Source organism: Aeromonas sp. QDB14, assembly GCF_027707845.1.
Lineage (GTDB): Bacteria > Pseudomonadota > Gammaproteobacteria > Enterobacterales > Aeromonadaceae > Aeromonas > Aeromonas caviae.
The window spans coordinates 57,522-113,218 of the sequence record NZ_JAPCJD010000004.1 but is presented as its reverse complement, the minus strand read 5'-3'; the positions used below and the strand labels follow the sequence as shown (position 1 = coordinate 113,218).

General features: G+C 62.7%; 56 protein-coding genes and 1 riboswitch (2 of these 57 cut by a window edge). Of the genes, 39 read left to right on the top strand and 17 right to left on the bottom strand.

Features of this window, described 5'->3' with window-relative positions; all coding sequences use genetic code 11:
* The 3 genes from PG887_RS02590 to yciA all read left to right on the top strand — a co-directional run.
* Positions 1-646, top strand: partial view of a LacI family DNA-binding transcriptional regulator gene (locus tag PG887_RS02590; protein WP_039038828.1) — the 3' portion only. Its footprint begins 353 nt before the window's first position; 646 of the gene's 999 nt are visible here — the last part of the coding sequence; the start codon falls outside the window, past its left edge; it ends in the stop codon at positions 644-646.
* Positions 647-893: 247 nt separating this feature from the next.
* Positions 894-1,706 carry an NAD-dependent epimerase/dehydratase family protein gene (locus tag PG887_RS02585; protein WP_270821105.1) on the top strand — a complete coding sequence of 271 codons (813 nt, stop codon included), beginning with the start codon at positions 894-896 and terminating at the stop codon, positions 1,704-1,706.
* 139 nt (positions 1,707-1,845) lie between these two features.
* Complete coding sequence (yciA, locus tag PG887_RS02580) at positions 1,846-2,244, top strand: acyl-CoA thioester hydrolase YciA (RefSeq protein ID WP_029314261.1); 399 nt, start codon at positions 1,846-1,848, stop codon at positions 2,242-2,244.
* Positions 2,245-2,250: 6 nt separating this feature from the next.
* Here yciA and PG887_RS02575 read toward each other — a convergent pair whose 3' ends face one another.
* Entirely contained in the window at positions 2,251-2,475 is a 225-nt protein-coding gene (locus tag PG887_RS02575; RefSeq protein WP_010674132.1) for a hypothetical protein, read from the bottom strand.
* Positions 2,476-2,586: 111 nt separating this feature from the next.
* Here PG887_RS02575 and PG887_RS02570 point away from each other — a divergent pair, with 111 nt between their 5' ends.
* Positions 2,587-3,432, top strand: coding sequence for an endonuclease/exonuclease/phosphatase family protein (locus tag PG887_RS02570; protein ID WP_201935866.1), 846 nt, complete (start codon positions 2,587-2,589; stop codon positions 3,430-3,432).
* 95 nt (positions 3,433-3,527) lie between these two features.
* On the opposite strand, the gene PG887_RS02565 is transcribed toward PG887_RS02570, so the two are convergent.
* Entirely contained in the window at positions 3,528-4,778 is a 1,251-nt protein-coding gene (locus PG887_RS02565) for a LysM peptidoglycan-binding domain-containing protein (RefSeq protein WP_010674134.1), read from the bottom strand.
* Here PG887_RS02565 and PG887_RS02560 point away from each other — a divergent pair, their 5' ends adjacent.
* The gene (locus PG887_RS02560; RefSeq protein WP_010674135.1) at positions 4,779-5,051 is read left to right on the top strand and encodes a hypothetical protein; all 273 of its coding nucleotides are present in this window, start codon (positions 4,779-4,781) and stop codon (positions 5,049-5,051) included. It begins immediately after the preceding gene.
* A gap of 87 nt (positions 5,052-5,138) precedes the next feature.
* Here PG887_RS02560 and gloB read toward each other — a convergent pair whose 3' ends face one another.
* Entirely contained in the window at positions 5,139-5,903 is a 765-nt protein-coding gene (gene gloB, locus PG887_RS02555) for a hydroxyacylglutathione hydrolase (RefSeq protein WP_053288602.1), read from the bottom strand.
* A gap of 79 nt (positions 5,904-5,982) precedes the next feature.
* On the opposite strand from gloB, the gene PG887_RS02550 reads away from it, so the two are divergent.
* Positions 5,983-6,705, top strand: coding sequence for a class I SAM-dependent methyltransferase (locus PG887_RS02550; protein ID WP_104455654.1), 723 nt, complete (start codon positions 5,983-5,985; stop codon positions 6,703-6,705).
* A gap of 6 nt (positions 6,706-6,711) precedes the next feature.
* Here the strand turns inward: PG887_RS02550 and rnhA are convergent, their stop codons facing one another.
* Positions 6,712-7,176: a ribonuclease HI gene (gene rnhA, locus PG887_RS02545; protein ID WP_010674138.1), complete on the bottom strand. Its 465-nt coding sequence runs from the start codon at positions 7,174-7,176 to the stop codon at positions 6,712-6,714.
* Between the two features lie 75 nt (positions 7,177-7,251).
* Between rnhA and dnaQ the strand changes: the two genes are divergently transcribed.
* Both dnaQ and PG887_RS02535 read left to right on the top strand, forming a co-directional pair.
* The gene (gene dnaQ, locus PG887_RS02540) at positions 7,252-7,986 is read left to right on the top strand and encodes a DNA polymerase III subunit epsilon (RefSeq protein ID WP_041212726.1); all 735 of its coding nucleotides are present in this window, start codon (positions 7,252-7,254) and stop codon (positions 7,984-7,986) included.
* Positions 7,983-9,233 carry a TIGR03503 family protein gene (locus tag PG887_RS02535; RefSeq protein WP_042865207.1) on the top strand — a complete coding sequence of 417 codons (1,251 nt, stop codon included), beginning with the start codon at positions 7,983-7,985 and terminating at the stop codon, positions 9,231-9,233. Before dnaQ ends, PG887_RS02535 begins: the two co-directional genes overlap by 4 nt.
* A 78-nt stretch (positions 9,234-9,311) precedes the next feature.
* Here PG887_RS02535 and PG887_RS02530 read toward each other — a convergent pair whose 3' ends face one another.
* Both PG887_RS02530 and fadE read right to left on the bottom strand, forming a co-directional pair.
* Entirely contained in the window at positions 9,312-10,829 is a 1,518-nt protein-coding gene (locus PG887_RS02530) for an HD domain-containing phosphohydrolase (RefSeq protein ID WP_104455655.1), read from the bottom strand.
* A gap of 174 nt (positions 10,830-11,003) precedes the next feature.
* Positions 11,004-13,460, bottom strand: a complete 2,457-nt coding sequence (gene fadE, locus PG887_RS02525; protein WP_270821104.1) for an acyl-CoA dehydrogenase FadE — start codon at positions 13,458-13,460, stop codon at positions 11,004-11,006.
* Positions 13,461-13,712: 252 nt separating this feature from the next.
* On the opposite strand from fadE, the gene lpcA reads away from it, so the two are divergent.
* From lpcA to PG887_RS02510, 3 genes are all read left to right on the top strand, one after another.
* Positions 13,713-14,291 carry a D-sedoheptulose 7-phosphate isomerase gene (lpcA, locus tag PG887_RS02520; protein ID WP_039038837.1) on the top strand — a complete coding sequence of 193 codons (579 nt, stop codon included), beginning with the start codon at positions 13,713-13,715 and terminating at the stop codon, positions 14,289-14,291.
* 113 nt (positions 14,292-14,404) lie between these two features.
* Entirely contained in the window at positions 14,405-15,202 is a 798-nt protein-coding gene (locus tag PG887_RS02515; RefSeq protein WP_043154215.1) for a class II glutamine amidotransferase, read from the top strand.
* Positions 15,203-15,502: 300 nt separating this feature from the next.
* Positions 15,503-15,838, top strand: a complete 336-nt coding sequence (locus tag PG887_RS02510; RefSeq protein WP_039038838.1) for an Hpt domain-containing protein — start codon at positions 15,503-15,505, stop codon at positions 15,836-15,838.
* A gap of 12 nt (positions 15,839-15,850) precedes the next feature.
* Here PG887_RS02510 and PG887_RS02505 read toward each other — a convergent pair whose 3' ends face one another.
* Positions 15,851-16,774, bottom strand: a complete 924-nt coding sequence (locus PG887_RS02505; protein ID WP_104456085.1) for a gluconeogenesis factor YvcK family protein — start codon at positions 16,772-16,774, stop codon at positions 15,851-15,853.
* A 113-nt stretch (positions 16,775-16,887) separates the two neighbouring features.
* On the opposite strand from PG887_RS02505, the gene PG887_RS02500 reads away from it, so the two are divergent.
* A complete protein-coding gene (locus PG887_RS02500; RefSeq protein ID WP_104455656.1) occupies positions 16,888-18,069 on the top strand; it encodes an FIST signal transduction protein in 1,182 nt (393 codons plus the stop codon).
* 18 nt (positions 18,070-18,087) lie between these two features.
* A complete protein-coding gene (locus tag PG887_RS02495; RefSeq protein ID WP_270821103.1) occupies positions 18,088-20,163 on the top strand; it encodes an ATP-binding protein in 2,076 nt (691 codons plus the stop codon).
* 272 nt (positions 20,164-20,435) lie between these two features.
* Here the strand turns inward: PG887_RS02495 and PG887_RS02490 are convergent, their stop codons facing one another.
* The 4 genes from PG887_RS02490 to narQ all read right to left on the bottom strand — a co-directional run bounded on the left by PG887_RS02490 (position 20,436) and on the right by narQ (position 24,233).
* On the bottom strand, positions 20,436-21,011 hold the full coding sequence (locus PG887_RS02490; RefSeq protein WP_010674148.1) for an LON peptidase substrate-binding domain-containing protein: 576 nt from the start codon (positions 21,009-21,011) through the stop codon (positions 20,436-20,438).
* Positions 21,012-21,371: 360 nt separating this feature from the next.
* The gene (locus PG887_RS02485) at positions 21,372-21,737 is read right to left on the bottom strand and encodes a globin domain-containing protein (RefSeq protein ID WP_113978478.1); all 366 of its coding nucleotides are present in this window, start codon (positions 21,735-21,737) and stop codon (positions 21,372-21,374) included.
* 145 nt (positions 21,738-21,882) lie between these two features.
* Entirely contained in the window at positions 21,883-22,521 is a 639-nt protein-coding gene (gene narL, locus PG887_RS02480; RefSeq protein ID WP_039038841.1) for a two-component system response regulator NarL, read from the bottom strand.
* Entirely contained in the window at positions 22,521-24,233 is a 1,713-nt protein-coding gene (gene narQ / locus PG887_RS02475) for a nitrate/nitrite two-component system sensor histidine kinase NarQ (RefSeq protein WP_270821102.1), read from the bottom strand. The genes narL and narQ overlap by 1 nt, the downstream gene beginning before the upstream one ends.
* 78 nt (positions 24,234-24,311) lie before the next feature.
* A riboswitch (molybdenum cofactor riboswitch) is annotated at positions 24,312-24,451 on the top strand.
* Here narQ and moaA point away from each other — a divergent pair.
* From moaA to PG887_RS02385, 18 genes are all read left to right on the top strand, one after another.
* A complete protein-coding gene (gene moaA, locus PG887_RS02470; RefSeq protein ID WP_270821101.1) occupies positions 24,439-25,434 on the top strand; it encodes a GTP 3',8-cyclase MoaA in 996 nt (331 codons plus the stop codon). (Overlaps the previous riboswitch by 13 nt.)
* A gap of 251 nt (positions 25,435-25,685) precedes the next feature.
* The gene (gene napF, locus PG887_RS02465) at positions 25,686-26,195 is read left to right on the top strand and encodes a ferredoxin-type protein NapF (RefSeq protein WP_010674153.1); all 510 of its coding nucleotides are present in this window, start codon (positions 25,686-25,688) and stop codon (positions 26,193-26,195) included.
* Positions 26,192-26,494 (top strand): chaperone NapD, encoded by a 303-nt coding sequence (locus tag PG887_RS02460; protein WP_053288594.1) that lies wholly within the window; start codon positions 26,192-26,194, stop codon positions 26,492-26,494. The genes napF and PG887_RS02460 overlap by 4 nt, the downstream gene beginning before the upstream one ends.
* Positions 26,495-26,683: 189 nt before the next feature.
* Positions 26,684-29,173, top strand: coding sequence for a nitrate reductase catalytic subunit NapA (napA, locus tag PG887_RS02455; protein ID WP_257711670.1), 2,490 nt, complete (start codon positions 26,684-26,686; stop codon positions 29,171-29,173).
* Positions 29,174-29,189: 16 nt separating this feature from the next.
* Complete coding sequence (napG, locus tag PG887_RS02450; RefSeq protein ID WP_270821100.1) at positions 29,190-29,924, top strand: ferredoxin-type protein NapG; 735 nt, start codon at positions 29,190-29,192, stop codon at positions 29,922-29,924.
* A complete protein-coding gene (gene napH, locus PG887_RS02445) occupies positions 29,921-30,796 on the top strand; it encodes a quinol dehydrogenase ferredoxin subunit NapH (RefSeq protein WP_270821098.1) in 876 nt (291 codons plus the stop codon). The genes napG and napH overlap by 4 nt, the downstream gene beginning before the upstream one ends.
* Positions 30,796-31,251, top strand: coding sequence for a nitrate reductase cytochrome c-type subunit (locus PG887_RS02440; protein ID WP_005299342.1), 456 nt, complete (start codon positions 30,796-30,798; stop codon positions 31,249-31,251). Before napH ends, PG887_RS02440 begins: the two co-directional genes overlap by 1 nt.
* 11 nt (positions 31,252-31,262) lie before the next feature.
* The gene (locus PG887_RS02435) at positions 31,263-31,853 is read left to right on the top strand and encodes a cytochrome c3 family protein (RefSeq protein WP_270821097.1); all 591 of its coding nucleotides are present in this window, start codon (positions 31,263-31,265) and stop codon (positions 31,851-31,853) included.
* Between the two features lie 193 nt (positions 31,854-32,046).
* Positions 32,047-32,553 (top strand): molybdenum cofactor biosynthesis protein B, encoded by a 507-nt coding sequence (moaB, locus tag PG887_RS02430; protein ID WP_039038846.1) that lies wholly within the window; start codon positions 32,047-32,049, stop codon positions 32,551-32,553.
* 50 nt (positions 32,554-32,603) lie between these two features.
* Positions 32,604-33,098, top strand: a complete 495-nt coding sequence (gene moaC / locus PG887_RS02425) for a cyclic pyranopterin monophosphate synthase MoaC (RefSeq protein WP_039038847.1) — start codon at positions 32,604-32,606, stop codon at positions 33,096-33,098.
* Positions 33,095-33,340, top strand: coding sequence for a molybdopterin synthase sulfur carrier subunit (gene moaD, locus PG887_RS02420; protein ID WP_048207331.1), 246 nt, complete (start codon positions 33,095-33,097; stop codon positions 33,338-33,340). Before moaC ends, moaD begins: the two co-directional genes overlap by 4 nt.
* Before the next feature lie 2 nt (positions 33,341-33,342).
* A complete protein-coding gene (gene moaE, locus PG887_RS02415) occupies positions 33,343-33,822 on the top strand; it encodes a molybdopterin synthase catalytic subunit MoaE (protein ID WP_202040844.1) in 480 nt (159 codons plus the stop codon).
* A 54-nt stretch (positions 33,823-33,876) separates the two neighbouring features.
* Positions 33,877-34,599: a molybdate ABC transporter substrate-binding protein gene (modA, locus tag PG887_RS02410; RefSeq protein WP_182954327.1), complete on the top strand. Its 723-nt coding sequence runs from the start codon at positions 33,877-33,879 to the stop codon at positions 34,597-34,599.
* 116 nt (positions 34,600-34,715) lie between these two features.
* Positions 34,716-35,396, top strand: coding sequence for a molybdate ABC transporter permease subunit (modB, locus tag PG887_RS02405; RefSeq protein WP_104455661.1), 681 nt, complete (start codon positions 34,716-34,718; stop codon positions 35,394-35,396).
* Positions 35,393-36,448 (top strand): molybdenum ABC transporter ATP-binding protein, encoded by a 1,056-nt coding sequence (gene modC / locus PG887_RS02400; protein ID WP_270821095.1) that lies wholly within the window; start codon positions 35,393-35,395, stop codon positions 36,446-36,448. Before modB ends, modC begins: the two co-directional genes overlap by 4 nt.
* A gap of 67 nt (positions 36,449-36,515) precedes the next feature.
* On the top strand, positions 36,516-37,292 hold the full coding sequence (locus PG887_RS02395; RefSeq protein WP_042017457.1) for an alpha/beta fold hydrolase: 777 nt from the start codon (positions 36,516-36,518) through the stop codon (positions 37,290-37,292).
* Positions 37,293-37,405: 113 nt separating this feature from the next.
* Complete coding sequence (gene parM / locus PG887_RS02390) at positions 37,406-38,449, top strand: plasmid segregation protein ParM domain-containing protein (protein ID WP_223302530.1); 1,044 nt, start codon at positions 37,406-37,408, stop codon at positions 38,447-38,449.
* On the top strand, positions 38,442-39,254 hold the full coding sequence (locus tag PG887_RS02385) for a hypothetical protein (RefSeq protein ID WP_233759668.1): 813 nt from the start codon (positions 38,442-38,444) through the stop codon (positions 39,252-39,254). Before parM ends, PG887_RS02385 begins: the two co-directional genes overlap by 8 nt.
* A 71-nt stretch (positions 39,255-39,325) precedes the next feature.
* Here the strand turns inward: PG887_RS02385 and moeB are convergent, their stop codons facing one another.
* The gene (moeB, locus tag PG887_RS02380) at positions 39,326-40,081 is read right to left on the bottom strand and encodes a molybdopterin-synthase adenylyltransferase MoeB (protein WP_167824939.1); all 756 of its coding nucleotides are present in this window, start codon (positions 40,079-40,081) and stop codon (positions 39,326-39,328) included.
* Positions 40,078-41,304: a molybdopterin molybdotransferase MoeA gene (moeA, locus tag PG887_RS02375; protein ID WP_270821107.1), complete on the bottom strand. Its 1,227-nt coding sequence runs from the start codon at positions 41,302-41,304 to the stop codon at positions 40,078-40,080. The genes moeB and moeA overlap by 4 nt, the downstream gene beginning before the upstream one ends.
* A 370-nt stretch (positions 41,305-41,674) precedes the next feature.
* On the opposite strand from moeA, the gene folE reads away from it, so the two are divergent.
* The 3 genes from folE to PG887_RS02360 all read left to right on the top strand — a co-directional run bounded on the left by folE (position 41,675) and on the right by PG887_RS02360 (position 46,567).
* Complete coding sequence (gene folE / locus PG887_RS02370; RefSeq protein WP_010674171.1) at positions 41,675-42,331, top strand: GTP cyclohydrolase I FolE; 657 nt, start codon at positions 41,675-41,677, stop codon at positions 42,329-42,331.
* Between the two features lie 251 nt (positions 42,332-42,582).
* Positions 42,583-44,232 (top strand): methyl-accepting chemotaxis protein, encoded by a 1,650-nt coding sequence (locus PG887_RS02365; protein WP_104455664.1) that lies wholly within the window; start codon positions 42,583-42,585, stop codon positions 44,230-44,232.
* 247 nt (positions 44,233-44,479) lie between these two features.
* Complete coding sequence (locus tag PG887_RS02360) at positions 44,480-46,567, top strand: methyl-accepting chemotaxis protein (protein ID WP_270821090.1); 2,088 nt, start codon at positions 44,480-44,482, stop codon at positions 46,565-46,567.
* 283 nt (positions 46,568-46,850) lie between these two features.
* Here the strand turns inward: PG887_RS02360 and PG887_RS02355 are convergent, their stop codons facing one another.
* Positions 46,851-48,584: a formate--tetrahydrofolate ligase gene (locus PG887_RS02355; RefSeq protein WP_161470239.1), complete on the bottom strand. Its 1,734-nt coding sequence runs from the start codon at positions 48,582-48,584 to the stop codon at positions 46,851-46,853.
* A gap of 66 nt (positions 48,585-48,650) precedes the next feature.
* Between PG887_RS02355 and PG887_RS02350 the strand changes: the two genes are divergently transcribed.
* Positions 48,651-49,052, top strand: coding sequence for a hypothetical protein (locus PG887_RS02350; protein ID WP_010674174.1), 402 nt, complete (start codon positions 48,651-48,653; stop codon positions 49,050-49,052).
* Between the two features lie 8 nt (positions 49,053-49,060).
* On the opposite strand, the gene PG887_RS02345 is transcribed toward PG887_RS02350, so the two are convergent.
* A complete protein-coding gene (locus PG887_RS02345; protein ID WP_039038856.1) occupies positions 49,061-49,963 on the bottom strand; it encodes a LysR family transcriptional regulator in 903 nt (300 codons plus the stop codon).
* Positions 49,964-50,072: 109 nt separating this feature from the next.
* Between PG887_RS02345 and PG887_RS02340 the strand changes: the two genes are divergently transcribed.
* The 4 genes from PG887_RS02340 (at position 50,073) to PG887_RS02325 (ending at position 52,982) form a co-directional block, all read left to right on the top strand.
* Positions 50,073-50,633 (top strand): YceI family protein, encoded by a 561-nt coding sequence (locus PG887_RS02340; protein ID WP_053288582.1) that lies wholly within the window; start codon positions 50,073-50,075, stop codon positions 50,631-50,633.
* Positions 50,633-51,367 carry a hypothetical protein gene (locus PG887_RS02335; protein ID WP_104455668.1) on the top strand — a complete coding sequence of 245 codons (735 nt, stop codon included), beginning with the start codon at positions 50,633-50,635 and terminating at the stop codon, positions 51,365-51,367. The genes PG887_RS02340 and PG887_RS02335 overlap by 1 nt, the downstream gene beginning before the upstream one ends.
* Before the next feature lie 185 nt (positions 51,368-51,552).
* Positions 51,553-52,674, top strand: a complete 1,122-nt coding sequence (locus tag PG887_RS02330; RefSeq protein ID WP_104455669.1) for an adenosylhomocysteinase — start codon at positions 51,553-51,555, stop codon at positions 52,672-52,674.
* Positions 52,671-52,982 (top strand): SelT/SelW/SelH family protein, encoded by a 312-nt coding sequence (locus tag PG887_RS02325; RefSeq protein ID WP_010674179.1) that lies wholly within the window; start codon positions 52,671-52,673, stop codon positions 52,980-52,982. Before PG887_RS02330 ends, PG887_RS02325 begins: the two co-directional genes overlap by 4 nt.
* Before the next feature lie 63 nt (positions 52,983-53,045).
* Here the strand turns inward: PG887_RS02325 and PG887_RS02320 are convergent, their stop codons facing one another.
* Together PG887_RS02320 and pepT are read right to left on the bottom strand one after the other, a co-directional pair.
* Complete coding sequence (locus PG887_RS02320) at positions 53,046-54,770, bottom strand: lysophospholipid acyltransferase family protein (RefSeq protein WP_270821089.1); 1,725 nt, start codon at positions 54,768-54,770, stop codon at positions 53,046-53,048.
* 105 nt (positions 54,771-54,875) lie between these two features.
* Positions 54,876-55,697: the 3' portion of a peptidase T gene (pepT, locus tag PG887_RS02315; RefSeq protein WP_270821088.1), read on the bottom strand. 414 nt of this gene lie beyond the right edge of the window; 822 of the gene's 1,236 nt are visible here — the last part of the coding sequence; the start codon falls outside the window, past its right edge — the gene reads right to left on this strand; its stop codon occupies positions 54,876-54,878.

Below are 55,697 nucleotides of genomic sequence, written 5' to 3'. Positions count from 1 at the left end.
TGCCCTTATCCTTCACAGCAAGGCGCTGCCTGACGAAGAGCTCAGCGAGCTGGCGTCGGGCACGACCCCCATCGTCTTCATCAACCGTCAGGTGCCAGGCTGCGAGGATCGCTGCGTCTGGCTGGACAACCAGGCCGGCATCACCACGGCTTGCCAGCATCTGCTGGACGCGGGACATCGCAAGATTGCCTTCGTCACCTCCGATGACGAGGAGTTTGTGGATGGTCAGCAGCGGATGGCCGGCTATCGCTTCGCCCTGCAACGGGCAGGTATCGAGCTGGATCCTGCCCTCATCGGCCGTGCCTATGCCGACGAAAAAGGTGGCTATGTGGCCATGAGCGAGCTGCTGGCGCGCGGCGTCGAGTTCAGCGCTGTGCTTGGTTTCAACGATGCCATGGTGGCGGGGGCCATCTCCTGTCTGCTGGAGCGGGGTTACAAAATACCCCAGCAGGTCTCTGTGGTCGGTTTTGATGACATCCCCTATGCCCGATACATCTATCCCAAGCTCACCACGGTACGTTACCCCATCGAGGAGATGGGAGAGCGGGCCGCTGAGCTGGCCCTGAGGCTGCTGGATCACAAGCCGGTAGAGGGGCTGGCGCTCAAATTCGAAGCCGAACTGGTACGGCGGGAATCTGTGGCCTGAGTCATGAAGTTGGCCCCGTGCGGGTCGACTTTTTTGCAAAACAGTGAAAGCGCTTTCAGAAATCCTTTTCAACTGTGATCCGCTTCAAAGCTTTTTGACCGCGCTGCCACTAGGATAGGCCCACGAATTAGGAGCGTGCGCTCCCGATTTTCCCGCTGTGGGAGGTAACCGGTTAATCCGGCTATTTCCTTCGTTACTTTCGACGGTCATCATTGGATGGCCGTTTTTTTTTTGTCAGGATCCGGGTATGACGAACGAATTTGAGTATCAGACGGGTATCGTGGGCGCCGGCTGGCTGGGGTTGCCCCTGGCCAGGGCATTGCAAGAGCAGGGGCAATCTATCGCGGTGACGGTCAGTACGGCCGAAAAGGCTGAACGGCTGCGGGGGGAGAGTATTGCCGCCTGGCCACTGTTGCTCACCCCTGACATGGGGTCACTGCCTTTTCGCTGTCATGACCTGGTGATCTGTGTGCCCCCCAGCAAGACCGGTGATTACCCGGCGTCCGTGGCCAGCCTGTGCCGACAGGCGAGGGAGGCGGGTGTTCAGAGGGTTCTTTTTATCAGCGCGACTTCGGTCTGGGGGGCCGGACAGGGGGAGGAGGATACGCCCGCTCCAGCCCATGACAGAGGCTCGCGGATGCGGGCGGCCGAGCTTGCCGTGCTGGAAGGGCATGTTGACTGCGCCATGATCTTGCGCCCGGCCGGACTCTATGGTCCTGACCGTCACCCCGGCCGTTTTCTGGCGGGCAAGACGCTGGCCGGGGGAGGCCAGGCTGTGAACCTGGTGCATCTGGACGACGTGGTAGCCGCCTGTGAGCTGATGCTGGCCCAGGGGCAGGATGGGGATGCCTACAATCTGAGTGCCCCCGTTCACCCGCGCCGGGAGCAGCTCTACCCCTTCGCGAGCCGCTTGCTCGGGCTGGTGCCGCCGCAGTTCGTTGAGCCGGCGGGGGAGTTTGCTCCCATCGAAGGTCAGCGCATCTGCCAGCAGCTTGGTTTCGTCTATCGCTGGCCGGATCCGGCCCACTGGTTTGCGGACGGGGCGGCCTTGAAGGGTTGAACGGGTCGTCGCCATCCGGGCCCCGGAGTCGGTCATCTGGCGTGCAAACCAGATACGGCGCACGCTCCGGGACAATTGAGGTTTGCCAAGGGGGGGATCGCCCCCTATCATGCCGCCATCCATGATAAAGAGAGCGGTAATGATGGAAGAGACCAAGCGCCACCCCGATGGGGAGCTGTTGCTGAGAACCCTGGCAATGCCAGCCGATACCAACCCCAATGGCGATATCTTCGGCGGGTGGATCATGTCCCAGATGGATATAGGTGGGGGCATCATGGCCAAGGAGCTGGCAAAAGGGCGCATCTGTACCGTCTCGGTGGAGGGGATGACCTTCCACAGCCCGGTCAAGGTGGGTGACGTGGTGTGCTGTTACGGTCGCTGCCTCAAGATTGGTCGCAGCTCCATGCGACTCAAGCTGGAGGTCTGGGTCAAGCCGGTATTGCGGGAGAACGAAGCCCAGCGGTACTGCGTGACCGAGGGCGTCTTCACCTATGTGGCCATCGACGATCAGGGCAAATCCCGCCCCGTCCCGGTCTGAGTCTGCTCAGATGAGCCGGGCATTGATGATGGATATTTCCTGCTCAAGCCCGGTTTTTTGCCGTATCATGCGCTCCAGCATCTCTTCCGACCCCACGCACTGCCGGGTGTCGAACAGACAGAGATCACATTGGGGATCCCGCCTGATTTGATAGACGGTGGAAAGCTCCACTTGATGACAGGTTCCCTGTTGATCGTAAAATGTCACGCGGTACTGGTGCTGTCTCGCCATCGTTGAATTCCTTCTGGATGAGTCGGGCCGGACACGAATAATGAGACTAGTCGGCGACCGTGGCCTGTGTGAGGGCCATGTCGTCTTGCAGAGGCAGGTGATTGTTAGCCAATGAAAAATAGTTATCGGATTCTGGGAACGTCCCTGCTGACGTTGGGGCTGGTCGGTTGCTTCGAGGTACCGGATCAAGATCATCTGGTGACTGCGGCAGGTATCATACCTGGCGCAAGCTGTGACAGACCACCTCTGGTGGCGCTCGCCTCCACGGCCTTGCCGAGGGAATTTGGCATCACCGTCTGGAACCTCTACAAGGGACAACGCAAGAACTGGCGGGAAGGGCTGGATGAGTATGCCAAGTCCCAGGATCTGGTGCTGCTGCAAGAGTCGGCGACCCGGCCCGAGATGCTGGACTGGCTGAAGAGAGGCGATTTCCAGTGGCAGCAGTTGCAGGCCTTCACCCAGGGAGGTGTCTCCTTTGGCGTGATGACGGTGGCGAAAACGCCGCAGGCGTTTGTCTGTGGCGTCCGTTCCCCCGAACCCCTGCTGCGCATCCCCAAGTCAGGTCTGGTCAGTCTCTATCCCTTGCAAGGGGATCCTGACGGCGTGCTGGTGGTGAATCTCCATGCGGTCAATTTCGAGCTGGGCATGGCGACCTTTCGCGAGCAGCTCAACGATCTGACTGCGTTGATCCATCGCCACCAGGGGCCGGTCATCCTGGGTGGCGATTTCAACACCTGGAGCGACAAGCGCGCGTTCTGGTTGAACAAGCTGGTGGGCGAGCTTGGCCTGCAGGAGGCCATACCTGTACCTGATCTGCGTCGCACCGCTTTTGGCCGCCCGCTGGATCACCTCTACTATCGCAATCTGGATCTGGTGGAGGTGGGTTCACCGGCTACCGATGCCTCTGATCACAACCCCATTCTGGCGCGCTTTGCGGCCCAGGCCATCACACCCTGAGTCATCCCTCAGGGGAGAGCGGCGTCGCCGCTGGTTCATGCAGACAAAAAAATACCCCGCATCAAGCGGGGTATTTTTTGGATTGCGACGAGCGATCAGCTGTTGTTCTTCACGAACAGAGTCAACTCCTGACCTGGCTTGAGATAGTCACTCTTGCCGAGCTGGTTCCAGCGCATCACATCGTTGACGGCGACCTGGAAGCGGGCTGCGATGGAGGAGAGGGAATCACCGCGGCGCACCTGATAGACCATGGACTTGTTGCTGCTCTTGCCCTGCTTGGGCCAGACCACCAGCTTCATGCCAGGCTTGAGGGCCGACTTGGCGTTCAGGCCGTTCCACTTGGCCAGGTCGGCGTGGGTGACCCCGTGTGCCTGGCTGATGCTCCACAGGTTGTCACCGGAGCGCACCTGATAGTTCACCTTGCCACCACTGCGGCTGGCGAGCTGCTGCGGCTTGCTCTGGGCAACCTGGGTTGCGCGCCCGCCATTGGGGATGATCAGGCTCTGGCCACGGCGCAGGTTGTTGCCACGCATGTTATTGGCCAGCTTAAGCTGTTGCACGGTCACCCCGTGATTCTGGGCGATCCGTGACAGCGTATCACCACTGGTGACCTGATAGGAGCGCACGCCACGGGTACGTTCACGCTGGGGCAGATCGGCCAGGGCCAGCTCCAGGGTGTCGGCGTACTCGACGGGGACCAGCAGGTTGTAAGGGCCCTGCGGCGAGGTCATGCCACGCTTGAGCGCAGGATTGAGAGCCTTGAGCTGGGAGGCGGAAACGCCAGCCAGCTGGGCGGCCACGTTCAAATCAATCTGGCCACCGGTATTGATGGTTCTCAATTGCGGCTTGTTGGCCAGCACCGGCAGGGTGACATTGTATTTGTCCGCATTGCGGATCATGTCGGCCATGGCCAGGATCTTGGGTACATACATCCGGGTTTCGCGGGGCAGGTCCAGCGACCAGTAGTCGGTCGGACGACCAGCCCGCTCGTTGCGGGTGATGGCGTTGCGCACCCGACCTTCACCGGCATTGTAAGCGGCCAGGGTCTGCAGCCAGTCACCGTCGAAGAACCGGTTCAGGTACTCCAGGTAATCCAGTGCGGCATTGGTGGATGCCAGGACATCGCGTCGACCGTCGTACCAGTTGTCGTGGCGCAGGCCGAAATTCTTGCCGGTTGCAGGAACGAATTGCCAAAGACCGACCGCATTGCTGCGGGAGCGGGCATTGGGATCGAACATGCTCTCGATCATGGGGATGGTAATAAGCTCCATTGGCAGCTCACGCCGTTCGATTTCCTCTACCATCAGATACAGGTAGGGCTCAGCCCGGCTGGCAATGGTCGCCATATGCTTATCATTGCGCAACAACCAATCACGCTGTTGGCGAACCCGGGCATTATCGTGCGAGTCCAGCTGCATATCATCGCTGATACGCACCCACAGGTTATCAGTGTCATCCAGCTCTTCTATCTGTTCGTCGCCGAACAGCATCCGCGAAGAGTGTTTTTTGTACGTTTTCTTGCTGACTTGGGGGGATTTGATCGGCTCGATTGCCGTTACCGCCCGGTCATCCTGATGGCTCAGGTTTTGACAGCCGCTGAGAAACAGCGCTGCCAATAAGGCCGTTCGTAGCTTCATCTCGCTCAGGTCATCTGTGGAAAAACAGCTCGCATCTTAAGGGGCAATGCCCCCCTGATCAAGGTTTGTTCAAAAAACGTCCTTCCAGGCCCGCAGAACAGCGAAGGTATCCTCTGGATTTTCCAAGCATTTAAGGGCGTATTTCTCAGCAGAAAATTTTACCGAGTCCTGCTCGCAGCGCAGAAAAACATTGAAATTCCGCTCATCTCCCAGCCGGGAGGGGAGACTCGGGAGGCCCTGCTGACGCAGTTTGCTGATCACGCCGATCTGCCGCTGGATCGCCAGGTTGTCGGGCTCGACCGCATGGGCGAAACGCAGGTTGGAGAGCGTGTATTCATGGGCACAATAAAGGAGGGTCTCATCGGGCAATGCCGCGAGCCGTTGCAGGGAAGTGTGCATCTGTGCCGGGGTCCCTTCGAACAGACGGCCGCAACCGGCGCTGAAGAGGGTATCGCCACAAAACAGCATGCCCTGGCCGTAATAGGCGATGTGCCCCAGGGTATGACCGGGCACATGGAGGACATCCAGACTCAGGCCATGCCAGTTGATTTGATCCCCATCGTCGAGCCACTGGCCGTGATGGTCCGGCATGGGGTCATGCTTGGGGCCATAGAGGCGAGCGTGGGGGAAGTGTTGCAGCAGCTCGGGTACGCCCCCGACGTGATCGCGGTGGTGATGGGTCAGGAGGATGGCATCCAGCACCAGATCCAGCGCAGCCAGCCGTTCCAGCACGGGAGCGGCCTCGCCCGGATCGACGACCAGGCAGTGATTTTCATGACGGATCAACCAGATGTAGTTGTCGCTGAAGGCGGGAACTGTGATGACGGTATACATGGGTCGAGGTCTCTTGTGTTCTCTTTAAGGAAGGGATCTTATATAACTGGATGGCATTCGCCCCCGAGTTGGTCCCATTATGCAGCTGGCACGTACCGAACAACAGATCGCGCTTCCGACCAGTTGGTCCGCACTGCCCATGGGGGACTGGGTGGCCGCCGAGCTTCAGGAGCGCCTCGACAACTGGTGCCCGCACCTCTTTGGTTATCACTTGCTCAAGATAGGAGCCCTGAGCGCCGAACTCTCCTGCGGTTGTTCCACCATTCGCCATCAAATCGGTGTCGCCCCCGGCGGACGGGTGCTGGACATCCAGGGGGATCCGCTCGCCTTGCCGGTGCGATCGGGGAGCGTGGATGCCTGCCTGCTGGCTCACTGCCTCGATTTCTCGCCGGATCCTCATCAGGTGCTGCGGGAGGCAGAACGGGTGCTGACCGACGATGGCTGGCTCATTGTCAGCGGTTACAACCCGCTCAGCCTGGTGGGGCTGGGTCACTATCTGCCCTTCATGCGGCGGCATCTGCCCTGGTCTGCCCGCATGTTCACGCCCGCACGGGTGACCGACTGGCTACAACTGCTCGGCTGCGAGGTGATGTTCGACGAGCGGTTCGGTTTCTCCTTCATGGGTAGGCAGAGCAAGATCGGCTGGTGGCGGGAGAGTCTGGGGCGGGACTATTGCCGCTCTCTGGCGTCTGTTTACGTGATTGCCGCCCGCAAGCGGCGTTTTCCCGTCACACCGGTGCGTCGCCGCTGGCGGCTGCCGGAGTCGATGGCCGCGCCAGGAATGGCGCGCCAGGGCGGCTAGCGGGCATCAGGGCTGGTAGCCGCTGTCTTCAGCAAGCTGCTTGCCACTGGCGGCCTCACGGGCAAGCTCGTCACAGCGTTCGTTTTCCGGGTGGCCCGAGTGTCCTTTCACCCAGAGCCATTCGATCTGGTGACGGGCCACTTCCGCATCCAGGGCCTGCCAGAGATCGACGTTCTTGACCGGCTGACGGTTGGCGGTCATCCAGCCCTTCTTCTTCCAGCCGATGATCCATTGGGTGATCCCCTGGCGCACATACTGGCTGTCGGTGGTGAGCCGCACCTGGCAGGGTTCGTTCAGGGTCCGCAGCCCCATGATGGCAGCCATCAGCTCCATCCGGTTATTGGTGGTCAATCGAAAACCGGCGGAGATCTCCTTGCGATGCTTGCCATAGACCATGACGGCACCATAGCCGCCGGGGCCCGGGTTGCCTAAGCAGGAGCCATCCGTGAATAAATCAATCTGTTTCAACATGAGCAATCAATCTGTTTTAGCGAGAGGCTTGGGGTAAACTAGCGAGTAAAACCGAAGTTTGACATGGATTTGATCATGAGCACACCCCAACTGAATCGCCAGATCATTCTGGATACCGAAACCACCGGCATGAACACCGCGGGCGGCCCTGTCTATCTTGGGCACCGCATCATCGAGATCGGCTGTGTGGAGGTGATCAACCGCAAACTCACCGGCAACCATTTCCACGTCTACATCAAGCCGGATCGGCTGGTGGATCCCGAGGCTATCGCCGTGCACGGCATCACGGATGCCTTCCTGGCGGACAAGCCCTCTTTTAGCCAGATAGCGGACGATTTCATCGAGTTCATTCGCGGCGCCGAGCTCATCGCCCACAACGCCCCCTTTGACGTGAGCTTCATGGACTATGAGTTCAGCAAGCTCGGTCTGAACTTCAAGACGGCGGATATCTGCGGCATCACGGATACCCTGGCGATGGCGCGGGATCTCTTCCCGGGCAAGCGCAACAACCTGGACGTGTTGTGCGATCGCTACGGCATCGACAACTCTCACCGTACCCTGCACGGCGCCTTGCTCGATGCGGAGATCCTGGCGGACGTCTACCTCCTGATGACGGGTGGCCAGACCAAACTCAATCTGGCGAGCGAAACCAGCGAGAGCGAGACCAGCCAGGATACCGGCATTCGTCGTCTGGAGAGCAATCGCCCGCCGCTCAGGGTGGTGCGCGCGAGCGACGAGGTGGCGGCTGTCCATGAAGCGAGGCTGGATCTGGTACAGAAAAAAGGAGGTGCCTGCCTGTGGCGGCAATGAGATCGCTTTGGGGGCTGCTGCTGCTGGCCTCCCTCCCGGCCGCGGCCAACGAGGTGTTTGCGCCTTCCGACATTCCTCTGCTCGACAACCGCTTTCGCATCGATTACGGCGTGAAGGAGATCACCTTCATCATCAAGCGCAAGCCGGGGACGCCCTCGGTGATCCTGGTGCGACCCGATGGCAGCAAGCTCTATGTGGGCAAGGTCAAGCCGCCCGACGTGGGCTGGTTGCCCCTCAAGGATCAGGATCTCATCACCATCCGCGACCCCATGCCCGGCCCCTGGCAGGCGATCGGGGAGGTGGACCCCGACAATCGGGTGCGCCTGCTCACCGACATCCAGGTCGAGAGCGAGCCGCTGCCGGCCCGCCTCTATCAGGGTGAGCGGGTCAAACTGCAATCCCGTCTGCTGATCGATGGCGCGGCGCCTGGGGCGGGTTACTACCTCACCGATCTGGGCATGACCGTCAAGCTGCAGCAGTTCAACGATGCCAGCCAGAGCGGCGATCCCGTGTTCGAGGAGACCCTGGGACGCTACATGGATGATGGCAAGGGGGTGGACGAAGTGCCGGGGGACGGTATCTTGACCGCCGAGGCGGTACTGGACGTCCCTGCGGGAAAATATCGAGCCCTCTTCAGCACCGGCAATGAGGTCTTCTCACGAGCCCAGTCACAGCAGGTGCTGCTCTACCCCTGGCCGGTCAGCTATTCCCTGAATCCCCCCTCCGGGGAGGGGGGAGCCAAGCTCTCCCTGGTCATCGATGTGGATGAACTGGATCCCGCCTCCGTGGTCATCCAGGGCAAGGCCATTGACGGCGGGGGCAGTAGCATGACGTTCAACGAGGTGGCGACAGCGCCGCGTTTTGGCGTGGATCTCTCCGCCCTCAAGGCGGCAGGGCAGTACAAGGTGGAGGCCACCCTCTTTGGAACAACCCGGCTCGGTCGCGAGGTGCAACTGCAATTGCCGGCCAAGTCGTTCACCATAGCACCGCCTCCCCCCCCTCCCGCACCCTCTGCGGCCATGCCCGCATCCGCCGCCACCCCCGACCGGTTCGAGGAGCGGGAGAGTCCGGTCTGGCTGCCCTGGGCGCTGGGGGGAGGTGGCGTGTTGCTGCTCTTGCTGGGGGCCGGTGGTTTCATTCTGCTGCAAAAGCGCCGCACCCTGCACAAGGCGATGGCGGCGCAGAAGGCGCAACTTGAAGAGACGCCAGCAACCCCCAAACTGGATCTCAATCTGCCGGAGCAATAATTCCGCGCACATTGCAAAGAAGCCGCCCAATGGGCGGCTTCTTCTTCATGGTGGCAAGTGGATGGGGTGAATCCGATATCAGTGAGCGCCGATATAGATGTCTTTGTACTGCTCGCGAATATCGAGGAATTTCTCCAGATTGGCCAGCATCAGGTCCACCAGGAGGGGGTCGAAGTGCTCTCCTTTCTCCTCCTTGATCAGCGCCAGCACCTGATCCAGCGGCCAGGCCTGCTTGTAGCAACGATCCGAGCCCAGGGCATCGAACACATCCGCCAGGGCGACGATGCGTCCTTCCAGCGGAATGTCCTCTCCCTTCAATCCGCGGGGATAGCCGCTGCCATTCCACTTCTCGTGATGGTTGCCCGCGATGGTGGCGCCTATCTGGAACAGGGCCAGGTCACTGCCGGAGAGCATGTCCTGCCCAAGCTGGGCGTGGGTTTTCATGATCTCCCACTCCTCGGGAGTGAGTTTGCCCGGTTTGTGCAAGATGGCGTCCGGGATCCCCACCTTGCCGATGTCGTGCAGGGGAGAGGCACGCTTGATGAGCTCGCACCTGTCCTCATTCATGCCGAGCAGCTTGCAGAACAGTTCGGTGTAGAGGGCCACCCGCTTGACGTGCAAGCCGGACTCTTTCGAGCGGCTCTCCACCAGTTCGCCGATGCGATAGATGATCTCTCGCTGGTTGTCACCGATCACCTCGTTGAGCCGGATATTCTCCAGCGCCACTATGATGTTTTCGGTGAACAGGCTCAGCAGCCCGGTGTCCATCTGGCTGAGCGGGCGAGTGGTCTCGATGTGGAACAGCAGGTGATGACGGGCATTCTGGCAATAGAGCACCATCTGGTTGCCATCGTAGACATTGGCTCCCTTGGTCATGGCACAGCGCAGGATTTCCGGCGCATCGACGAGGCGCAGCATGGGACCATCGCTGAGCAGAGGCTCGAGCACCTGATCCCGCACCTCATACGCCAGGTGCTTCACATCGTAAATCTGGGACTCTTCCAGATTGAGCAGGGCACTGAGCTGGGTCTGGGCTCCTTCGACGAACTGGCGCAGGGCACGCTGCTCGAAGATCCCCTTGGACGCCTCGATGACCTTCTCCAGCCCCTGTCGATTGCTCTCAAGGGTTCGGATGTCCCGGTAAGAACGCAGGCTGGCGCGCAACAGGGTGCGCAGTTTCTGGGAGGTAAGTTCGGTCTTGTCCTTGTAGTCGTTGATGTCGTAGTTGGTCACCACGTCATCTTCCGGGGCCTGACCGGGCTGACCGGTTCGCAGTACGATGCGCACCATCTTGTTTTGCAGCTCGTCGCGCACGAACTTGACCACCTCGAGACCGGCATGATCGACCTCCATGACGACGTCGAGCAGCAGCAGGGCGACATCCGGGGTGAGGGCGAGCAAGGCTTTGGCTTCAGCCGCAGAGTAGGCGTGCAGAAAATCGATCGGCTTGCCGTCGAATTCAAACTTGTTCAGGGTGATTTTGGTGATGCGATGCACTTCGGGTTCATCGTCCACTATCATCACCTTCCAGCCGGCGGGACGCGGTGCTGATTGGGGAAGATCTTCATCATCAATAATCAGGATTTGATCATCCATTATGCAATCCTGTGTGTGATCCTGTGCTTACCTTAACCGCTTCATTCAATATAGGAAACGGATTGATATCCAAAATATGATCCAGTCGGTTTCTCTTTCTTCGTATCGAATGCCATCCACCAGCTCTTTCATGAAAAACGCCTCCACAAGGGAGGCGTTCTGGCATCAGAGGCATCAAGCTGCCCTGTGATAAGCGGAGGCTTCAAACAGTGCCTTGTTGGCCACCAAGTCGACGGGATCGAAGTCATCGACGTTGATGGTGCGAAGGCGACTCTCCTCGGCGCGCCGCAGCAGGTCCGCTTCGGCCTGGTTGATGACACCGAGGCTCAGGCCCGCCTCTGCCACCTTGTCGAGCTGGGTGAAGGGGCGTTTGCTCCCTTCGGCTTTGCACACCTTGTCAAACAGCGGCTCTGCGGTCAGCACATCGTCCAGCGCCTGTTCCAGCAGCCCGAAGGGGTTGCCCTCCTCGCGCGTCAGATATTGGCCCTCGGCCAGACGGCTGCGCGTGGCACTTGGCACCTGGAGCAGGCGGGCCACCTGGCTGTCGAGCTTGTCGGAGGGACGCTTCAGGTCGCGACCAAGGGGTAGCACGATGGCGCGCAGGGCCAGACCAATCCAGCGATTCGGGAAGTTGCGCAGCAACTCGTCGATCGCTTCCTGAGCCTTGAACAGGGCGTCTTGCAGTGCCCAGTGCAGCAGCGTCAGGTCGGCCTGCTGGCGTCCTTCATCCTGATAGCGCTTGAGGGCGCTGGAGGCCAGATAGAGCTGGCTCAGCACATCGCCAAGGCGGGCAGACACCCGCTCCTTGCGCTTGAGCTCGCCACCCAGGGTGCCCATCGCCATGTCTGACAGGAAGGCAAGGTTGGCGGAGAGGCGAGAGAGCTGCTGATAGTAGCCCTTGGTCTGATCCTTGTAGGGCGCGGCGGCGAAGCGGGCACCGGTCAGCCCCAGCCAGAAGCTGCGCACCAGGTTGCTGATGGCAAAGCCCACGTGGCTGAACATCGCCTTGTCGAAATCTTTCAGCGCCTGCTCTTTGTCGGGGTGGCTGGCGGCCAGCATCTCCGGCAACACGTAGGGGTGGCAACGGATGGCTCCCTGACCGTAAATGATCATGCTGCGGGTCAGGATATTGGCTCCTTCGACGGTCACGGCGATGGGCGCACCCTGATAACCACGGGCCAGATAGTTGTTCGGCCCCATGCAGATGGCCTTGCCGCCATGGATGTCCATGGCATCGATGATGCACTTCTGGGCGCGGTCGGTGAGGTGGTACTTGACGATGGCGGAGATGACCGAGGGTTTTTCACCGAGATCGATGCCGGTGACCGTCAGTTTGGCGGCGGCGCCCATGATGTAGGCGTTGCCACCCAGGCGTGCCAGCGGCTCTTCAATCCCTTCCATCTTGCCAATCGGCAGCTTGAACTGGCGACGGATGCGGCTGTAGGCACCGGTGGCCAGGGCCAGCATCTTGACGCCGCCCGTGCTGTTGGAAGGCAGGGTGATGCCGCGACCGACGGAGAGACACTCCACCAGCATACGCCAGCCCTGACCGGCCATGGCCGGACCGCCGATGATGAAGTCGAGCGGGACGAACACGTCCTTGCCGCGGGTCGGGCCGTTCTGGAACGGCACGTTGAGCGGGAAGTGGCGACGGCCGATGTCGACCCCCTTGATGTGGGTCGGAATGAGGGCGCAGGTGATGCCGAGCTCTTCTTCCTCACCCAGCAGGTGGTCAGGGTCACGCAGCTTGAAGGCGAGGCCGAGTACGGTGGCGATGGGAGCCAGGGTAATGTAGCGCTTGTTCCAGGTCAGGCGCATGCCGAGCACTTCTTCCCCTTCCCACTCGCCTTTGCAGACGATGCCGAAGTCGGGAATCGAGCCCGCATCAGAACCCGCTTCCGGGCTGGTCAGGGCGAAACAGGGGATCTCCTTGCCGACAGCCAGACGGGGCAGGTAGTAATCCTTCTGCTCGTCAGTACCGTAGTGTTGCAGCAATTCACCCGGCCCTAAGGAGTTGGGAACGCCGACGGTGGAGGCGAGCACGGCGCTGGCGCCGCACAGCTTTTGCAGCACGCAGGACTGGGCGTAGGCGGAGAACTCCAGCCCGCCATATTTCTTCTTGATGATCATGGCGAAGAACTTGTTGTCCTTCAGGTATTGCCACACCTCGGGAGAGAGATCGGCACGCTCGTGGGTCACTTCCCAGTCGTTGACCATGCGGCACACTTCTTCAACCGGACCGTCCATGAAGGCCTGCTCTTCGGCAGACAGCGTGCTGACCGGAATGGCGTGCAGCTTCTTCCAGTCCGGGTTGCCGGCAAACAGATCCGCTTCCCACCAGGTCGTCCCCGCTTCGATGGCTTCCTTCTCGGTTCGGGACATCTCCGGCATGATGGACTTGTAGATCTTGAACAGCGGCTTGGTCAGCTGGTTGCGGCGAAACTCCACCAGATTGAGGGGCAGGGCTATCACCGCGAACAGCGCCCACACCAGCAGGGGCACATGGCCATAGAAGGTGCCGGCGACCAGGGCGGCGGCCGTGGCAAGCGTGGCGGTGAACAGGGACGCACGGCGATAGGCCATGGCGCCGATCACCAGGATCACCCCGAGCAGAGTGAGGGTCGTCGTCATTGTTTGCTCCTTGCATGAATTGCCGAGGTTGGGAAATTGGCGTTAACTGATCCAGAGGTCTGACCTGTTGGATATGGCCCCTGTTGTAATTCATACGCACAAACTTATCAAGCTGTTTACAAGCCCGTTACCTTGGCTCTGTGATCGGCATAACGCGCTGCCCGCCCCATCTTGGCGGGCGGGGGGCGACGATTGGACTGGCTTGTGCGACAATGCCGCCACCCTATGTTGGACGACGAGATTTCAAGAACCATGTACCAAGAACTGATCCGCAACGAGTTGACCGAAGCTGCCAGCGTGCTTCAGGCGTTCCTGGCAGATGAGCAAAATCTGAAAAACATCGAGGCGGCGGCCAAGCTGCTCGCCGACTCCTTCAAGCAGGAAGGCAAGGTACTCTCCTGCGGCAACGGCGGCTCCCACTGCGATGCCATGCACTTTGCCGAGGAGCTGACCGGTCGTTATCGCGAGAACCGCCCAGGCTATGCCGGCATCGCCATCTCCGATCCCAGCCACCTCTCCTGCGTCTCCAACGACTTTGGCTATGACTATGTCTTCTCTCGCTATGTGGAGGCCGTCGGCCGCCGTGGTGACGTGCTGCTCGGCATCTCCACCAGCGGCAACTCCGGCAACATCCTCAAAGCCATCGAGGCGGCCCGTGCCAAAGGGATGAAGGTGATTGCCCTGACCGGCAAGGACGGCGGCAAGATGGCTGGCCTGGCCGATGTGGAGATCCGTGTGCCGCACTTCGGTTATGCCGACCGCATCCAGGAAGTGCACATCAAGGTGATCCACATCCTGATCCAGCTGGTTGAAAAAGAGATGGCCAAGTAATCAACGATCCGGGATTGAGAGGGGGGGGATGGGTGACCATACCGGCCCTCTCGTCCAGCCGTGACGGTTGATTGACGAAACCAGAGTCAAGACATTCAGGGAGTGGATGGTATATGTGCGAACTGCTCGGCATGAGTGCCAATGTGCCGACCGACATCTGCTTCAGCTTTACCGGGCTGATGCTGCGGGGCGGCAAGACCGGTCCCCACAAGGATGGCTGGGGGATCACCTTCTATGAGGGGCGGGGTTTTCGCACCTTCAAGGATCCCGAACCCAGCGCCCAGTCTCCCATCGCCAAGCTGGTCCAGGCACTGCCCATCAAGAGCCGTGCCGTGGTCAGCCATATCCGGCAGGCGAACCGGGGGTGTGTCTCCCTGGAAAACACCCACCCCTTTACCCGCGAACTGTGGGGCCGTTACTGGACCTTTGCCCACAATGGCCAATTGACCGGTTACAAGAAGCTGCCCACGGGGCGGCACCGTCCGGTCGGCGACACCGACAGCGAGCACGCCTTCTGCTGGTTGCTCGACAGGCTGGAGCACAAGTACCCCAAACGGCCGGCAAATTTCCCCGCCATGTTCCGCTACCTCGCGACCCTGTGCGACGAGCTGCGCGGGCTCGGGGTGTTCAACATGCTGCTGTCGGACGGGGAGTTCGTGATGACCTATTGCAGCAACAACCTTTACTGGTTGACGCGCAGGGCTCCCTTTGGCGAAGCCCGTCTGCTGGATGAGGATGTGGCCATCGACTTTCAGAGTGAAACCACGCCGAACGATGTGGTGACCCTGATCGCTACCCGGCCGCTCACCGGCAACGAGAATTGGGTGAAGATGGTGCCCGGGGAGTTCTGCCTGTTCAGGCTGGGCGAGCTGGAATATGGCAATGCGGCCAACTTGTTGAACCAGAAATAAAAAATACCAGGGTAGATATCTACCCTGGTTCTTCGCAGCAGCCATACAGGCAAAAAGGGATGAGAGAGGTGTTGCTGAGCCGCATCATTCTCATGGGTTGCATTGTTACTTTAATGTTAATTTTGTGACAACCTTTATCTCTCTCCATTCTGACTGACATACCGATAACTTGAAGCTGCTCACATTCTGGTGACGCAAGAGCATCCGGAGCGATACGGGCATGCCCGAAGGGCGGGTGACAGCGGGGCTGTGGGTCCGCTATATTGTGGTCTGTTTGAATACCATCATAGGGAAGAGAAGATGGAGTGGCTGGATCAGAAAGTGCTGCGACAACTGGCAGATGACATCGGTCACGAGATGATGCCGGTCGTCATCTCGGTGTTTGTCGAAGAGGTAGGCGAGCAGTTGGCCCAATTAAGACCGCTTTTTGAGCAGCGGGACTGGTCAGCCCTGGCGCGTGTTGCCCACAGCATGAAATCGTCCTGTGGCAGCTATGGCGCCAAACCCAGCTATCAGCAGGTGATGGATCTGGAGTCCGCCTGTCGCCGGGAAGATGAGCAAGAGGCCGGCAGACTGCTGGCTGAGCTGGAGCACTCCCTGCCCCAGGTCTTCACCCATCTGGCCCAGTTTCACTGATCCAGAAGGGTATCAGCCCGCCATGTCGCGCTCGCCAAGCCTGCTCAGGATCACGGTGTCGAGTGCCAGCCGCAGCTTGAGGCGGTCGTGGCGGTGGGGGAGGGCCGCTTCACCCAGCTCGGCCCGAACGAGGCAGTGCTGCAGCTCGGGTACCTGGGGGCCCTCGGGAGCCAGAATGGCATCGATCCGGCCGCTGCCTATCCGCTCTTCCAGCCAACGATGCTGACTGGGCAGTGACAACTGGCCTGCCGGACCCTCTTCGTCCACCAGATTGCTGATGAAGACGACGATGGCGCGGCTGCTGCGGATCGCCTCCGCAATCTCGCGCAGCAGCAGAGGAGGCATGATGGAGGTGAGGAAGCTGCCCGGCCCCAGGATGATCATGTCGGCCTGGCTCAGCGCCTCGACCGCTTCGCGCGTGGCGGGCACTACCGGTTTCAGGCTCAGGGCCCGTGGCGGTGTGGTGAGCTGATCGATGGAGACCTCTCCCAGGATCTGATCGCCACAGACGGTGTGGGCGCACAGATCGGTGGGATGCTCGGACATGGGCAGCAGATTGGGTTCAATTTCCAGCATGTCGCTGATGAGCCGGATGGCATCCAGGGGGCGCACGCAGAGGTTGTCGAGGGCCAGCAGCATCAGGTTGCCGAGGTTGTAGCCCGCGAGCTCGCCGCGGCCGGTAAAGCGGTGCTCGAACAGCTGGCTACCGATGCTGGGGGTGGTCACCAGCTGGTTGAGGCAGTTGCGCAGATCCCCCCAGGCGATGCACTCCTGGCTTTTGCGCAGGCGTCCGGTGGAGCCGCCATCATCCGTGGTGGTGACGATGCCCGTCAGCCGGGATCCCAAGAACGACAGGGAAGAGAGCACCCGGCCCATACCGTGCCCGCCGCCGATGGCGACAACCCGGTCGAAGTCATTGATATTTTTCTGCCACATGCAGTGATCCCGTGGGAGGCCAGTGAGCACCATTCTAGTCTCCATGGCCAGGTAATTGTTTGATAAGGGTATGATTTTTGCTTGATGCCAGCATCCCGTACCCCTAGGAGACGATGTTGAACTTCCTGACGGCTCACTCGCTTGCCGAGACGACCCCACTGGCCGCCCAACAAGTTACAGAGCGGTTGCATGCCCAGTCATCCCATGTTCCATCGCTGTTGCTGGTCTATTTTACCCAAGCACACGAGGCGGCGGAACTGCGCCGTGCGCTCAAGGCACGTTTTCCCGATACCCGGCTGATCGGTTGCAGCTCCTGTGGCGGTATCCTGACCCAGGATGGGCATCATGGTCGGCATGGCTGGAGCCTGTCGGTCGCCGCCCTTTATGATGACAAGGGGGCATATGGCGTGGCTGGCCAGATGGGGGATCAACCGGATGTGCGGGCATTGCTGCGCCGCGCCATCGCCGATGGTGGCCGACCGGGAGAGCTGCCGCAGCTCGTGTTGCTGCACACCAGCCCGGGGCTGGAGGAGGCTGTGCTCGCGGGGATCGACGCTGAGTTTGGCGCGACCGTTCCCGTCGTCGGCGGGTCGGCGGCAGACGACGGCGTGGCCGGGCAGTGGCAGCTGTGCTGGGACGAAGGGGAGGGATCACAAGGGTGCGTGTTGGCGGTGCTTTACCCCGACTGCCAACTGGCGTTCCAGTTTCACTCAGGCTATGTACCCACCGAGTGTCGCGGCATCATTACCGGGATAGACGGGCGGGAGGTGCTGACCATCGATCACGAGCCGGCGGCCCGGGTCTATGGTCGCTGGACCGAGCGTGCGACGCCCTGGCCGGTGGGCACCATCCTCAGGGAGACGACGCTCTCGCCACTGGCCCGTCAGGTCGGCATGCTCGATGACCTGCCCTACTACAAGCTCTCCCATCCCGAGGCGGTGACGGCGCGGGAGGGGCTGCGCCTCTTTACCGAAACCCGACTGGGAGAGCGGCTGCTGCTCATGTACAGCAGCCAGGAAGGGTTGTTGCAGCGCAGCCTGAATGCGGTGAATATCGAGCCTGAATATGGCATGGCGAGCAATATGCGCCCCTTTGGCGCCCTGGTGGTGTTTTGTGCCGGTTGTCGGCTGGCACTGGGGGACAGGCTGGGGGACATCGTCAGTCAATTCAGTCAGAGGCTGGGTGAGATCCCCTTCATCACGCCCTTTACCTTCGGTGAACAGGGACGATTACCCCATGGTGAGCTGGCACACGGCAACCTCATGGTGTCGAGCGTAATCTTCCTAGAGAGCTGACACTGTGCTGGATTCAAGATGATAGGCAATAGCGAACTCGAAACCCTGGGCGACAAACTGCAAACCACGCTGGTGGAGCTGATGCGTTGCCGGGAGCGGGAGGCCAGATATCGGGAGGAGTCCCAAGCCCTGCTGTGCGGGGTGGCGACCCTGGCACAGGCCCAGAGTCTGGAGCAGGTACTGGAGAGTCTCATTCTTGCTCTCAAGCCCTTTATCGGATTTGAGCAGGCGGACGTGGTCGCCTGGGAGGCCGTGAGGGGCAGCACCCATCTGAGCACCCAGCCGGACGAGGTGGGCCGGACCTGGTCGCTGACACCGCTCTTCTCCAGGGCCATCGAGGGAGAGACCCTTGTCATCTATGATCCCGCCCAACTGCCTGAGCTGGCGCCGCTGGCGGGGGCGCCGGGCTGGGCCAGCGTCATGATGACAGGCTTGCAGGGACCGGGGTTTTCCGGTGTGCTCATCTGCCGGCACAGCGTGGCGGGCACCTTCGATCTCAAGAGCAAGGCGGCGATGCAGCGTTGTCGCCCGCTCATCTCCCAGGCCCTGGTCAACATCGCCTATCGGGCTCGCCTGCAAGAACAGGTTGACCTCAAGACCCTGGCCCTGCAGGCCAGCGAACAGCGTTTTCGCAGTTTTGCCTCCATGGCCTCCGACTGGTTCTGGGAGACCGATCCCCAGCACAGGCTCAGCTATGTCTCTGCCCCTGGCTATCAGGGGGAGGTGTTGGCCCGCCAGACGGGGAGAAGCCTCTATGATTTTGCCCACGACAAGCAGGACACGGCCTGGAGCCACTACCGGCACCTGATCGCCCACCATCTGCCGGTGCGGGGAATGCGGGCCCAGGTGATGCTGGCGGGCGGGCCTTGCTGGATGGAGATCAATGCGGAGCCTTGCCATGATGCCGGTGGCCGCTTCCTCGGCTATCGGGGCACGGCGCGGGAGATAGGTAGCCAGATCCGCCGCGAGCAGGAGCTGGCGCGGGCGCGGGACGATGCCGAGACGGCCAACCGTGCCAAATCCCAGTTCCTCGCCATGATGACCCACGAGATCCGCTCTCCCATGAACGCCGTGCTGGGAATGCTGGATCTGCTGCAGCACGGCCGGCTCGACACTCCGCAACAGACCCTCATCGGCCATGCCACCCACTCTGCGCATCTGTTGCAGACCATCATCGACGATGTGCTCGATTTCTCGAAAATAGAGTCACATACCCTGACGCTGCACTGTGAACCCTTTCAGCCAGCCGAGCTGTGCCGTGCCCTGGTGGAGCCCTTACAGGCACAGGCCAGTGCCAAGGGCATCACACTGCACTGGCACCTGGATGAGACGCTCCCCGAACGCCTTCAAGGGGATGCCGTCCGCCTCTCCCAGGTGATAGGCAACCTGCTTGGCAATGCCGTGAAGTTCACCTCCGCCGGCAGCGTGCGTCTGGCGTTGACCTGGGAGGAGGAAAAGTTGGGGGTCATGGTCAGCGACACGGGGATCGGCATCTCCACCGAGGATCAGGCGTTGCTGTTCGAACCCTTCTATCAGGTCGACAGTTCGGCAACCCGCCGCTTCTCCGGCTCGGGGCTCGGACTGGCCATCTGCAGGCGGCTGGTGCAGCTGATGGGGGGAGATATTTGCGTGCAGAGCACGCCTGGACTGGGAAGCTGCTTCTGGTTCGAGCTGCCCGGGATGGCCTCTCCCTGTGCTCCGGCCACCGCCCCCGGCAGTGAAGAGTGCGCCAGACTGGAGCTGGATGTGCTGGTGGTGGAAGACAGTCCGGTCAATCAGCTGGTGGTATCCCTGATGCTGCAGAAGCTGGTGTGCAGGGTGAGGCTGGCAGGCAATGGTCTGGAGGCCTTGGCACAGGTGGCGAAGCAGCAGCCGGACCTTGTCCTGATGGATATGCGGATGCCGCAGATGGATGGGCTGGAGGCGACCCGGCGCCTGCGGGACATGGGGTGCGAGGTGCCCATCGTCGCGTTGACGGCCAATGCCATGATGGAGGACAGGGCCCGCTGCCTTGCCCAGGGCATGAACGATTTTCTGGCCAAACCCATCAGTCTTGCCAGGCTGCGAAGCTGCCTGCTCCGCCATTGCAGGTGATGTCGGCCGATTTTGGGTAAAAAAAATGGTCAACCTGGTGGTTGACCAATTCTTCAGCAAATACTGAAGAGAGCACGGGATAAATCGGGTTGTACGGTTTTATATGAAAAAGTCGTGCCAACTTTTCAAAACCTGTTATTTGCGGCCTGTAGCTGAATTGTGTGTTATTTATCGCTACCGTGATTGCAAAATGCAATTCTCACTTTTTCATTATAAGAATGCAGTGCCGAGAATTCGCGTTTTGCAAACCAACCGTTGACTCACTCTTTGACTCACTGTGCGATCAGTCGGCGCAAGAACTGGCGCGCCGCTTCACTGTTCTGTTTGGCAATCAACATCTGTTTTTCATAGATCGGCATGGGCAGGATCTCGAGCCAGCGTTGGCAGAGCCAGGCTGCATCGTCGAACTGCTTGTCCGGGTAGAGCTCATCCAGTTCCGGGTATTGTGCAAAGACCTCTCTCAATCGGCTGACCAGCTGGTTGTCGCTGACATCAGAATCCGCACTCGGCCAGTTGGGCAACGGCTCGACCTGGGCGTGCCTGAGGCCTGCGCTATCCGTTTCCATCTCGTGGATGCAGAAGCGTTCAAGGCCGAGCACGGTGACCCCGAGCAAACCGTCGTTGAGGGTATAAAAATCAGTCACCTTGACGCGGGTGCCGACCGGGAGAATCCGTCCGCAGGTGCCCGTGCTGGTGGTCTCTTCCATCACGATGCCAAAGCCACGATCCTCGAGGAAGGACTCCTTGAGCATCTGCAGGTGGCGCGGCTCGAACAGGCGAAGGGGGAGCTTGCCACCGGGCAGAATGTGGGACGGCAAGGGGAACAGTGCCAGTTGTTGAAGTTTCATGTTCCATCCTCCTAATCAGTCATTGCTGAATGTGACAATGCAGTGACCGTGCCAGAGAGAGGTGGCGTGGCGAAGGGGTGAGTCATTTCCCGTGGTTATTTTTAATATCCATTTAAAATCAATCTATTGTGATTTGATGTCGCGAATGCAGGCAAGGCAGTGCGAAAGGGATTCAGGTGAGGTGTAAGGGCGCCGAACATACCCTGTGTGCAGAATGAGTCTATTTTCGCATATTGCAAATTTGATTCATGCAAAATGCCTGTTACAGACCCATTCAGCGATTGGGGGCAAAGGCCAGGGGATCAGGTGGTGAATTCGGTGTGCTGTGTCATGCCGTCCAGCATCAGGGCGGCTATCTCGTCATACATCTGACCAGGCCTGTGCCAGTGCCGGGGTAAAACCACTGCCGAGACGCCGTGCCAGCACCTGGGTCAGCGCCTGTTTGAGCAGTGCAAACTGGTGGGGTTGAACGTTGAATCGCTGGTGACGCCTGCCGAGATCGCGAATGATGAAACCCAGTGCATCCAGTTGGGAGAGGCTGGTGATGACGGTGTTCAGGGTGTCCGACACCTTGGCAACGGGCAGCTCCTGATGTGGGGGAAAGAGGGCCCTGAGTTCGGGGGACAATCTGAACAGCTCTTCATAAACCTCCTGGACATAGCTGTTGTTCAGGGCGCTCACCCTGCCCCAGGCTTTCTGGACCAGCTCTATCTGCTCAAAGGTCATGTCGATGTTTCCTTCCCGTGCGATGTCATGAAAATAATAATCCATCTACTCAATAGAGCACCGGGTTCCGCGCCATTTGGGGAAAAGAAGAGGGGGCCAGCAAGGAGGCACGGATGGTGGCCCCTTGCTGGCGGAGGCCGGGACCTCAGTTGCGCTGTTCCAGGTACATGACGGCTGCTTCGACGCGGCTTTGGGCCTCGAGCTTTTTCAGCAGGCTCTTGACGTGGACCTTGACGGTTCCCTCGGAGATATGGAGCACGGAGGCGACCTGCTTGTTGGACAACCCCTTGGCGATTTCACGCATGATCTGCATCTCGCGTCGGGTCAGGCTCTCCAGCTTCTGCTGCAGGTGGTCTAGCTCGTAGATGTTCTCGAGATAGGGACGTAGCGGCTCGCTCAGGATCTGCTTGCCGGTCATCACGTCAGCCAGCTGGGCCAGCAGCATGTCAGGCTCGGTGTCCTTGAGCAGATAGCCGTCCGCGCCTGCCTTGAGCAGGGCAACCACATCCTGGCGGGCGTCAGAGACGGTCAGGATCACCACGCGGGAAGTCACCTCTTCGGCCCGCAGCGCCTTGAGGGTATCGAGACCTGACAACCCCTTCATGTTGAGGTCGAGCAGGATAAGGTCCGGTTCGGACTCCTTGGCCATGGCCACGGCGTCGGTGCCGTTGGAGGCCTCGCCAACCACGTCGATGTTATCTTCCAACTCCAGCAGTTGCACAATTCCCTTGCGCATCAGGGGGTGGTCATCCACGACCAGAACACTGTATTTCATCTCGTCCATCAGGCGTCTCTTGTTAGGCTGGTGGGAAAGGTCAGGTGTATGCGGGTGCCCCCGGAGGGCGGTTCACTGATGGTCAACTGGCCGCGCAATTTGCTGGCGCGTTCATTCATGATGCTGAGACCGTAGTGATTCACCGCCGAGCTTGCGCCCCTTATTCCAACACCATCGTCTGCAATCTGAACCTGGATGTTACCATCAGCCAGGGTCTCACAGCTAACGTCAATGTGCCGCGCACTGGCATGCTTGATGGCATTGAGCACTGCCTCACGGATCAGCTGCAGGATGTGGATGTGCTGCCCCGCTTCAAGGTCGGTGTCCGTCAGTCCGTACTGGAGCCTGATGTCGGCGTGCGTCTGGGGTTTGAGCTGCTCGAGCATGACCGCGATGGCTTCACCCAGGTTGGCATCGCCGATGCTGAGGCGGAAGGTGCCGAGCAGTTCGCGCAACTGGGTATAGGCATTGCTGAGTCCCTCGTCGATCTGCTCCATGGCTGCCTCGGTCTTGGCCCTGTCCCCCTTGGCGAAGGAGCGCTTGAGCAGCGTGGCCTGGATCTTCAGGTAAGAGAGGGCCTGGGCGAGGGAGTCGTGCAGTTCACGGGCGATGACGGCGCGCTCTTCCATCAGCAGCAGGCGCTGGTGCTGCAGCAGGGTCTGATCCTTGTGCAGCACCTGGGCCAGCAACATGGAGAAGTTCTTCATCAGCCGCTCGTCGATGGGGTGGTCGCTTATCAAGTCGAGCCGGCCGTACTCCTCGTCATCCATCTGCAGGTAAAAGCTCACCACGGCGGCCAGATCCCCCGGCCACCCCTTGCGCCCAGTGATGTAGACCGGCATCGCATTGTGCTCGAAGCGGGTGAGGCGGATGAACTCGATGTGCTGGTGGGCGGCGGCCCGCTCCAGCAGCTTTTGCAGGGTGCGGCGGCTGAGGGGCGCCGCGTGCAGTTTCTGGGCGGTGGAATAGAGGAAGGAGAGGGTGTCGTTGGCCTGTTGCAGCTTGGCCGTTTTCTCCTCCACCTTGCTCTCCAGCTCCCGATAGAGCTTGCCGAGCTCGTCGGCCATGGTCGCGAACGCCCCCGACAGCTCTCCCAGCTCGTTTTCACAGTGGGGGGGCAGGGTGAGATCGAACTCCTGACGCTGGATCTGGCGTGCGCAATAGACCAGCTGGTTGAGGGGGGCCACCACCTGCTGGCGGGTGAAGCGCACCGTGCACCAGGCGATGGTGATGATGGCGAGCAGACCCAACCCCTCTGCCAGGGCCAGCATGCGAACCTTGAACTCCACGTGGTACTGCATCTGGTTGACGAAGTCATCGATGGCGGCGACGAACTGTTCCGTATTGTCGGTATAACGGCTGGGCGTGGCATTCTCGATGTGTTCGCGCATCACTTGCCATTGCAAGAGGACTTCACCATAGGTGCGGCGCAGGGAGGCGGGCGTGATCCAGCGCTGGGTCTCCTGCAGCTCGGGGGCATGAAGGGTCTGTTCAAACTGGGCGAGCCGACCGAGGACGACCTGATCCTTCTCGATTTCATAGGCCATGCGGTATGCCTGCATGCGCAGGGATCCCGACAGGTTGATGGCCTTGGCATCGGGAACCGAATAGAAGAGGGTGACCATGGCCACCACGGCGATCAGGCTGGCCATGAACAGGATCAGCACCATGGAGCGACCGATGGCGCTGCTGACCGACTGCACTCTGAACCATTTTCCCATGCCGACCGGCTCCCTTTTCACCCACAAAGACCCCACAAAGTAGCATGGGAGTGTACTCCAAGTTGTGCTAGCATCGAAAAACTAGATGAACTCCGAGCGATTTTGCCTAAGTCATTGAGATAGGGGGAGATCGCCGTCAGCCGATGCTCGAGCTGAAAGGGTCAGGAAAGAAATGCCCTGGCCTCCCGTATTTGGAAAGGTGTTTATGTTGCCACTTGAAGATGGTTTTTCCCGTCGCTTTTACTATTTGCGTCTGTCGGTCACCGACGTCTGCAATTTCCGCTGTACCTACTGTCTGCCGGACGGCTATCACCCGCCGAAAGGAGATGGTGAGGGGCGCCAGTCCTTCCTCTCCCAGGAGGAGATCCGTCGCGTCGTCTCCGGGTTTGCCGCCATGGGGACGCGCAAGGTGCGTCTGACCGGAGGCGAGCCCTCCCTGCGCCGCGACTTCACGGCCATCATCGAGACCGTGGCCAATACCCCCGGCATCGAGAAGGTGGCCATGACCACCAACGGGTATCGCCTCAAGGAGCGTGCCCGCGAGTGGTTCGATGCGGGGCTGACGGCCCTGAACGTCAGCGTCGACAGCCTGGATCCCCGTCAGTTCCACCAGATCACCGGCGAGAACAAGCTGGCGGAGGTGATGGCGGGGATAGACGCCGCCCTGAGTGCCGGTTTCCGGTCGGTCAAGATCAACGCCGTGCTACTCAAGGGGCTCAATGATCATCAGCTCGAGACATTCCTCGCCTGGATCCGGGACAAACCCATCGAGCTTCGTTTCATCGAACTGATGCAGACCGGCGAGATGGACGCCCTGTTTCGCGATCACCATACCAGCGGTGAACTCATCAAGCAGCGCCTGCAAGAGAGCGGCTGGGTGCAGCAACTGCGCGGCCTGGATGATGGCCCAGCCCAGGTGTTCACGCATCCGGACTCGAGGGGCGGGGTGGGACTCATCATGCCTTACAGCAAGGATTTTTGCGCCGGTTGCAACCGGCTGCGGGTCTCCTCCAAGGGCAAGCTGCACCTGTGTCTCTTTGGCGACAACGGGGTGGAACTGCGGGATCTGCTCACCGATGACAGCCAGCAGAAGGCGCTGCAATGGCGTATTCGCCAGGCACTGACCGGCAAGGCCGCCACCCATCGCCTCCATGAAGGCAATGCAGGCATGACCCCCCACCTGGCCTCCATCGGCGGCTGACAGCCGCCGTGCACCTCAAATAACCTTCGATTAATTATCAATCCTCACATAGGGGTAATTTACCTTGCCCCTGCTGTGTCTAATTGCGCCAAGGGTTTGATCCAGCGCAAGAATCCCCCCTGTTTATCTCCCTGGTGGTATATCCCCTGACTTGTCAGGGCCGCAATATACACCCACGCTTATAATTGGTATTGAAAATGCCAGTCACGGGATCCGCGCGGGGGCATCCGCCCCCGAAAAGAGGAGTCGATATGACCGACGGGGTCAACTTGTCACGCAGAGGCCTTTTTCGGGGACGCCTGAGCGCCCCCAAAGCCGGGATCCAGTTGCCCTGGTCCGTCTCCTGGGACGAGTTCGTGGCCGGCTGTACCCGCTGCGGCGACTGTCTGGCGGCCTGTCCGGAGCAGATCCTGATCAAGGGAGACGGGGGCTTCCCCACGGTGGATTTTCACCGCGGCGAGTGCACCTTCTGCACCGAGTGCGTCAGCGCCTGCCAGGCGCCGGTGTTCAGGCCGACAACCCAGACACCCTGGGAGTATGTGGCCCATATCGAGGCGGGCTGTCTGGCCACGGCCCAGGTGTTCTGCCAGCGCTGTCAGGACAGCTGCGAGCAGCAGGCCATCCGCTTTTCCCCCCGGCTGGGGCGCGTACCCACCCCCAGCATCCATGCCGAGTCGTGCAACGGCTGCGGGGCCTGCGTGGCGGATTGCCCGGTGGGCAGCATCAGCATCGGTCTGTCTCGTGGCGAAGCTTCGCGATGACCCAAGAGACGAACAAGTTGGAAAACGGTAATATGACGCGAGAAGAGTTCCATGTATCCAGCCTGGTGGTGCTGACCCAGCCCGATCTGCGCCACGCCCTGGCAGAGCGGATTGCGACCCTGGACGGGGCCGAGATCCACGCCGTCAGCGAGGAGGGCAAGCTGGTGGTGACCCTGGAGGGGCCGAGCCAGCGCCCCATCATGGCGGCCATCGACACCATTCAGGGGTTGCCCGGGGTGCTCTCTGCGGCCCTGATCTACCACCAGTTCGATGAAATGGACGCCGAAGATGGGGAATAAGGCGTCATGTGGCAGAAGCGCAAGAGTCGTTCGCTGACCGCCACGGGTAATACACGGGATGCCGGGTCTGTTGTCTGCGTTCGATGAACGAAAAGCCCAGAGCAAAGGAATAAAGCGCCATGGAGCTGAGCCAGCGCGGCTCGTCACAATGGCTGTCATTGATGTGATTAAGCAATGCGAGGATATGTCATGAAGCTGAGTCGACGCGACTTTATGAAGGCCAATGCGGTGGCGGCAGCCGCTGCCGTGGCCGGTGTCAGTGCCCCCACTCTGGCGGCGAATCTGATCACCAGTACCGACAAGACCGCCATCACCTGGGACAAGGCGCCGTGCCGCTTCTGCGGGACCGGCTGCTCCGTGCTGGTGGGCTCCCAGGCTGGCCGCGTCGTGGCGACCCAGGGGGATCCCGATGCACCGGTCAACCGTGGCCTGAACTGCATCAAAGGCTACTTCCTCTCCAAGATCATGTACGGGGAGGATCGCCTGACCCAGCCCATGCTGCGCATGACGAACGGCAAGTTCGACAAGAACGGCAACTTCGCCCCCATCAGTTGGGATCAGGCCTTCGACATCATGGCCGAGAAGTTCAAGGCGACCCTGAAAGAGAAGGGCCCGACCGCCGTCGGCATGTTCGGCTCCGGCCAGTGGACCGTCTGGGAAGGCTATGCCGCCGCCAAGCTGATGAAGGCAGGCCTGCGCTCCAACAACCTGGATCCCAATGCCCGTCACTGCATGGCCTCCGCGGTAGTGGGCTTCATGCGTACCTTCGGCATGGATGAACCCATGGGCTGCTACGACGACATCGAGCAGGCCGACGCCTTCGTGCTGTGGGGCTCCAACATGGCCGAGATGCACCCCATCCTCTGGTCGCGCATCTCCGATCGCCGTCTGTCCCACCAGGATGTGCAGGTGCACGTGCTCTCCACCTTCGAGCACCGCAGCTTCGAGCTGGCGGACAACGGACTGGTGTTCACCCCCCAGACCGATCTGGCGATCCTCAATTACATCGCCAACTACATCATCCAGAACGACAAGGTGAACTGGGAGTTCGTCAACAAGCACACCCAGTTCCGCAAAGGGGTGACCGACATCGGTTACGGCCTGCGTCCCACCAACCCGCTGCAGCAAAAGGCCAAGAACCCGGACAGCGGCGACTCCACCCCCATGAGCTTCGACGACTTCGCCAAGTTCGTGGCGGATTACGATCTGGAGTCCGTCTCCAAGCTCTCCGGCGTGCCCAAGGACAAGCTCGAGAAGCTGGCCCAGATCTATGCGGATCCGGACAAGAAGGTGGTCTCCTACTGGACCATGGGGTTCAACCAGCACACCCGTGGCGTCTGGGCCAACAACCTCTGCTACAACATCCACCTGCTGACCGGCAAGATCTCCCAGCCGGGCTCCGGCCCCTTCTCCCTGACCGGCCAGCCCTCCGCCTGTGGTACCGCCCGTGAAGTGGGTACCTTCGCCCACCGTCTGCCGGCGGACATGGTGGTCACTGATCCCAAACACCGCGCCATCGCCGAGAAGATCTGGAAGCTGCCGGAAGGCACCATCCCGGAGCAGGTGGGCTACCACGCCGTGCTGCAAAACCGCATGCTCAAGGATGGCAAGCTCAACGCCTACTGGGTGATGTGCAACAACAACATGCAGGCCGGCCCGAACATGAATGAAGAGGCGCTGCCCGGTTATCGCAACCCGGCCAACTTCATCGTGGTCTCCGACCCTTATCCGACCGTGACCGCCCAGGCGGCCGACCTCATCCTGCCCACCGCCATGTGGGTGGAGAAAGAGGGGGCCTACGGCAACGCCGAACGTCGCACCCAGTTCTGGCACCAGCAGGTGAAGGCACCGGAAGGGGCCAAGTCCGACCTGTGGCAGCTGATGGAGTTCTCCAAGCGCTTCACTGTGGAAGAGGTGTGGCCGGCTGAGTTGATTGCCAAGATGCCGGAAGTGAAGGGCAAGACCCTGTTCGACGTGCTCTATGCCAACGGCCAGGTGAACCAGTTCCCGAAAGAGCAGAGCAAGGGGGCCCTGAACGACGAGGCCGAGCACTTTGGTTTCTACGTCCAGAAGGGGCTGTTCGAGGAGTACGCCTCCTTCGGTCGCGGCCATGGCCACGATCTGGCGCCGTTCGATCAGTATCACGAAGCCCGCGGCCTGCGCTGGCCTGTGGTGGACGGCAAGGAGACCCTGTGGCGCTATCGCGAAGGGTTCGACCCTTACGTGAAAGCGGGGGAGGGGGTGCGCTTCTACGGCAAGCCCGACGGCAAGGCGGTCATCTTCGCGCTGCCCTATGAGCCCGCCGCCGAGGCTCCGGACAAAGAGTACGACATGTGGCTCTCCACCGGCCGCGTGCTGGAGCATTGGCACACCGGCACCATGACCCGTCGGGTCCCCGAGCTCTATCGCGCCTTCCCGGATGCGGTGCTCTTTATGCACCCGGAAGATGCCAAGGCCCGTGGCGTGCGCCGTGGTGAAGAGGTGATCGTCTCCTCCCGCCGGGGCGAGGTGAAGACCCGGGTCGAGACCCGCGGCCGCAACCGTCCGCCCAAGGGATTGGTGTTCATGCCCTTCTTCGATGCGAGCCAGCTGGTCAACAAGCTGACCCTGGACGCCACGGATCCGCTCTCCAAGGAGACGGATTACAAGAAGTGCGCCGTCAAGGTCGTCAAGGCATAAGGCGGGGGAGCGCGAGATGAGTCGTAGTCGGCGGCAGTTTCTGGCCGACATGGCCAAGGGGGCCTGCTCCGTGGGACTCCTCGGGGCCGGGCTTGGCGGCGTGGCGCGCCAGCAGGTGCAGGCTTTGCCTGCCCAGGTGCTGCGCCCGCCGGCGGCCCTCGACGAGGCCGAGTTTCTCGGCGCCTGCGTGCGCTGTGGACTCTGCGCCCTGGCCTGCCCCTACGACACCCTCAAGCTCGCCCGGCTGTTTGAACCCGTGACCACCGGCACCCCCTACTTCAAGGCGCGCGCCGTCCCGTGCGAGATGTGTGACGACATCCCCTGCGTGGTGGCCTGCCCGAGCGGGGCGCTGGATAGGGCCATGACCGACATCGATCAGGCGCGGATGGGAGTGGCGGTGCTCATCGATCACGAGACCTGCCTCAACTACCTGGGGCTGCGCTGCGACGTCTGCTACCGGGTCTGCCCCCTCATCGACAAGGCCATTACCCTTGAGCTGCAACACAACCCGCGCACCGGCAAGCACGCCATGTTCCTGCCCACGGTGCACAGCGATCTCTGCACCGGCTGCGGCAAGTGCGAGCACGCCTGCGTGCTGGAGGAGGCGGCCATCAAGGTGGTACCTCGCGGGCTTGCCAAGGGGGAGCTGGGTCACCACTACCGGCTCGGCTGGGAAGAGAAGGAGAAGGCGGGCAAGTCCCTCATCGGTGAGCGACTGACCCTGCCGACCCGCAAACCGGAGGGCCTATGAGTCGGTATCCAGGGGCCGAGGCCACGGCCAGGCTGGGGTGGTGGCGTGCCCACCGCTTCCTGCTGCTGCGCCGGCTCTGCCAGTTCGGGGTGCTGGGGCTGTTCCTGCTGGGGCCGCTCGCGGGCATCTGGATCCTCAAGGGCAACCTCTCCAGCTCCCTGCTGCTGGAGACGGTGCCCCTCACGGATCCCCTGACCCTGTTGCAGTCGGTGGCGGCGGGCCAGTGGCCCATCCCCACCCTGTGGCTCGGGGCCGGGCTGGTGCTCGCGGGTTACTGGCTGGTCGGGGGGCGGGTGTTCTGCTCCTGGGTCTGTCCGGTCAACCTGGTCACCGATGCCGCCGCCTGGCTCAGGGGGCGGCTCGGGCTCAAGGGCAATGGTCAGTTCAACCGCGCTACCCGCTACTGGCTGCTGGCCATGGTGCTGGTGGCGCCGGCCATCACAGGCGTGCTGGTGTGGGAGCTGGTCAACCCGGTGTCGCTCACCCTGCGGGGCCTGCTGTTTGGCATGGGGGCAGGCTGGGGCCTGCTGGCGGTGCTGTTCCTGTTCGACCTTTTTGTGGTGGAGCGGGGCTGGTGCGGTCACCTCTGTCCGGTGGGGGCCTTCTATGCCCTGGTCAACCGGGTCGGGTTCATCAAGATTTCTGCCAAGGGGCGCGAGCGGTGCAGCAACTGCATGGATTGTTATGCGGTCTGTCCGGAACGTCCCATCCTGCGCGGCCCCGTTCACGGTGCCAAGCGTGGTCACGGGCCCTTGATTGCGGCTCAGGAGTGTACCAACTGCGGCCGTTGCATCGATGTCTGCGCGGAGCAAGTTTTTGAAATCACTGTAGGTTTTGCCGTCAAGGCAGAGAAAACGTCGGAGAACAAATAATGAAGAAGCTGATTGGAGCAATGCTGGCCTGTCTGATGGCAGGTTCCTTGATGGCGGCAGTCCCCGAGATCACCAACAGCACGGGGGGCATCAAGTCGGAACGGGGGAGCACGGATCTGGTGACGGATGCCGATGCGGCCCCCATGAAGAACTTTCGCAAGGATGGTGATCTCTACGATCGCCAGTACATGCATCAGCCCCCGCTGATCCCCCACGACACCCGCAACTATGAAGTGGACAACAAGGTCAACAAGTGCCTGGCCTGTCACAGCTTCAAGAACGCCAGCGCCATGAAGGCCCCCAAGATCAGCCCGACCCACTTCGAGACCCGTGACGGCATGACGTTGGGAGAAGTGTCCCCCCGCCGCTACTTCTGCCTGCAGTGCCACGTGCCGCAAGCGGATGCCAAGCCGCTGGTGGAAAATACGTTTAAACCAGTTGAAGCCTTGAACTGAGGAACCCATAGATGAAATTACCCGGCTTTATCCAGCGTCTGTGGACCACCTTCAAGTCCCCCTCGAAGGCAGCCCTCTGGGTACTGCTGCTGATGGGCTTCTTCGGCGGGGTGATCTTCTGGGGCGGTTTCAACACCGCCATGGAAGCCTCCAACACCGAAAAGTTCTGCACCAGCTGCCACGAGATGAAGGACAACGTGTTCGTGGAGTACCGCGACACCATCCACTATGCCAACCGTTCCGGCGTGCGGGCCAGCTGCCCGGATTGCCACGTGCCGCACGAGTGGACCTACAAGATCATCCGCAAGGTGCAGGCCTCCAAGGAGCTGTGGGGCATGATCACCGGCAAGGTGGACACCCGCGAGAAGTTCGAGTCGCACCGGCGCGAGATGGCCGAGCGGGAGTGGCAGCGGATGAAGGAGACGGATTCGCGCGAGTGCCGCAACTGCCACAACTTCGAGTACATGGACTTCTCCCTGCAAGGGCGTCGGGCCGCCCAGATGCACTCCACCAACCTGGCAAGCGGGGCCAACACCTGCATCGACTGCCACAAGGGGATTGCGCACCAACTGCCTGACATGAAAGGGGTGCCAGGCTTCTGATGGGAAGGCCGCCGGATCCTCGGGATCCGGCGGCCTTCGAGATTAATGGGCAATGACGCCCCCCAGCCAGACATCTTTTGATAGAATCCCTTCCCGGCAACGCGGCGCCCACCGGCTCCTTTCATGGCTGGCACCACGGTGCGGCGCGTTCACCTCATCCTCTCGTGGTCAATGATTGACAGGAATGGCCCCAATGGCACCCAAACACAGCGAATTCATCCCTCTCAAGATCGCCGTCCTGACGGTTTCCGACAGTCGCACCGCTGCCGATGACAGCTCGGGGGACTATCTGGTCGAGGCCCTGACCCAGACCGGCCACGTGCTGGCCGACCGGGCGCTCTGTCCAGACAACCTGTTTCGCATCCGCGCCCAGGTGAGCGACTGGATTGCCGACGAGGGAGTCCAGGTGGTGCTCATCAACGGCGGCACCGGCTTCAACGAGCAGAACCGGGTGCCCGAGGCGGTCGGCGTGCTGTTCGAGCGCACGGTGCAGGGTTTTGGCGAGATGTTCCGCCAGCTCTCGTTTGCCGAGATAAAAGGCTCCGCCATGCAGAGCCGTGCCCTGGCCGGGCTCGCCAATCGCACCCTGATCTGCTGCCTGCCCGGCTCCACCGGCGCCTGCCGCCTGGGCTGGGAACAGCTTATCCGGGATCAGCTCGACGCCCGTACCCGGCCGTGCAACTTCGTGACCCATCTGTGATCCCGGGAGTAAACCCGGATCATCCATCTTATTTTTCGATAGGGGCATAGATGAACCTGACCCATCTCAACCAGAGCGGCGAGGCCCACATGGTGGATGTCACCGACAAGCAGGTGACCGAACGCGAGGCCCGCGCCGAGGCTTTCGTGACCATGGCCCCCGAGACCCTGGCGTTGATCCTGAGCGGTCAGCACCACAAGGGGGACGTGTTCGCCACCGCCCGCATCGCCGGCATCATGGCGGCCAAGAAGACCGCCGACCTCATTCCCCTGTGCCATCCCCTGGCCCTGACCCGGGTGGAGGTCGAGATAGCCCCCCAGGCGGCGCACAATCGGGTCCATATCCGTACCCTGTGCAAGCTCTCGGGCAAGACCGGGGTGGAGATGGAAGCGCTCACCGCCGCCTCGGTAGCGGCCCTGACCATCTACGACATGTGCAAGGCGGTGCAAAAGGACATGGTGATTGAGCAGGTGCGTCTGGTGGAGAAAAAGGGCGGCAAGTCCGGTCATTTCCAGCTGGGTGCGACCAAAGGAGAGCAGGCATGATCAAGGTTCTGTTTTTTGCCCAGGTGCGTGAGCTGGTCGGCTGCGACGAGCTCAGCCTGCCTTGCGACTACGCCAGTGCCGATGTCCTTCGCGCCGCCTTGAGCGAGCGAGGTGACAAGTGGGCGCTGGCGCTCGAATCCGGCAAGCTCCTGGTGGCGGTCAACCAGACCCTGGTGCCGCTGGATACCCCCCTCCATGACGGGGATGAGGTCGCCTTCTTCCCGCCGGTGACCGGAGGCTGATGATGAGCGAGACAACCATGACCGATCGCATTCTGGTGCAGCGGGATGACTTCTCGCTGGCGGACGAATATGCCCGCCTTGCTGCCCGGCAGGACACAGGCGCGATTGTCAGCTTTGTCGGCAAGGTGCGCGACTTCAATCAGGGGGAGCAGGTGAAGGGGCTGGCCCTCGAACACTACCCCGGCATGACCGAGAAGGCGCTGGCGAACATAGTGGCCGAGGCCCGCAGCCGCTGGCCCCTGCAGGAGTGCACCCTCATTCACCGCATCGGCGAGCTGCTGCTCGGGGATCAGATCGTGCTGGTGGTGGTGAGCAGCGCCCACCGCGAGGCGGCTTTCGAGGCCTGCCACTTCATCATGGATTTCTTGAAGACCCGGGCGCCGTTCTGGAAAAAAGAGCTGACCGCCGACGGGGTGCAACGCTGGGTCGAGGCCAGGGCGAGCGATGACGCCGCCCTGGCCCGCTGGCAACAAGGGGAGTGAGCCTCGAGCTCGTGTCAATCGATCCGGCCGTGCCGGAACATAAGGAGCAACGGAATGAAGAGATGGGTATCCGTGTTGGTGCTGGGCGCCGGCGCCATGTACAGCGGTGCTGTGCTGGCTGACGAGGTCAAGGTGGCGGTGGCTGCCAACTTCAAGGGCACCATAGAGCGCATCGGCAAGGAGTTCACCGCCAAGACCGGCCACAGCGTCGTCATCAGTTCGGCGGCCACCGGCGTGCTCTATACCCAGATCACCCACGGTGCGCCCTTCGATCTCTTCCTTTCGGCCGACGTGGCGACCCCTCAAAAGCTGGAGTCGGAAGGCAAGGGGAGCGAACGCTTCACCTATGCCATCGGTCAGCTCGGCCTCTGGCAGAAGGGGGGGCCTGCTCCTGATGAGGCCACCTTGCGCTACTGGCAGGGGGAGCTGGCCATCGCCAACCCCAAGACAGCGCCCTATGGCGCCGCCGCCATGGCGACCCTGGCTCACCTCAAGATCGATCCCAAGCAGTATCGGGTGCTGACCGGCACCAACATCAGCCAGACCTGGCAGTTCGTCGACACCGGCAATGCGAAGCTGGGCTTTGTCGCCTGGGCCAATCTGGTGGAGGCGGGCAAGACCGGCGAAGCCTGGGCGGTGCCGGCCAGCTTCTATCCCCCCATCGAGCAGCAGGCCCTGGTGCTGAAGAAAGGGGCGGCGGTGGATGCCCTGGTCGCCTGGCTCAAGGGGCCGGGACAGGCGCAGATCAAGGCGGCGGGTTACGCCCTGCCGCAGTAAGCGCCCGGCGTCTGCCGGCCAGCTCCGTGCTGGCCAGATCCGGTGCCTGACGTGTCCCAAGGCGGCGCCCGTCATGACGGCGCCCTGTTTTTTATCGACACCCGAGAGGGGACCCTATGAGTGAAGGGGATCTGCTGGCGGTCTGGCTGACCCTGAAACTGGCGGCCAGCACCACTGCCATCCTGCTGCTGCTGTCGCCGCCGCTCGCCTGGTGGCTGTCTCGCAGCCAGCACCGGCTGCGCCCTCTGGTGGAGGCCATGGTGGCCCTGCCGCTGGTGCTGCCGCCCACCGTGCTCGGTTTCTATCTGCTGCTGGCCTTCTCCCCGGAGTACGGCCTCGGTGACTGGTGGCGGGAGACCTTCGGGGCCCAGCTCGCCTTCAGTTTCCTCGGCCTGCTCATCGCCTCCGTCATCTATTCGCTCCCCTTCGTGGTACAACCCCTCACCTCCGCCTTCGTCAACATGGGCAACAAGGAGCTGGAGGCTGCCGCCACCCTGGGGATGGGCCCGTTTGAGCGCTTCTTTCGCATCATCCTGCCCATGACGTTGCCCAGCTTCGTGATGGCGGCAGCGCTGGGCTTTGCCCACACCCTGGGGGAGTTCGGGGTGGTGCTGATGATTGGCGGCAACATTCCCGGGGAGACCCAGCTGCTCTCCATCGCCCTGTTTGATCACGTGGAGGCGATGGATTACCAGAATGCCCATATTCTGGCAGGCGGCCTGATGAGCTTCTCCCTGGTGATGCTGGTGCTGGTCTACGGCGTGCTGCAACGCCGGCAACGGAGGCTGTTCGGATGAACCTCTACCTCAAGGCCAGACGTGATTTCGGCCCCTTCACCCTGGCGTGTGATCTGGCGCTGCCCCCCAGCCGCATCCTCGGCCTGTTCGGTCCTTCGGGCTGTGGCAAGAGCACCCTGCTGCGCATCATCGCCGGGCTCGACAGGGCCCCGGGCGATGCCCTGCGCTGGCAGGGGCGCGAGCTTGCAGCCCTGCCCCCCGAGGCGCGGCGCATCGGGCTGGTGTTTCAGGATGCTCGTCTCTTCCCCCACCTGAGCGTGCTCGGCAACCTGCAACTGGCGGCTCGCAAGGGGAGGGGGCGCTGGCAGCCAGAGGATCTGGCTGCGCGCCTCGGCTTTGCCGAGCTGCTGGGGCAACCGGCCCACGGCCTCTCCGGCGGGCAGCGTCAGCGGGTGGCACTGGCCAGGGCCTTGCTGGCCGAGCCCGACTTGCTGCTGCTGGATGAACCCTTCTCGGCGCTGGACAGGCGCAGCCGCATCCATCAGGCCCACGTGCTCAAGGGCTTGCAGCAGGAGAGCGGCATCCCCATGATCTTCGTCAGCCACGCCATGGAGGAGGTGAGCCTGCTCTGCGATGGACTGGTGCTGCTGGCAGAGGGACGGGTGGAGGCCCAGGGCACCCCCGAGGAGATCTTCGCCCGCACCGACCTGTCGCTGGCCAGTCGCGACGACGTCGGGGTCATGCTATCGGCGAGCCTGTCCTACTACGACGAGCACGAGCAGATGGCGACCCTGCGACTCGGGGAGCAGACCCTGATGGTGACCATGGAGCATGCCCCCGATGAAGCAGGCCCCTTGCAGATCAAGGTGGCGGCGCGGGATCTGGTGATCGCCACCGAGCCCATCGTGCACTCCAGCCTCTCCAACTGCCTCGAGACCCGGCTGCTGGAGGTGCGGGAGGTGCGACCGGGGCAGACCCTGTTGCAGTTGGCTCTCGGGCAGCAGATACTGCTGACCCGGATCACCAGCCGCTCCGCGCAGCGGCTCGCCCTGACGCCGGCCATGCGCCTCTACGCCTACATCAAGGCGGTGAGCCTGGTGGGAGAGGGGTAGACAGGGGACCGGAGTACGGATTGGCTGGTCATGAGTGGCCGGCATGGCGTCGAGAAAGGGGGGACGGGTGCGTCGCAATCAGGTAATGAAATCCCATGGCTTGGCCCTGCGCAGTGCGGGGGAGGGGCCCTTGCTGCTCTTGCTGCACGGGCTGGGCTCTTCCAGCCTCGACTGGCAGGCGCAGATCGAGCGTTTTTCCGAGCGCTACCGGGTGGTGGCCATCGACTTGCGCGGCCACGGCCAGAGCATGCAGGAGGGGCCCTTTGACGTGCCCACCCTGGCGGCGGATGTGGCCCGCTGGCTCGACGAACAGCCCGAGCCTGCCTGGGTAGTGGGGTTGTCGCTCGGTGCCATGGTGGCGCTGGAGCTGGCGCTGCAACTGCCCCACAAGGTGCAGGGGTTGGTGCTGGTCAACGGCTTCAGCGAATTTCTGCTGGAGACGCCAAAGGAGCAGGAGCGCTATGCCATGCGCCTCAAGTGGCTGCGCTGGTTCGGCATGCGGCCGCTGGCGTGGTGGCTCGGTCGCGAGCTCTTTCCCGGCCCCGATCTCGCCCAGGTGCGCCACACCTTCCGGGGGCGCTTCGTGCGCAACAAAAAGAAGACCTACAAGGCGCTGCTGGAGGCGCTGCCCGGCTGGTCGGTGCGGGCTCGTCTCGGCACCCTCTGGCAGCCGGTGGCCATCATCTCCACCAGTCACGACTATCTGCCCCTGGCGCGGCGGGTGGAGCAGTTCGCCTCCCTGCCCAATGCCACCATCCACACCCCGGATGGTCACCACGCCTGGCCGGCGGAAGATCCTGCCGGGTTCAATCATTTGCTTCACCGGATTTTAGAAACCCATTAGACTTGTCGCCTTTTGACCTTGATCCCCCGTGTATGTATTGGTCCGATCGCCTTGCCAGTGGCAGATGGCAAGGCAATCGGACCCATCTTGCCCTATTGAACAGGTATTTCCTCATGTCTGAAGTAATGAAAATGGCCATCGACGATGGTTCAACCAACGTCAAGGTGAGCTGGATTGAGAACAAGGTGCTCAAGACCATCATCTCCCCCAACTCCTTTCGCAAGGATTGGAAGAGTGCCGCCTTGCGCAAGGACAAGAAGATCTACAACTACGAGATAGGCAACACCAAGTACACCTACGACGCCACCTCCGACAAGTCCCTGGCCACCACCCACGTGGAGTACCAGTACGACGATCTCAACCTGCTCTCCGTGCACCATGCCCTGTTGCAGACCGGCGTGACCCCCTGCGATGTGGCCATCACCGTGACCCTGCCCATCACCGAGTTCTACAACCCGGATGACTGCCAGCGCAATGAAGAGAAGATCGAGAAGAAGCGCCGCAACCTGATGCGGGCCATCAGCCTCAACAAGGGTGAGCTGTTCAACATCGTCAGCGTGGAGGTGATGCCGGAAAGCCTGCCGGCGGCACTCTCCCGCCTGATTGGCTCGGGTTGCAACGAGTTCACCAAGACGCTGGTGATCGACTGCGGTGGCACCACCCTGGACATGGGGATCATCGTCGGCGAGTTTGACGACGTTTCCGATGTGTATGGCAACAACGAGATCGGCGTCTCCATGGTAACCGACGCGACCCGCAAGGCGCTGGCGGCGGCAGACAGCGATTCGAGCTATCTGGTGGCCAACGAATTCATCAAGCGCCGCCACGACATGAGCTTCGTGCGGGACGTGGTCAACGACGAGAGCCAGATCCCGAAGATCCTCGAGAAGATGCAGAACAAGATCGACGAGCTCGGCTCCCAGGTGGCTCACGAGGCGAAGAAGTTCGCCAAGAACCCGAACCGGATCTATCTGGTCGGTGGCGGCGCGTCCCTGATCGTCGATGCCATCAAGGCTGCCTACCCGACCCTGGGTGAGCGGGTGGAGCTGCTGGACGATGCCCAGTCCGCCCTGGCGCGGGAGATCTGCCTCTACACCACAGAAGAGGAAGAGGTGTACCGTGAGGCGCCCGTGATGGCCGAGGTCGGCGATGAGTAGTCAACTCAAGCGCATGACCTTCTCCATCTTCATGGATCCGGGTGCGCTGGAGTCTGATCGCTATGCGGCCGGGATCTTGCAAAGCTGGTATCAGCGGGCGCGCAAGATCCAGGACGATGTGGAGGAGTTCGACTTCTCCAAGAGCCGTTTTCACAAGGACATCTACCTCTGCGGCATGTTCCTGTACGTGCTGGCACCGAACCTGTGCAAGGGGATGGCCAATGCCTTCGGCCCGGAGCAGGTGAACCTCTCGACCCTGCGCCATGTCTTCGCCAGTTGCGGCTTCGATCTGGGGGAAGGGAGTGCGCCCGTGGCGACCGATACCCTAATCGATGAAATCGTGGCCAGGCTGGCTCCCCAGCTGGGGCAGGGGGACAACCGGGGGCTGGCGGATGAAATCGTTCAACGTCTGGGTCAGCAGGCGGCTGCGCCACTTCCGGACAGCCTGGTGGACGAGATTGTAAGCCGCATCGGCGAGCAGCAGCCCACCGGGCTCTGGGACGAGCTGAAGCAGGGGTTGCCGGCCCCGCTCGATCACGATTTGCTGGCAGAGGCCATCGCGGGCAAGCTGCCGACGGCGGGGGGAGAGGCGGATCTGGCCCCCCTTGCGGGCAGCATCCAGCTGCTCTCCCGCCAGCTGGAGGAGCAGTCCCGGCTCATTCGCGAGCAGCACCGCCTGATCCAGCGCCTGGCCAGCCAGCCCGCCCGGGGGGCTGGCTCGTCCGAGCTGGCCGAGCCCCTCATCGAAGATCTCTCGAATCAGGTGGCGAGCATGAAGAAGGTCAAGGCGAAGGGGATCTTCTAGGCCCTTTGTGACAACCCGCAGCCCAATGAAAAAAGCCGAACCCCGGGGTTCGGCTTTTTTGTGGGCGCAGCTCAGGGCCTTGAGCAGACCGGGCAGTCGGGGCGTTTGGGCAGTTTCAGCTCGCGAAAGCTGCCACCCAGACCGTCGATCACCAGCAGGCGGCCACTGTAGCTTTTGCCCATGCCCGCCAGCAGCTTGATGGCCTCGAGCGCCTGCAGACTGCCCACCAGCCCCACCACGGGGGCCAGTACCCCCGCCTCGACACAGGTGAGGGCCTGATCGCCAAAGAGGGCGCTGAGACAGGCGTAGCAGGGTTCATCCTCCTGCCAGGTGAAGCTGCAGAGCTGCCCTTCCAGCCGGATGGCGGCGCCGCTGACCAGGGGCACCTTGTGCTGGCGGGCACGCTGGTTGAGGAGGTTGCGGATGGCGACGTTGTCGGTGCAGTCGAGCACCAGCTGATGGCCTGGCAGCAGGGCATCGAGCAGCGCCTCGTCGGCGAGGGCGGCGTGGGTCTCCACCTCGAGCCAGGGGGTGAGGGCGCGCAGGGACGTCGCCGCGGACTCCACCTTGAGCTGGCCGATGCGCTCGTCGCTGTGCAGCACCTGGCGCTGCAAATTGGAGAGCTCCACCCGATCGAAATCCACCAGGGTGAGGTGGCCGACCCCGGCCACCGCCAGATACTGGCTGGCGGCGCAGCCGAGGCCCCCGGCGCCGATGACCAGCACGCGGGATTGCTTGAGCGCCTCCTGCCCCTCGAAGTCGAAGGATTTGAGCACGATCTGGCGGTTGTAGCGAAGGAGTTCTGCGTCGCTCAGGATCTCGCTCACAGCAGCAGCCCCGAGAAGGGCTCGACGGTGATCGTCTCACCGGCGGCCACCTTGCCGCGCTCCTGTTCGAGCACGATGTAGCAGTTGGCCCGGGACAGGGAGCTGAACACCCCGGAGTCCTGGGAGCCGGTGCTGCGTACCTCGAGGCCATTCGGGCCCACGCTCAGGATGCCGCGCTGGAAGTCCAGGCGCCCCGGGCTCTTCTTGAGCGCCTCTGTCGCCAGGGCCTGGAGGGGGTGCGGGCGTGCAAACTGCTGACCGGCCAGTCTGGCCAGGGCCGGTTGCACCAGCTGATCGAAGGTGACCATGGCGGAGACCGGGTTGCCCGGCAGACCGAAGAACCAGGCGTTTGGCAATCGGCCAAAGGCGAAGGGTTTGCCCGGCTTGATGGCGAGCTTCCAGAAGCCAATTTCCCCGAGCTCTTCGAGCAGTTGCTTGGTGAAGTCCGCTTCCCCCACCGAGACTCCCCCGGTGGTGATAAGGGCATCGGCCTCGCGGTCGGCCTGCAAGAAGGCGGTGCGCAGGGCAGCCGGATCATCGGGGATGATGCCAAGGTCCAGGCACTCACAGCCCATGCGGCTCAGCATCGCCTTGACCCCGTAGCGGTTGGAGTCGTAGATGTCCCCGTGCTGGAGCGGGGTGCCCAGAGGCTTGAGTTCATCCCCTGTGCTGAAGATGGCGACCCTGAGGGGACGGCGCACCGTGACGTTCGCGATGCCAAGGGAGGCGAGCAGCGGCAGCTCCCTGGGGCTCAGGCGAAGGCCGCTTTCGAGCACCTGGGCACCCTGCGCCAGATCCTCGCCGCGGCGACGGATGTTCTGGCCAGCAACGGGGCGGGTCAGGAAAGTGATCCCGTTGTCGCCGGCTTGCGTTTCTTCCTGCATCACCACAGCGTCTGCACCCGGGGGCACAGGGGCCCCGGTCATGATGCGGATGCAGTGGCCAGCGGGCCACTCCCCCTCATAGGGCTGGCCCGCAAAGGCCTTGCCCGCCACGAGGAGCGGCACCCCGGCGGCGAGATCCGCCAGGCGCACGGCATAGCCGTCCATGGCGGCGTTGTCGAAGGGGGGGACGAAGAGGGGGGAGCTTATCTCCTCGGCCAGGATCCGATCCAGCGCCTGGGGCAGGGGCAACTGCTCCGTCTCGCAGCAGCAGGTGAGTTGTTCCAGCATCCCTTGCAGGGCCTTGTCCAAGGGGAGGAGTGCACCGGTATCGAATCCCATCATCATGACCTCTCTGGTGTGTAGGGGGCGGATTATCCCAAAAATCCGCTCCGATGGGCAGGCCGAAGGTGCGGTAATGGGGGGCAGATGTCCCGGAGTGATCGGATTATGGGGCGCTATCCCGTTGAATTACCTCCTGATGGGTAACCAGGGCGAGGCTTGCGCGGGATGGCAGGTGGGGAAGAGGCGGCACGGCCGTGCGCCTTGCCCCCGAATGGGCAGGCCGGTGCGGACAAAACGGGGTGGTTTGGCATAAAGTCGGGCACCGGGCTTGAGTTAGACAGAATTATGACAATAATCGCCCTGTAAGATTGCGCCGCGGCACCATGCCGCAGGCCAGCACAGTCCCTGAGCGTGGGAGAGAAACACGATGACGAGCTTAAGCCAGGAAGCCCTGTTGGTCAGGGCGGCGCTCGAGGCCGAGGGCCTTGAGACACCTCTGGTGGCCAATGAATTGAGCGGCCAGCAGAAAAAGGAAAAAATCGAAGGTCATATGCGCGCCATCATGGAGACGCTGGGACTGGATCTGGCCGACGACAGTCTGGCCGAGACCCCTCACCGCATTGCCAAGATGTACGTGAATGAGATCTTCTCCGGCCTCGACTATGCCACCTTCCCCAAGGTGACGGTGATCGAGAACAAGATGAAGGTGGACGAGATGATCATGGTGCGGGACATCAGCCTCACCAGCACCTGCGAGCACCACTTCGTCACCATAGACGGCTTTGCCCACGTGGCCTACATTCCCCGCGGCAAGGTGATTGGCCTGTCGAAGATCAACCGCATCGTGCAGTTCTTCGCCCGCCGTCCCCAGGTACAGGAGCGGCTGACCCAGCAGATCCTGCTGGCGTTGCAGACCCTGCTTGGCACCAGGGACGTGGCCATCAGCATCAAGGCGACCCACTTCTGCGTGAAGGCCCGTGGCGTGATGGACTCCACCTCCTACACCACCACCACCTCCCTGGGCGGCGTCTTCAAGACCCAGCCCGACACCCGCGCCGAGTTCCTCGGTGGTCTGAAAGGGTAGTGCTCCCGGGGCCTGTCGCCGACAGGCCCCGTCTCCTTTCCCTCACTTTTTTTGAAAAATACCTAAAGTTGTGACCGTGCCGGTCGCCATGGCTCTGTGTGTTGTCGGACGGTCTGGTTGACGCCGACACCCCCAGGCCCGCCCTTGTGCGCGCCAACAGGGACGAGATGTACTGCCAAGGAGGGTAGTGAAGGCGCAGGCCAGGCCTGCGCCCAGCAATGCCACTTGTTTTCCCCCATGCAGGACATGCCATGAACACCATGACGATAGGCAAAAAACTTACCGTCGGCTTTGCCGTACTCGGCCTGATGATGGCCTTTATCGGCGGCTTCTCGCTGTTTGAATTCAGCAAGATGAACCGCGCCGCCATCGGCTTTACCGACAGTATCCTGCCCGCCGTCGTGCGCACCAGCACCCTCGGCGAGACCATCAATGCCCTGCGCCGCTACGAACTGGATGTCTTCCTGGTGGCGGACGATGCCCAGCAGAGGGCCCGCTATCGCAACGAGAGCGAGAAGAGCCTGCAAGAGGCTGCGCGCCAGATAGTGGCCCACGATGGCACCATCTGGGCGGAGGATCGGGAGGAGCGCCGCGCCTTTGACATCGTCAAGGCGGACTGGGAGCGATATGTCGCCCTGCACCAGCGCATCCGGCAGATGCAGGACTCGGGACAGATGGCCGAAGCCCAGCACCTCTTCATGGGGGAGGGGGTTACCCTCTATACCAATCTGACCAAGTCGGTGGGTGAGCTTATCCGCATCAACCACGGCTACTCCGTGGGCTCCCGTGCCGAGGTGGTGGACGCCTTTGACAGCGCCAAACTGAGCGTGACCCTGGCCCTGGTGATCGGCCTGGCCCTGGTTGTCGCCCTCTCGGTGGTGCTGACCCGCCAGATCCGTGACCCGCTCATCATGCTGGCCCGTCAGGCCCAGCGCATCGCGAGCGGGGATCTCGGTCGGGGCGAGCTGCAGGAGTGGGTCCGCGGCAACCGCTTCAACCGCGACGAGCTGGGTCAGCTGGGGTCGGCCATCGACCGGATGCAGGGGGCACTGGCAGAGCTGGTGAGCGAAATCTCCGGCTCGGTGAGCCAGCTCAGCAGCGCGGTAGAGGAGGTGAGCGCCATCTCCGAGCAGTCCGCCAAAGGCATGGCAAGCCAGCAGGGAGAGGTCTCTCAGGTCGCCACCGCCATGAACGAGATGCAGTCCACCGTCAATGAGGTGGCTCGCAACACCACGGACGCCATGGGGGCGGCCAAGCAGGCTTCCCGCACCTCCACCCAGGGCAACCAGGTGGTGCGCAGCGCCATCGGCAGCATAGAGCAGGTCTCCCGCCAGATAGAGCAGGCCGGGAGCGTGGTGCAGCAACTGGAGACCGACAGCGCCAGCATCAGCATGGTGCTGGACGTGATTCGCGGCATCGCCGAGCAGACCAACCTGCTGGCCCTCAACGCGGCCATCGAAGCGGCCCGGGCTGGCGAGCAGGGCCGTGGCTTTGCGGTGGTGGCGGACGAGGTGCGCAGTCTGGCCCAGCGCACCCAGGCGTCCACCGCCGAGATCAGCAAGATGATCGAAGTGCTTCAGGAGCGCACCGCCGAGGCGGGCAGCGCCATGCAGCTGAGCCGTCAGCAGATGCAGGAGAGCGTGGAGCTGGCGCGGGAAGCGGGGAGCAGCATCGACAGCATCAATGGCGCCGTCACCCAGATAACCGACATGAACACCCTGATCGCCACCGCCACCGAGCAGCAGAACGCGGTCACCGAGGAGCTCAATCGCAGCATCGTCAAGATCCACACCGCCGCCGACGAGAATGCCCAGGGGGCGCAGCAGACCGCCCAGGCCTGTGTCGAGCTGAGCAAGCTGGCCAATACCCTGCACCATATGACCCAGCGCTTCACCCTCTGAGTCTTGCTGCCACCCGGCACAGCGCAGAAGGCCCCGCCAATCGGCGGGGCCTTGTTGTTTGTCATCGCCCCCCCTGTGCCCGTTTCAACCGGCCCGCCTGCCCCGTCACCTACCGGATGGGGGGATGACAGGCCGGATGTTCGAATTCGCTCACAAATCGGCGATTAATTTCATGCGGGGCCGTTTACGACCTGTTTGCGAGCCCGCATAATGCCTCTGTTTTGGCTCAAGAGACCCACCATCCGCCATGTTCCGTTCCATCAAGTATCAAGTCATGTTCTTTGCGGGTTGCATCCTGCTGACCACCGTCCTCAGCGTGGTGGGTTACAGCTATGTTTCCCTGGCCAGCATGCAGGAGAAGATCCAGCAGGAGAGCCACGATGCGGCCCACCAGCAGGCCAGGCAGTGGCTGCTGACCCTGGCGGATGGTCAGGCGAGCGAGGTGGCACGCTCCTTCGAACTGGCGCTGGATGCGGCCGAAACCCTGGCGGCACTGCTGGCGGGCAATGTCCATCAGTCCGAGCCTCTCGATCGGGACGAGGTCACGGCCCTGCTCAAGGACATAGGGGATCGCAACCCGGATTTCCTCAGCATCTACAGTGGCTGGGAGGCGGATCGTTTCGACGGTCAGGATGCGCTCCATACCGGTGATGGCCGGCATAGCCAGGCATCGGGCAACTTCGCCCCCTACTGGAGCCGCGGCCCGGCCGGTTTTGACCTCAAACCCCTGGGGGATTTCTACAGCAAGACGCCGAGCGCGACCGGGATCCGGGCCTCCGAGTGGTATCTCTGCCCGCAGGAGAGCAAGGCAAGCTGCGCCGTCGACCCCTCCGTCTACCAGGTCAACGGTCAGCCCACCCTGCTCACCTCCTTCGTGGTGCCTGTGCTGAACGGGGATCAATACCTCGGCATGGTGGGCATCGACTACTCCCTCAACTACCTGCAACGGCTGGCCGCTGACATCAGCCGACGGGTATTCGACGGGCAGGGCAGGGTGCGCATCATCAGCCCCATGGGCATCATCGCCGCCGACTCCCGCGATGGCGACGGGGTAGGGCAGCGCTTGCAGGATCCATCCTTGCTGGCCCAGTTGCAACGCGGCGAGAGGGGCAGCGACGAGCATGCCGATGGCTTGAGGGTCTTCGCACCCATCAGCCTCAACAAGGTCACACAGGCCTGGGGGATCGCCATCGAGGTGCCGGGCAGCGCCCTCTATGCCGAGTACGAGCGGATGGCGCAGGCCCGTGCCGAGGCCTTTGGCAAGGGGGTCTGGACCCAGCTGATGGTGGGCATCCTGGTGGCGGGTATAGGTCTGGTCGGACTCGCTTTCGCGGCAGGGTCCATCTCCCGGCCGGTGCAGGAGACGGCTCGCATGGTGGTGCGTCTCTCCAGCGCCGGAGGGGATCTGACCCAGCGGCTGACCCAGCACCGGCGCGATGAGACCGGGGTGCTGGCGGAGGGGATCAACCAGTTCGTCGCGACCGTGCAGGGCATAGTGACCGACACCGCCACCAGCGTGCACGAGTTGCAGCAGGCGGCGGTGAACTCGGCCAGGCAGGCCCAGCAGGGGCTGGCGAACAGCCATCACCAGCTGGAGCAGGTCGAGCTGGTGGCCACGGCCATCCATGAAATGTCATCAACCGCAGACTCCGTCTCCAGCAGCGCCCAGATCACGGCCCAGGCGGTGGATGAGACCCGTCATGCGGTGCACAAGGGTCAGCAGGTGGTGAGCGCCTCTGCCAACGGCATCCGCCAGTTGAGTGCCCAGGTCAGCGAGGTGTCGGACAGGATCACCGCCTTGCAGCAGCAGGGGGTGCAGATTGGCAGCATCCTGGATGTGATCCGGACCATCTCTGAGCAGACCAACCTGCTGGCGCTAAACGCAGCCATCGAGGCGGCACGGGCCGGTGAACATGGTCGCGGTTTCGCCGTGGTGGCCGACGAGGTGCGTACCCTGGCATCCAAGACCCGGGCCTCGACCCAGGAGATCCAGCTGATGATAGACAGGCTGCGGGATACCACGCGCGCCGCGGTCGACACCATGACAGAGGGACGCCAGTTGAGCAGCCTGGCGCTGCGTGATGCCGAGCAGGCGGTAAGCGAGCTGGCGACCATAGTGCAGGCCGCCGACCGTATCCAGGACATGGCGACCCAGATTGCGAGCGCCGCCGAGCAGCAATCCAAGGTGAGCGAGGAGATTAACCAGAACGTCAGCAACATCCACGAGCTGGCGAGCGCCTCCACCCGGGTGGCCCGGGAGCAGGATGCCCAGAGCAAGCAGATGCACGGGTTGACCGAGACGGTCATGAGCAAGCTGGGGCGCTTCCACTACTGATGGCGTTCTGATACGCACAACAAGGCCCCGCCAATCGGCGGGGCCTTGTTGTTGATGGCGGGTGTGTTGATGTCAGGGTCGATTAGCGCCGCGTCATCGGCCGATGGCAGACTGCTTGCCCGATCATGTGGCGCAACCGGACTATCTCGCCGTCATCGTCGATGGCCATATGGCGCTCAGGGAGGGCAGGCTGCCAGCCTGCGCGTCAGCTCAGGCCGACAATCTCCCCGTCATCGTCGATGTCGATATGGCGTTCAGGGAGGGCAGGCAGCCAGCCTGCACGTCAGCTCAGGCCGACGATGTCGCCGTCATCGTCGATGTCGATATGGCGATAGGCCGGCAGACTGCCCAGGCCTGGCATGGTCATGATGGGGCCTGCCAGGGCATAGACGAAGCCTGCCCCCGCGCAGAGTTTCACCTCCTCGATGGGCACCTCGAAGTCCGTCGGCACGCCCTTCCTGGCCGGGTCATGGCTGATGGAGAGCGGCGTCTTGGCCATGCAGACGGGCAGGTGATCCTGGCCCTCTGCCGAGAGTCTGGCCAGTTGCTGGCGCGCCTTGTCCGAGAGGGTGACGCCCCGGCCACCATAGCCGCACTCCACCAGGGTGGCGAGCTTGGCGGCAAGGCTCATCTCATCGGGGTAGAGCAGCCTGACCTCACTGGGCTGCTTGCAGGCCGCCACCACGGCGTGAGCCAGATCCGCCGCACCCGCGCCACCGTCAGTGAAGGCCCGGGAGAGGGCGACGCCACAGGCACCGGCCTGGCGCGCCGCCTCCTCCAGCAGGGCCAGCTCGGCATCGCTGTCGGTGGGGAAGCGGTTGATGGCGACCACCACGGGCACCCCGTAACGGCGGGCGTTGTGAATATGCCAGGCGAGGTTGGCGCACCCCGCTGTCAGGGTGGGCAGATCTTCCCCTTGCAGGCTGGCCGGCAGCGGCTGGCCCGGCCGGATGTCGAGCAGGCCGCTGTTGGCCTTGAGGCCGCGCACCGTGGCCACCAGCACCACGCAGGCGGGGGTGAGGCCGGACTGGCGATACTTGATGTTGAAGAACTTCTCCAGCCCCATGTCGGAGCCAAAACCCGCCTCGGTCACCACATAGTCGGCAAGACCCAGCGCCATGCGATCGGCGATGACGGAGGAGTTGCCGTGGGCGATGTTGGCAAAGGGGCCGGCGTGGACCAGCACAGGGGTCTGCTCCGTGGTCTGCATCAGGGTGGGCTTGAGGGCGTCTTTGAGCAGCACCGTCATGGCCCCCGCCACTTCCAGCTGCTCGGCGGTGATGGGCTTGCCGCGCAGGTCGAGGGCGAGCTGGATGCGGCCGATACGCGCGCGCAAGTCCTTGAGATCCCTGGCCAGGGCCAGAATGGCCATCAGCTCGGAGGCGGCGGTGATGACGAAGCGATCGGGGCGCTCGACCCCATCGGCAGCGCCGCCCTGGCCGAGGGTGAGGTGGCGAAGCGCCCGGTCGTTCATGTCCAGGGTGCGGGGCCAGAGGATGTTGGCCGGGTCGATATCGAGCCGCGCCAGACCGGTTCTGGCGCTGAACTGGTCACCGAGTTTGCGTTCATGGAACAGGCGGGCATCGAGGGCGGCAGAGGCCAGGTTGTGGGCGGCGGTGAGGGCGTGAAAATCCCCGGTGAGGTGCAGGTTCATCTCCTCCATCGGCACCACCTGGGCCATGCCGCCCCCGGCGGCGCCCCCCTTGACCCCGAAGACGGGGCCGAGGCTCGGCTGGCGAATGGTGGCGATGCTGGGCTGGCCGATGTGGTTGAGCCCCATGGAGAGGCCGATCGTGGTGACCGTCTTGCCCTCCCCAAGGGGGGTGGGCGTGATGGCGCTCACCAGCACCAGCTTGCCGGGCTCGCGGGCGGGGGCGTGATGGAGCAGCGCGAGGTCGAGTTTGCCCTTGTAATGGCCGTGGGGGTGGAGATGGGCGGCCGCTATGCCGAGCTGTGCTGCCACCTCGGCGATGGGCAGGCGGGGGGACTGGCGGGAGATCTCGATATCGCTTAGCATCAGCACCTCGTTGGCATGTCAGGTCAAATATGCGGCGAAGTCTAGAGGAATCAACAGGGTAATCCAATGAGCAATACTATTTTATCCGGCAGTCGTGAACCCCATCAAAGCCCCATCCTGCTGGATCTCAACGCCCTCTATCACCCGCCCAAACGGCCCCTCACCGCCCTTGGCATCGTCAGCGCCTTCATCCCGCTCTTTGGTTACGGCTGGCAGGCGATGACTCAGGATCCCGAGACCCACTTTCGCCACGAGCTCGGCAAGCGCATCAACAAGCACAAGAGCGACGAGGCGAACCTCGCCCTGATGATGCAGTTGGCGGCCATGCTGGATTGCCACTGCCTGCACGTCACCCTGCCCTATGCGCTGGGGGAGGCCGAACTCGCCGCCTTGCGCCAGCGCCTGCCACGCTGGCAGATGAGCCAGCAGGATCACCTGCTGGTGGCCGAGCTGATGCCTACCCCCTGAGCCCGGGCTCAGGTCTCCCTGTCCCAGTAGTGGGGCGCCAGATAGCGCTCCTGCACGAATTCGATGAAGCAGCGCACCTTGGCCGACACGAAACGGCGGTGCGGATAGAGGGCATAGAGTCCCACCTGCCCCTTCTCCCACTCCAGCAACAAGGGGACCAGCGCCCCCGAGCGCAGCGCATCCCCCACGATGAAGGTGGGCTGCAAGATGATGCCCTGGTGGTCGCAGGCGGCCCGGGTCAGGGCCACCCCGTTGTTGGCGCGAAGGGGCCCCTGGGGGCGGATGCTGTGCTCCTCCCCATCCCGTTTGAAGACCCAGTCCGGCTGGGTCAGGGTGTAGATGAGGCAGTCGTGCTGCTTGAGATCCTCCGGGGTCTTCGGCCTGCCCCGGCGGGCCAGGTAGTCGGGGCTGGCGCACACCACCATCTTCATCATGGCGAGCGGCTTGGCCACCAGGGAGGAATCCGGCAGGTTGCCGATGCGCAGCGCCAGATCGAACCCCTCCTCCACCAGGGCCACCCGCCGGTCGCTGTACTCAATCTCGAGCTTCAAGTCCGGGTAGCGCTCGCGAAACAGGGGCAGGGCGGGGGAGAGGTGCAGGTAGCCGAAATCCATGGGCACCGAGAGCTTGAGGGTGCCCTGGGGCTGCTGGTTGTTGTGGGTGAGCTGGCTGTGGGTCTCTTCCAGCTCCGCCAGCAGGGCCAGGGAGCGCTGGTAGTAGAACTGGCCCGCCTCGGTGGGGTTGACCTGGCGGGTGGTGCGCGACAACAGCCGGGTGGAGAGGGACTCCTCGAGCTGCTGCATCAGCTTGGAGGTCATGGCGACCGAGATCCCGAGCTGATGGGCGGCCTTGGTGAAGCTCTGGCACTCCACCACCTTGATGAAGGTGCGCATGGCGGCTATCTGATCCATATTCCACTCTCGGTTGATAATTATTTTAATAAATCGATGATTATCTATTCTCGATAGGAGGTTAGCATTTTGTTCACCGTTGTGAACACCCAATGAAGGAACGATCGGAATGAAAATGACCAAGGCCCTGCTGGCCTCCTGCCTGTTTATGGCGGCTCCCCTGATGGCTGCCGATTACGATGTCGATGCAGCGCACACCACAGTCCAGTTCAAGGTGGGCCACCTCGGCTTCTCCGAACTGGTCGGCCGGTTCAACACCTTCAGTGGCACCTTCAGCATGGACGACGCCAACCCGGCGGCGGCCAAGGCGAACTTCGAAATCGATGCCGCCAGCGTGGATTCCAACCACGAGGCCCGCGACAAGCACCTGCGCAGCCCCGACTTCCTGGACGTGAAGCAGTACCCCAAGATGACCTTCGTCAGCACCGGCTATGAAGGCACCAAAGACAAAGGCGTGCTCAAGGGTACCCTGACCCTGCACGGCGTCTCCAAGGACGTGGCCTTCGACCTGGTCCACATCGGCGAAGGCAAGGATCCCTGGGGCGGCTACCGCAGCGGCTTCAACGCCACCACCACCATCAAGCGCAGCGAGTTCGGCGTGAACTACATGGTGCCGAACATCCCTGACGAGATGACCATCAACCTGTTCGTTGAAGGCGTGCGCAAGTAATGGGCGCAGCACTCCTGCTTCAAACCCTGGCGGCTCCTTTAGGGGCCGCTTTGCTGTCGTGGCGCTGGCCGCGGCTGGGCTATCTGTGGGGCGCCCTGGGGATCTGGCTGGTGGGCTGCCTGCTGGGCGGTGCCTATGGCCTGCCGGTCAAGGCGTGGCAGTGGCTGCCGCTGACCCTGCTGGTGCCCGCCCTGACCCAGGGTTCCAACAAGGGGATCGCCCTCGCGCTGTTCGGGGGGCTGGGCGCCCTGGTGTGGTGGCAGGGGCTGGCCTCCGTGCTGGCGAGCGAGCCCGGGATCTGGCTGGCCCTGCTGCCCGCCATCCTCTGGTCTGGCTGGACGAGCTGGCGTGGTGACAGCGAGGAGGGGCTCGGCTTCGCCCTGGCCTTCATCTGGCTGGCGCTGGTCATCGGCATCGATGGCAGCCTGCTCATCGCCCAGCTGACGGGGGCCCTGGCCGCGTTTGCCGGATTCCGTGCCCTGCTCGGCGCCTTTGCAGGGGTCAAGGTGACCCCGGCTGCCCTGGGGCTTTCACTCGCCTTCGTGCAGATGCTCGCCTGGCAGTACGTGGAAGTGCCCCTGCTGGTGCTGCTGCCGGTCTGGCTGTTGCCGCTGCTGGAACGTGCCCTGCACGGGCGCCCGGGACTCTCTCGCTGGGGGGGCTTGATCCTGGTGGCGGCCGTTGGTGCCGGAGTGAGTCTGTGGTGGGTATGGCCAGAGGCGTCACTTTACTGATTTCTGCATGAAAAACAGGCTATTACCTTAGAAATTGATGGGCTTGTCAAAGTCTGGACAGATAAAGATTGAGACCCATGGTGCTTTCGGATAAAAAGGATTTTCAATTATCTGGATACACACAGAACCCGGCTATGCCGGGTTCTGTTTGCCTGCTTTCCCGCGGCATGCTAAGGAGGCCACAGTTGCACAGTCAGGGATCTGAGCATCTGTTTTTTCGCCATTTCACCGAACAGGGATGTCTTGGGGATCTCTGCATCCTGCTGGTGACCCACCTGCTTCCCGACAGACCCGACTTCATCCAGGTGCTCGATCGGGTGGGCCGGGTCGGCGCCATCCTGCCCAAACCCAAGTCCGTGCACGGGCCGACGCTGGCCTGGGCCCAGCAGCACTACCCCGTGCTGCCCCTCAATCGCCACTGGACCTCGGATCCCGGTGAGGTGATCGCCCAGATTGCCCCTCTGGTGATGTCTCACGAGCGGCTCATCATCCTCGACATCGGCGGCTACTTTGCCAAGAGCCAGGCGGTACTGGCCGAGCACTTTGGCGCCCGCTTCATCGGGGTGGTGGAGATGACCGAGAACGGCCATCAGCGCTACGAACAGGAGTCCCTGGCGGCCCCCGTCATCTCGGTGGCCCGCAGCCCCCTCAAGCAGGCGGAAGATATCCAGATCGGCCTGAGCGTGGTCTACTCCGCGGAGTCCCTGGCGCGTACACTGAGGCGTACCTTCAATGTCTGCCAGGCCGCCCTGTTCGGCTATGGCAAGGTGGGGCGCAGCATCGCCCGGGAACTGCGCTGTCGCAACCTGCATCTGGAGCTGGTGGAGACGGATGCCCTGCGCCAGGTGGAGGCGCTCTCCCACGGCTTCAAGCTGGTGAACAAGGCCGAGGCCCTGGGCCGCGCCGAGCTGGTGATCTGCTCCACCGGCAACGGCTCCCTCGACATCACCGATATGCAGGCCCTGCGCCCCGGCGCCATGCTGGCCTCGGTCACCTCCGCCGACGACGAATTCGCCTTCAGCCTCGCCCAGCTGCCCTGGCCGAGCGAGGAGGTGTGTCCCCATGTGCTGGCCCTGACCCGGCCGGACGGCAGCACCATCTTTTTGCTCAACCGGGGGGAGGCGGTCAACTTCGTCCACGGTGCCGTCATCGGCGAATATGTCTACCTGGTGCTGGCGGAGATCATCGAAGGGGTGCACCAACTGGCCCATCAGGCATCCACCCCGGGCCTTCACGAACTGCCCCAGGCCACCATGCAGCGCATCGCTCGCCACTGGTTGACCGATTTTCACGGAGTCACCCCATGACAGACACCCATTTGCCCCTTGCGAAACCGCGCATCGAAATCCGTTACTGTACCCTCTGCCGCTGGATGCTGCGAGCCGCCTGGCTCGCCCAGGAGCTGCTCTCCACCTTCGACGGCGAACTGGGCGAGGTGGCCCTGGTGCCCGCCAGCAAGGGGGAGTTTCGCATCCTGGTGGACGGGGTGCTGGTGTGGGACAGGGTGGCCGACGAGGGCTTCCCCGAGGCCAAGGAGATCAAGCAGCGGGTGCGGGATGTCATCGCCCCGGAGCGGGATCTCGGCCATGCGGATCGCAAACCCGCAGCCGAGTAGGCGGCATCACCCATGATGTGAAAGAGGGAGGCGCAGGCCTCCCTCTTTCGTTGCGGCCCCCGGTCAACGGTCGCCAGATGTGGCCAGCGCTTCCCCGGCTGGGAGGCCGATATAGCGGGCCCGCTTGTGGGGCTTGATGCGGCTCACGTCCACCCACACCAGGCCGTCGATGCAGTGGTTGAAGTCCGGGTCGATGCCAAAGTCCATGAACTGCACCCCCCCCGGCTCGCACAGCTCGGCGTACTGCTTGTAGAGGGTGGGAATGGCGCAGCCCAGGTTGTCGAGCCCGGCCTTGAGCACCTTGAGGTCGTCCCCGTAATCGCGCCCCTCGAACAGCGTCGGCGTGGCGGGATAGGGGCGGCGGGAAGGGGCTAGGGCAAGGGTGGGGGCGAAGTGCTGGCGATAGAAGCTCACCAGCAGATCCTTGGCCGCCGGCGGCAGGCTGCCGGAGAGGGTGACGGGCCCGAACAGGTAGCGGTATTGGGGATAGCGGGCCAGATAGGCCCCGATGCCGAACCAGAGGTAATCGAGCCCCCGCTTGCCCCAGTAGGCGGGCTGGATGAAGCTGCGGCCAAGCTCGATGGCCTGTTCCAGCCGGGGCATCAGCTTTTCTTCGAAGCCGAACAGGGTGTGGCTGTAGAGGCCATCCAGCCCCTTGCTGGCCAGCCGTTCGGCCACCGGGGCAAAACGATAGGCGCCGATGATGTCGAGGCGGGCGGGATCCCAGAGGATGAGGTGGTGATAGTCATCGTCGAAGGCATCGAGATCCCGCCGCTTGCCCGAGCCTTCCCCCACCGCCCGAAAGGCGATCTCCCGCAGGCGCCCCAGCTCACGCAGGATCACCGAGTGGCTCTGCTCGTGGCGACGATAGAGCAGGATGCGCTGACCGTCCGGGGTCTGGCCGAGCAGCTCGCACCCGTCGATGGCCTGTTTCAGCAGGCGGCGATCCTCCGGCAGGGCGATGGGGGCCTCGGTCTGCAACCGTCCCGCCTTGCCCCGAGCGATTCGGTAGAGGTGGCCGCGCACCAGCCGGGCCGCCGTCTTGGCCGGCAGCTCCTGAAAACTGGCGAGGGGAATGCGCGCCCCTATGGTCACCGGCAGCGTCTGCCCCTGCTGGCGAAACAGCTGGCGCACCAGCAGCAGGGCGGAGGCGGGCTTGTTGAGCCAGGAGGCGAGATAGAACCAGAGGCTGTTGCGCCCTCCCAGGTGAATGGGCACCAGGGGCGTTCGGCTGCGCTGGGCCAGCTTGATGAAGCCGGCCTGCCAGGGGCCATCCTTCACCCCCTTGGGGCCGAGGCGGGAGACCTCGCCTGCGGGGAAGATAACTAGGGCCCCGTCGGCGGCGAGGTGTTCATTCATGGCGAGGATGGCCTGCCTGTCGGTCTTGCCCCCCAGGTTGTCCACCGGCAATAGCAATGGGCGCAGCGGCGCGAGCTGGGCCAGCACCTGGTTGGCCACTATCTTGACGTCGGGGCGAATGCGCCCGATGAGGCGCAGCAGGGCCAGCCCGTCCAGGGAGCCGATGGGGTGGTTGGCGACAAGAATGACCCGGCCGCTGGCGGGAATGTGCTCGAGCTCGGCCTCGCTCACCCGGTAGTCGAAGTGGAGCTCGGTGAGGGCCTGCTCGACGAAGTCCAGACCGCGCAGGTGGGGATGGCGCGCGGCAAAGCGGGTGAAGGCCTCCTCGTGCAGCAACCAGCTCAGCCCCTGCCTCATCAGGGGGCGGAGGAGGGGCTGGTTGGCGAGGCGGGGCAGGTGCTGCCCCAACAGGGTATCGACGTCGAACATGGGCAAGGCTCCGCTGAACTTTGCCCCAGCTTGACGCCCCTGCGTGCCTTTCGTGTGTCGGTTGGGTGACGGTTTGATGACGGGGCGAGCCCCGTCCTTGCCCCCTTACTCTGCCCGCCAGGAAGAGGTGAGGCGCACCAGCGCCACCAGAGTGGCGACCGCTTTTTCCATGGATTGCAGGGGGATGAACTCGTGCTTGCCGTGGAAGTTGTGGCCACCGGTGAACAGGTTCGGACAGGGCAGCCCCATGAAGGAGAGCCGGGCGCCGTCGGTGCCGCCGCGAATGGGTTTGATCTTGGGCACCACGTCGGCGGCCTCCATGGCGGCTTTGGCCAGCTCGACGATGTGGGGATGGGGTGCTATCTGGCTGCGCATGTTGCGGTAGTTGTCCGCTATCTCCAGGGTGATGCGCGCCTTGGGGGCGTCCAGCTGCAGGGAGGCGACCCGCTCCTTGAGCTGGTTGAGCTGGGCCTTGCGGGCGGCGAAGCAGTCATCGTCGAAGTCGCGGATGAGGTAGTGCAGGGTGGTCTCCTCCACCGTGCCTTCCATCCGGGCCAGGTGGAAGAAGCCCTCATACCCCTGAGTGCACTCCGGGGTCTGCTCGGCGGGCATGGCGGCATGGAAGCGGGCGGCCAGGGTCTGGCTGTTGATCATGCTGCCCTTGGCGGTGCCGGGGTGGACGTTGTTGCCTGTGATGCGCACCGTGGCGCTGGCGGCGTTGAAGTTCTCGCATTCGAGCTCGCCGAGCTCGCCGCCATCCACCGTGTAGGCCCACTTGGCCGGGAAGCGGTCCAGCGGGAAGCGGTCGGCACCGCGCCCTATCTCCTCGTCCGGGGTAAAGCCGACCCAGACATCGCCACGGGGGATCTCGGGGTGAGCCTGCAGGTATTCCACGGCGGTGAGGATCTCGGCGATGCCCGCCTTGTC

Excerpts from the sequence above, each read along its gene's own strand:
- PG887_RS02585 (WP_270821105.1), top strand. The coding sequence starts at position 894 with ATGACGAACGAATTTGAGTATCAGACGGGTATCGTGGGCGCCGGCTGG.
- yciA (WP_029314261.1), top strand. The coding sequence starts at position 1,846 with ATGATGGAAGAGACCAAGCGCCACCCCGATGGGGAGCTGTTGCTGAGA.
- PG887_RS02575 (WP_010674132.1), bottom strand. The coding sequence starts at position 2,475 with ATGGCGAGACAGCACCAGTACCGCGTGACATTTTACGATCAACAGGGA.
- PG887_RS02570 (WP_201935866.1), top strand. The coding sequence starts at position 2,587 with ATGAAAAATAGTTATCGGATTCTGGGAACGTCCCTGCTGACGTTGGGG.
- PG887_RS02565 (WP_010674134.1), bottom strand. The coding sequence starts at position 4,778 with ATGGCGACCATTGCCAGCCGGGCTGAGCCCTACCTGTATCTGATGGTA.
- PG887_RS02560 (WP_010674135.1), top strand. The coding sequence starts at position 4,779 with ATGCTTATCATTGCGCAACAACCAATCACGCTGTTGGCGAACCCGGGC.
- gloB (WP_053288602.1), bottom strand. The coding sequence starts at position 5,903 with ATGTATACCGTCATCACAGTTCCCGCCTTCAGCGACAACTACATCTGG.
- PG887_RS02550 (WP_104455654.1), top strand. The coding sequence starts at position 5,983 with ATGCAGCTGGCACGTACCGAACAACAGATCGCGCTTCCGACCAGTTGG.
- rnhA (WP_010674138.1), bottom strand. The coding sequence starts at position 7,176 with ATGTTGAAACAGATTGATTTATTCACGGATGGCTCCTGCTTAGGCAAC.
- dnaQ (WP_041212726.1), top strand. The coding sequence starts at position 7,252 with ATGAGCACACCCCAACTGAATCGCCAGATCATTCTGGATACCGAAACC.
- PG887_RS02535 (WP_042865207.1), top strand. The coding sequence starts at position 7,983 with ATGAGATCGCTTTGGGGGCTGCTGCTGCTGGCCTCCCTCCCGGCCGCG.
- PG887_RS02530 (WP_104455655.1), bottom strand. The coding sequence starts at position 10,829 with ATGGATGATCAAATCCTGATTATTGATGATGAAGATCTTCCCCAATCA.
- fadE (WP_270821104.1), bottom strand. The coding sequence starts at position 13,460 with ATGACGACGACCCTCACTCTGCTCGGGGTGATCCTGGTGATCGGCGCC.
- lpcA (WP_039038837.1), top strand. The coding sequence starts at position 13,713 with ATGTACCAAGAACTGATCCGCAACGAGTTGACCGAAGCTGCCAGCGTG.
- PG887_RS02515 (WP_043154215.1), top strand. The coding sequence starts at position 14,405 with ATGTGCGAACTGCTCGGCATGAGTGCCAATGTGCCGACCGACATCTGC.
- PG887_RS02510 (WP_039038838.1), top strand. The coding sequence starts at position 15,503 with ATGGAGTGGCTGGATCAGAAAGTGCTGCGACAACTGGCAGATGACATC.
- PG887_RS02505 (WP_104456085.1), bottom strand. The coding sequence starts at position 16,774 with ATGTGGCAGAAAAATATCAATGACTTCGACCGGGTTGTCGCCATCGGC.
- PG887_RS02500 (WP_104455656.1), top strand. The coding sequence starts at position 16,888 with ATGTTGAACTTCCTGACGGCTCACTCGCTTGCCGAGACGACCCCACTG.
- PG887_RS02495 (WP_270821103.1), top strand. The coding sequence starts at position 18,088 with ATGATAGGCAATAGCGAACTCGAAACCCTGGGCGACAAACTGCAAACC.
- PG887_RS02490 (WP_010674148.1), bottom strand. The coding sequence starts at position 21,011 with ATGAAACTTCAACAACTGGCACTGTTCCCCTTGCCGTCCCACATTCTG.
- PG887_RS02485 (WP_113978478.1), bottom strand. The coding sequence starts at position 21,737 with ATGACCTTTGAGCAGATAGAGCTGGTCCAGAAAGCCTGGGGCAGGGTG.
- narL (WP_039038841.1), bottom strand. The coding sequence starts at position 22,521 with ATGGACGAGATGAAATACAGTGTTCTGGTCGTGGATGACCACCCCCTG.
- narQ (WP_270821102.1), bottom strand. The coding sequence starts at position 24,233 with ATGGGAAAATGGTTCAGAGTGCAGTCGGTCAGCAGCGCCATCGGTCGC.
- moaA (WP_270821101.1), top strand. The coding sequence starts at position 24,439 with ATGTTGCCACTTGAAGATGGTTTTTCCCGTCGCTTTTACTATTTGCGT.
- napF (WP_010674153.1), top strand. The coding sequence starts at position 25,686 with ATGACCGACGGGGTCAACTTGTCACGCAGAGGCCTTTTTCGGGGACGC.
- PG887_RS02460 (WP_053288594.1), top strand. The coding sequence starts at position 26,192 with ATGACCCAAGAGACGAACAAGTTGGAAAACGGTAATATGACGCGAGAA.
- napA (WP_257711670.1), top strand. The coding sequence starts at position 26,684 with ATGAAGCTGAGTCGACGCGACTTTATGAAGGCCAATGCGGTGGCGGCA.
- napG (WP_270821100.1), top strand. The coding sequence starts at position 29,190 with ATGAGTCGTAGTCGGCGGCAGTTTCTGGCCGACATGGCCAAGGGGGCC.
- napH (WP_270821098.1), top strand. The coding sequence starts at position 29,921 with ATGAGTCGGTATCCAGGGGCCGAGGCCACGGCCAGGCTGGGGTGGTGG.
- PG887_RS02440 (WP_005299342.1), top strand. The coding sequence starts at position 30,796 with ATGAAGAAGCTGATTGGAGCAATGCTGGCCTGTCTGATGGCAGGTTCC.
- PG887_RS02435 (WP_270821097.1), top strand. The coding sequence starts at position 31,263 with ATGAAATTACCCGGCTTTATCCAGCGTCTGTGGACCACCTTCAAGTCC.
- moaB (WP_039038846.1), top strand. The coding sequence starts at position 32,047 with ATGGCACCCAAACACAGCGAATTCATCCCTCTCAAGATCGCCGTCCTG.
- moaC (WP_039038847.1), top strand. The coding sequence starts at position 32,604 with ATGAACCTGACCCATCTCAACCAGAGCGGCGAGGCCCACATGGTGGAT.
- moaD (WP_048207331.1), top strand. The coding sequence starts at position 33,095 with ATGATCAAGGTTCTGTTTTTTGCCCAGGTGCGTGAGCTGGTCGGCTGC.
- moaE (WP_202040844.1), top strand. The coding sequence starts at position 33,343 with ATGAGCGAGACAACCATGACCGATCGCATTCTGGTGCAGCGGGATGAC.
- modA (WP_182954327.1), top strand. The coding sequence starts at position 33,877 with ATGAAGAGATGGGTATCCGTGTTGGTGCTGGGCGCCGGCGCCATGTAC.
- modB (WP_104455661.1), top strand. The coding sequence starts at position 34,716 with ATGAGTGAAGGGGATCTGCTGGCGGTCTGGCTGACCCTGAAACTGGCG.
- modC (WP_270821095.1), top strand. The coding sequence starts at position 35,393 with ATGAACCTCTACCTCAAGGCCAGACGTGATTTCGGCCCCTTCACCCTG.
- parM (WP_223302530.1), top strand. The coding sequence starts at position 37,406 with ATGTCTGAAGTAATGAAAATGGCCATCGACGATGGTTCAACCAACGTC.
- PG887_RS02385 (WP_233759668.1), top strand. The coding sequence starts at position 38,442 with ATGAGTAGTCAACTCAAGCGCATGACCTTCTCCATCTTCATGGATCCG.
- moeA (WP_270821107.1), bottom strand. The coding sequence starts at position 41,304 with ATGGGATTCGATACCGGTGCACTCCTCCCCTTGGACAAGGCCCTGCAA.
- folE (WP_010674171.1), top strand. The coding sequence starts at position 41,675 with ATGACGAGCTTAAGCCAGGAAGCCCTGTTGGTCAGGGCGGCGCTCGAG.
- PG887_RS02365 (WP_104455664.1), top strand. The coding sequence starts at position 42,583 with ATGAACACCATGACGATAGGCAAAAAACTTACCGTCGGCTTTGCCGTA.
- PG887_RS02360 (WP_270821090.1), top strand. The coding sequence starts at position 44,480 with ATGTTCCGTTCCATCAAGTATCAAGTCATGTTCTTTGCGGGTTGCATC.
- PG887_RS02355 (WP_161470239.1), bottom strand. The coding sequence starts at position 48,584 with ATGCTAAGCGATATCGAGATCTCCCGCCAGTCCCCCCGCCTGCCCATC.
- PG887_RS02350 (WP_010674174.1), top strand. The coding sequence starts at position 48,651 with ATGAGCAATACTATTTTATCCGGCAGTCGTGAACCCCATCAAAGCCCC.
- PG887_RS02345 (WP_039038856.1), bottom strand. The coding sequence starts at position 49,963 with ATGGATCAGATAGCCGCCATGCGCACCTTCATCAAGGTGGTGGAGTGC.
- PG887_RS02340 (WP_053288582.1), top strand. The coding sequence starts at position 50,073 with ATGAAAATGACCAAGGCCCTGCTGGCCTCCTGCCTGTTTATGGCGGCT.
- PG887_RS02335 (WP_104455668.1), top strand. The coding sequence starts at position 50,633 with ATGGGCGCAGCACTCCTGCTTCAAACCCTGGCGGCTCCTTTAGGGGCC.
- PG887_RS02325 (WP_010674179.1), top strand. The coding sequence starts at position 52,671 with ATGACAGACACCCATTTGCCCCTTGCGAAACCGCGCATCGAAATCCGT.
- PG887_RS02320 (WP_270821089.1), bottom strand. The coding sequence starts at position 54,770 with ATGTTCGACGTCGATACCCTGTTGGGGCAGCACCTGCCCCGCCTCGCC.